Origin of the sequence: Novosphingobium sp. KCTC 2891 (assembly GCF_025938155.1) — a bacterium.
In the GTDB taxonomy this organism is placed as follows: domain Bacteria; phylum Pseudomonadota; class Alphaproteobacteria; order Sphingomonadales; family Sphingomonadaceae; genus Novosphingobium.
Genome location: NZ_JAPCZG010000004.1, coordinates 273290 through 330960, shown reverse-complemented (window position 1 = coordinate 330960; position 57671 = coordinate 273290). Strand labels below are relative to the sequence as shown.

Below are 57671 nucleotides of genomic sequence, written 5' to 3'. Positions count from 1 at the left end.
TCCTCGTACATGTCGCGAAAGGCGTCTTCCATGCCGCCGACCGCTTCCACCGCCGAGCGCCGCAGCAGCACTTCGCTGGGGCTGGGCGCGGCGCCGTCGGCGACGGGGTAGAGCAGCGCGACCGGCGCGCCGGGTGGGAGCACCGTGGGCACCGTGCCGCCGGTGCGAACCAGCTCATCAACCCCTCCATCCCAACTCGCCCAATACGTCACCACGCCGCAGGCCATGGCCGCCTGCGGGTGCGCGTCGAGCAATGCCACCTGCTCGCCCAGCTTCGCGGGCGGCCACACGTCATCCGCGTCGATGAAGGCGATGTATTCCCCCCGCGCATGGCGCAGGCCAAGGTTGCGCGATGCGCTGATCCCGCGATTGACGCCGCCGGGGTGCGCGAGCAGGTGAACGCGATCAGGTTGCCGTTCGGCATAGGCCCGCGCGATGGCGGCGCTGCCGTCGCGCGATCCGTCGTCGACCAGGATCAGCTCGAAATCGCCGAAGTCCTGCGCGAACACGCTGTCGAGCGATTCGGCGATGAAACGCTCCGCATCGAGGTACGTGCAGATCACCGAGACCCGGGGATGCGACATCGGGTTTTGCATCGACGGGAAACCTCGGATCACCTAACGCTTCGCCGCAGGATCGGCAGCGACGGGCCCGCATTGTATCGCGCCTGCGCGTGTTCGCAACTGCGTGACGGGGCGATGGCAGGAGGCGGGTGGTGACGGTCGAGACCGATGGCCGGGATGATGACGCCGGGATCTGGCCGTCCTTCTCGGTGATCGTGCCCACATACCAGCGGCGCGACCTGGTCTGCGATGCGCTGCGCGCGCTTGCCGCCATCGAATATCCTGGGTGGCACGAAACCATCGTGGTGATCGATGGATCGACCGACGGCACGCAGGAGGCGATCGCCGCGCTGTCGCTGCCGGTTGCGCCGCGTGTCCTCCGTCATGACAACATCGGGCTGGCCCGCACCCGGAATCGCGGCGCGCAGGAGGCGCGAGGCGATGTCCTGCTGTTCCTCGACGATGACATGATCGTGCAGCCCGACATTCTCGTCGCGCACGCACGCGCGCTGGCCGCGGGCGCCGATGCGGTGATGGGCGATATTCCGCTCGATCCGCAATCCCCGCCCGGTTTCCTGAGTGCCGGCGTGGGCGTGTGGGCGGCCGAGCGCCGTGACCGCTTGGCGCTAGGCGGGCCGATCGACACCGGCGACCTTCTGGGCGGGCACCTCTCCATCAGGCGCGCCGTGTTCGAGGCTGTGGGCGGCTTCGACGCACGATTCACGCAGGACGGCAGCTACGGCAACGAGGATCTGGACATGGGGGTGCGCCTGCTCGCGCGCCACGTGGTGCGGTTCTGCGCCGATGCAGTCGCGTTCCAGCGCTATGTGGTAACGCCGCAGCTCAACCTGCGACAATATTTCCAGGCGGGTGAGGCGGATGTGCTGTTCGCGGCCAAGCATCCCGATCGCGCAGACGATGTTTTCGGCGCGCACCAGCCGGGGCGGGCGCGGGCACGGCTGGTACTGCGACCGCTGGCGCGCGTACCCGGACTGCACCGCCTTCTGGGAGCGGCCGCCTGTGCCTGCGCTGACAGGTTGTGGGGATTCAGCCCGGTTATCGACCGCTTCATCGAACGATTTTTCGTGCAGGTGCGAGAGGTTGTATACTGGGCAGGGGTGACCCAGGCGCAGAGAATGTTGCATTGATATTGCAATATCGATCGTACCCACCGAAGCGGCCGTAGACCGGCGCACGGTAAACGATTTCTTAGTATTGTTCCGGAGTTGCATCCGCACCCGAATGCTGCGGATCTGTCCATTTTGAACTTGCACCGCGCCAAATCGGGGCTAGACCCTTCGCATCTGCACAATTCTGAAAACCAAGGCGAGATCATGACCGAAGGCGTCGGCAAAGTTGCACTGATTACGGGCGTGACCGGACAGGACGGGGCTTACCTTTCACGTCTCCTTCTGGAAAAGGGCTATGTCGTCCACGGCGTGAAGCGCCGGTCGTCGTCGTTCAATACCGGCCGTATCGAGGACATCTACGAAGATCCCCACGTGGAGCACCAGCGGTTCCACCTGCACTATGGCGATCTCACCGATTCCACGAATCTGATCCGGATCGTCCAGCAGACCCAGCCCGACGAAATCTACAACCTGGCAGCGCAGAGCCACGTGCAGGTTTCGTTCGAGACGCCGGAGTATACCGCCAACGCGGATGCCATCGGAACGCTGCGACTGCTCGAAGCGATCCGCATTCTCGGGCTGGAGAAGAAGACGCGCTTCTATCAGGCGTCCACTTCCGAGCTTTACGGCCTCGTCCAGGAAGTGCCGCAGCGCGAAACCACGCCGTTCTATCCGCGCTCGCCTTATGGCGTCGCCAAGCTCTACGGCTACTGGATCGTGGTCAATTACCGCGAAGCCTATGGTATTCATGCGTCGAACGGCATCCTGTTCAACCATGAAAGCCCGTTGCGCGGTGAAACCTTCGTCACGCGCAAGATCACCCGCGCGGCAGCGGCGATCTCGCTCGGTCGGCAGGAAACGCTCTATCTGGGCAATCTCGACGCCAAGCGCGACTGGGGCCACGCCCGCGAATACGTTCGCGGAATGTGGATGATGCTGCAGCAGGACGAGCCGGATGACTTCGTTCTGGCGACCGGCGAGACGACTGAAGTGCGCGAATTCGTGCGTTGGGCGTTCGAGGACGTGGGCATCACGCTTGAGTTCAAGGGCGAAGGCATTGACGAGAAGGGCTACTGCACCAAGACCGGCAAGTGCCTGATCGAGATCGACGCCCGCTATTTCCGTCCGACCGAGGTGGAACTGCTGCTCGGCGATCCGACCAAGGCCAAGGAAAAGCTCGGCTGGGTCCACGATACGTCGGCGCGCGATCTCGCGCGTGAAATGGTCCAGGCGGACCTTGAAGTGATGCGGAACGCCCCGATCGCCAAGGACGCCTGATGCCCGAATGGGCCTGATGTCTCGCCGCGCCGATGGTCTGCCATCGGCGCGGCCATTTGGCCTGCGCCGGCGTCCGCCTCCTGCGGGGCGGCGTTCACATTGTCGGTCGCGCGCAGGAAGCTGGATGTTGCATAGATGTTGAACATTCGCCGCAACGTCATTTTCAGCCTGATCGAGGTCTGCTCCAGCACGGTGCTGACCTTCTTCAGCTATCGTACCGTGGTCGATCTTGGCGGGATCGCCCTGCTGGGAATCTGGTCGACCCTGTTTGCGTGGCTCGGGCTGAGCCGGCTTGGCGATTTCGGCCTGGGCGGCGCGTCCACGCGGTTCATCGCCCCGCTTGATGCCCGTGTGGATCGCGACCGTATCGCGGCCTATATCGACACTGCGATCATCAGCAATTTCATCCTGATTACCGGCCTCTCGCTGATCAGCGCGTTTGTCGTGTCCCACTGGCTGACGTTCGTGGTGGGCGCGGAGCATCTCGCCGCAGCGCGGCCGGTGCTGCCATGGATGGTGGCCGCGATCATCGCGACGAACCTCTGCATGGTGATCAACAGTTCGCTGTTCGGCCTGCATCGCGGCTTCGTCCGTTCGACCATCATGGTCGGGGGAAACCTGATCCAGTTGGGCTGCGTGTTCTGGCTGGTGCCTCGGTATGGCCTCGTCGGCTTCGCCATGGCGCAGCTCATCCAGTACGGCTTGGGTTCGGTAGCGGCGTGGATCGCGGTGTGCAGTGCGCTGGGCGGCTTCCGCCTGCCCTTGGCATTCCGGTGGACCACGCTGCGCGAGATGCTGGGCATCAGCATGAAGCTCCAACTGGCAAACATTCTCAATTCGGCGTTCGAGCCTTTGTCGAAGATGCTCGTCAGCCACTTCGGCGGAATGCATATGCAGGGGCTGTACGAGTCCGCGTTTCGCGGGGTTTCGATTGCTCGCAACCTGTTCTCGAACACGTCCACCAGCATGATCCCGGCGATGGCGCGGTTGATCCACACCGACCCGCCAGAGGCGCGCAAGCTCTACCGGGTGACGGGCCGCCATGTGCTGCGCGGAACACCGCTGATCTTCGGCGGGCTGGTTCTGGCGGCTCCGGTCATCTCGGTGCTGTGGTTCCGCTCGTTCGAACCGTCTTTCTGGATATTCGTGGCGCTGCTCTCGTTCGGTCATGCAACCGCGGCATGGTGCGCTCCGGCCTACAATCTGGGGCAGGCGACCGGAAATATGCGGGGGGTGATCCTGTCCACCGCCACCGGGCTTGTGCTGCTGGCGGCAGGGGGAACGGCTCTGGGCCTGCTCGGCCGGCCGAACCTGATCGTGGCCATGGTCTCTGCCGCGCTGGTCGTGCAAAATCTGATCGTCCGGCGCCTGAACGAGCCGATGATCGGACTTGGCCGAGGCCACGCGCGGCTGGCGGAGGTCGCGGCATGATGGAATGCAACCCTTCGGCCCACGCGGGCCTCTTTCGACCGGAAAATCACGATGACTGAATTGCCCCACAGCCTTGATGGAAAGCGTGTCTATGTTGCGGGTCACCGCGGCATGGTTGGTTCTGCGATCGTGCGCCGGCTGGCGACGGAGAACTGCACCGTCGTCACCTCGGACCGTTCCACGGACCTGCGCGAACAGGAATCGGTGCGGAGCTGGTTCGAGGAAAACCGGCCCGACGTGGTGGTCCTCGCCGCCGCGAAGGTGGGGGGCATCCTCGCCAACGACACTTATCCGGCGCAGTTCCTCTACGACAACCTGATGATCGAGGCGAACGTGATCGAGGCTGCACGGCAGAGCGGCGTTGGCCGCCTGCTGTTCCTCGGCTCATCATGCATCTATCCCAAGTTCGCACCCCAGCCGATCGCTGAGGATTCGCTGCTGACCGGCCCGCTCGAACCCACCAACGAATGGTACGCGATCGCAAAGATCGCGGGCATCAAGCTGTGCCAGGCCTATCGCCGTGAATATGGCCTGGACTACATCAGCGCGATGCCGACCAACCTTTACGGCCCGGGCGACAATTTCGATCTCGCCGGCAGCCACGTTCTGCCCGCGCTGATCCGCAAGGCGCATGAGGCCAAGCTGGCGGGCAAGTCCTCGATCGAGATCTGGGGCACGGGCACGCCGCGCCGTGAATTCCTGCACGTGGACGACCTGGCCGATGCCTGCGTGTTCCTGTTGAAGACCTATTCGGGTGAAAGCCACGTCAACGTCGGCAGCGGCACGGATATCGCCATCGGCGATCTTGCCGAGATGGTGTGCCGCATCGTGGGCCTTGAAGGCACGATCACGCGCGACACGACCAAGCCCGATGGCACGCCGCGCAAGCTGATGGACAGCGGCAAGCTGGCCCAATTGGGCTGGACCGCTTCGATCCCGCTCGAGGAAGGCGTGGTCGGCGCTTACCAATGGTTCCTGGACGGCCTGGAAAAGGGCCTGATCCGAGCATGATCGCCAACAAGGCGCCGATCCTGCTGATTGGCGTCAACTACGCCCCGGAGCCCGTTGGCATCGGGCCTTACTCGGCCGGTCTCGCCGAAGCGCTCGCGGACGAGGGCCATGCTGTCACGTTCGTGGCGGGGCAGCCCTATTATCCGCAGTGGAAGCGCTGGCCGGGTTATGCGCGCGGATGGCGCCGCACGCGCGAGGACGGGGTCGAGGTGATCCGCTGTCCGCACTACATTCCGGCGAAACCGGGCGGGCTGAAGCGCATCCTGCATCTGGCAAGCTATGCCGCGTCGTCGCTGCTGCCGGCGCTCGCTGCCGCGCTGCGCAAGCGGCCCGGCGTGGTACTGGTGGTGGCGCCCGCGTTGCTTTCGGTGCCGGTCGGGTGGCTTTCTGCACGGCTTTCGGGCGCGAAGCTCTGGATCCATGTGCAGGACTTCGAAGTGGACGCGGCGATGGCCACCGGCCTTGTCCAGCAGCGCGGCCTGCTGCCCCGGCTGGCGCTGGCGCTGGAGCGTGCCCTGCTGCGCAGCGCCGATCGGGTTTCGACAATCAGTCCGCAGATGTGCGCCAAACTCACCGAAAAGGGAGTCGATCCGGCGCGAATCGTCGAGGCCCGGAACTGGGCCAACATGGCTTTCGCCCGCGCCGATGCGAGCGGCGACGAGTATCGGCGCGCGTGGAATCTGGGTGACCGCAAGGTGGCGCTCTATTCGGGCAACATCGCCAACAAGCAGGGGATCGAGATCATCATCGAGGCGGCGCGGCTTCTGGCCCACCGCAGCGATCTGGTCTTCGTGATTTGCGGCGAGGGGCCCAATCGGGCGCGGCTGGCCGAGCTTTCCCAAGGGTTGGGCAACGTGCAGTTGCACGATCTTCAGCCGGCGGAGCGCGTGGCAGACATGCTGGCGCTCGCATCCATCCACCTGCTGCCGCAGATTCCCGGCGCTGCGGATCTGGTGCTGCCGTCGAAGCTGGCCAACATGCTGGGATCGGGCCGTCCGGTGGTGGCGACCGCAGCGCCCGGCACCGGCCTTGCGGACGAGGTCGAAGGTGCCGGACTGGTAACGCAGCCCGGCGATGCCCCTGCACTGGCCGGCGCGATCGTCAGGCTGCTCGACGATTCCCAGCAGGCTGCCCGTCTTGGCGAGACGGGACGCGAGCGTGCGCGGGAACGCTGGGGCCGCGATGCCCTGCTTGCGAATTTCGTCGGGCGCATCGGGGCTGCGGGCAAGACACCGCGATGATCGCTTTCCTACACATAACCATATAGGTTAAATATGGGAACTCCACACCGAAAGGAGTTCCCATGCCCAATTCTCCGATCGCCGTGCCCGCCGGGTACGCGACCGTCAATGCCATCGCCTTTTCCGATGGTGACGGAAACGCGGCGCAAGTCAGCAACACCGCGCCTTTGCCCGTTCAGGTCAAGCCCGCTTCGGGTGGTTCGCTGGCCGGTTCGTCCGCGCTCAGCGGTGTGTTCGGGCCGTTTGTGCCGGCGCTCGACCGGCCGGCCGTACTGACGCTGTCCGGAACGTGGACGGGAACCGTCAAGGTTACCCGCTCGACCGATGGCGGAGCCACCCGCACGCCGCTCACGATCGCCGGCGACGCGTGGGCGCAGTTCACCGTGAATTGCTGCGAACCGGTATGGGAGGAAAGCGAGGCCAGCGCCGCGCTCTACCTCGACGTCACGCTCGCTTCGGGCACGCTTGCCTACAGGCTTGGCCAGTGAGCGCCGACATTATCGCCCGGGGCCTGGCGAGCAAGGCCCGTACCGCGATCGCCAACGGCGACCTTCCCTATGCCCGCACCGGCACTTATGGCGGGACGACGATCGGTCGGAAGCTTCAGGAAACCGTCAGCGTCAGGGATTTCGGCGCCAAGGGAGACGGCATCACCGACGACACGGCGGCGTTGCAGGCGGCGTTCAGCGCGGCGGCCGCAGGCACGGTGGGCCACCTGTTCCTTCCGGACGGCACGTACAAGATCACGTCCGCCATCACGCTGAACCAGGCGAATATCATCGGGATGCGGGTGATCGGGTCAAGCCGCGACAAGGCGATCATCAAGCAGTTCACCGCCAATGTCGCCGTGTTCGACTTCACCTTCGACATGGCGTTCGGCAACGTGATGCGCGATTTTCAGATGACCTGGAACACCGCGCAGACCGGCAACACCGGCGCCGCCGCGTTCCGGTTCCGGTGGAAGACGGGAACGGGCATCCACGACTTCTTCAGCAACTATCTTGAGAGGCTGCGCATCACCAACTGCTACTGGGTGGTCTACTCCGCATCGACGGACATCAGCATCTGGGGCAACAAGTTCGACTTCCACGTCCAGACGGTCGGCGGCGTGATGACGATGAGCGCGGCCATCGGTCAGCCGAAGAACACGATCGAAGGCTACTACAATGGCGGCGCCGCAGGAGAGGTCATGTTCCGGTGCAACGCCAGCACCAACGAGTATTTCGTGGAAATCAACGGCTCGTCGGCCCTCATGCTCTACGATGGCGGCGGGGGCACGCATCTTGTCCGCCACTGGGCGATGGAGGGGCAGACGCTGGCCGTGTCGGGCAATATGTTCGACCTGCCGAACTCGCGGCTGATCTCCTATGGATCGATGTATCTCGAAGGGTCGAACGTGGTTCAGGCGGCGGCCACGACGGTCTACATGTTCCGCGTTTCGGGGGCGGGCGCGGCGCTGGACGTGCGGCTGTTCTCGTTCGCGTTCAATTCGCAGGGCGCCGGGGCGAAGTGGTTTCTGTTCAACGGGGGAACGCTGGACCAGCCAGCGCGCATCCGCACCATTCGCGGCACGTTCTCGACCTATGGCACGGCTCCGGTTCGCGCACTCACCGATACGGCGGCGGCGGCGGGGGCAACCGTGCTGGCGGTGGATGACTGGCTCGACCCGCTCCGGATCACGCGGGCGGGCGATGCCAACGTCGACCTGTCGGCCGGAGCGGATGCCGCTTACCGCTCGCCGCCGACCATCGTCTATGGGGGCGCGGCGCTGACGGCGGACCGGGTGGTGAAGCTGCCGCCGCACAATGGCGTGAGCGACGGGTGCAGCCTGTTCGACGGGCGGTACTTCGAGGTGGTGAAATTCGCCGCGGCGGGGACGACCTTCAAGATCGACATCCAGAACTACCTGGGCGTCGTGGTTGCCACGATCCCGGCGGCGACAGCGCAAGGCCGCATTCGTGTGCAGTGGCACCGCTCGTCGCTGACAGGCGGGGCGAGCATCGGCAACTGGTCGGTTTTGCCTGTGCAGCTCTGATCGTATCTTGCGCCACACGCTGGCGGGCGGGGGCAAGTCTCCCGCCCGCCACCTTTTCCCGTGCTATTGGGTAATGGCGACTTGGGGGCGGCGTCCAGCGACAGTCCGTTCCACACGATGTGCGAGACGTTTCCCTACGCTGATCATCGGGAGTTCGACGAACCGATAGATGAGTGCGGAAAGCACGATAGTTGCAGCCGCCGTCGAGGGCATCAAGACCAGTGTCGCCGGAAGACCGCCTTCTGTCATGATAGGCAGGCGGAATATCTCAGTCCCCAATCCCGCGATGATGCCCAGAATCGACATATGCACGAGATAGAGTGAGTAAGAAATGTCACCAAGCCAGACGAGGGCGGGGTGACGCAATATCGCATAGCCATCCTTTTGGTGCACAATAGCGCTAATGAAAAGCATGGCGCCAAGACCTTCGCAGACAGTGGCGGCGGCGTTGTGATAATCAACTGTGAAGCTGGCGTTAAAAAGCAACCTTCCGAACCAAAGCAGCGTAATTCCGATCAAGGCAATGAGTATGTGCCCGGATTTTAATGCTGGAGGCGAAATGGCAATGGCCGTGCCAAAGAGGAATCCACTAAAATACAGAGGTACTGCGTGCCATCCCGGGCCTGCGTAAAGTACTATTGCCGAATATATCGCCGATAAAGGCCATATCATCCACTTTTTGTAGGATAGTGCCAGTAGAAGCCATGGCAGCAGCGCCGAAGCGCAGATTTCTATCAAAAGTGTCCACAACGGCAGCGCGAGGCCGGTGCTTATACCGGCAAGGGTAAGGACAATGTGCCTATTATCGGGAAATTGGCGATGTTCCGCGGGCCACCAAGGCGATACTATGTCCGGTATCGGGTGGTTCTGGAATATTGCGACGTATAGCAGCGCCATGGCTACCCCGATATAGAGTGCGGGGAATATCCTGGCGATACGTCTGACGTAGAATCCCGAAAAATTGGATGCCGACATGGCACTTCGTGATATAGAAGTGCTTAGTACATATCCGCTCAAAACAAAAAATAAAACAACTGCGGCATGGGCGTTTATTAATATTTCGGCAAAATATTTTAGATCAGGATCGTATTTGTAGTAAAAGCTACAATGATGAAGCAGGACGGCAAGCGCTGCAATCCCTCGAATGGATTGCAGTTCAAGGGAGTGGCGTGCGCCTTGAGCCTTTGCCGTCATCTCTTCAATTTGCAGGGCGTCGTTCATGGGCAATCCGTTCGATTCTGCGCGCAAGGAAGCAGCGAGGCCCCCCACCGACTGAAGCGCACGGACCGGGGTGAGCGGGGTGTTCCGCCGACGTTCGCTCTTGCCACAATGCCCTCATCGTGCTGTTTCGCATTGCAGCATTGAGGCTGGTCGCGGATTAGGTCAAGGCTCTGCAACTCGTGGTTTTTTGCGGTCAATCGATCGCGGGGCCGTATTGAGGGGCTTGCGGCGTTCGGCCAAACGTTGTCTCGGTTGGCCGTGTTGGAGGGAGTACCCCGTCTTGACTAGCGTACGCGCACGTTCGGCTGTTCCCGGAGTGCAGGTGGCTTCTGCGACCGGTTTTACCTGGGTTCTGCTGACGTATGCCATCTTGGTCGGAGCGTGGATGGCTGACTTCCGCACGCAAGCCGGCGGCGGGGGCGAGGGGGTTTACGCCCAGTTGCTGTTCGCATTGTTGCACTTTGGTTCGTTCGGTGCATTTCTGATGCTAGACAAGGAACGGCGGATACCTTTGCCGGGTCTGCTTTCCTTCACCGTTGCCGTGCTGCTGTTTCTGATCGTCGGGACAGCATCGGGGCTGGTCTATGGTCAACAAAGTTCCGAAATCCTGCGCACCGCGATTGGCACGGTCCTCTATTTGACTACCGCGTTCGCGACGTGCCGTGTCGTTGCCAGCCAGGATCTCAGGATGGTGCGGCTGTTGTTGGCCTGGCTGAGCCTGGGCTACGTCGTTATGGCGGTGGTGTCCGAGCGGATCGTGGGCGGGCCGATCGATTTTTCGATGGTCCGTTTCCAGATTCTCAGCGGCGCGACCATCCCCGTGTTGGGCTATATCGACTGTCTTTTCCTGTTCGGTCTCGGAGCGGTGGAATTGGTCAGCTTGGGGCTAGGCGGTTTGCTGGTGTTCCTGTCTGTCACGCGCACCTATCTGCTGGTGGCGCTCCTGCAGTTCTCGACCTTGCTGCGCGGTATCCGTAACCTGGTGGGGCCGCGGACGCTGTTGCTGGTGGCGCTGGGCGTGGTCGCCACGATCGGCGTCGTGTCGCAAGGTTCGGGCGGACTGACGCGGTGGACTGATCGCTTCACGGACAATCAAAGCCGTAGCGGCGAAGACTTCAGCTACTATACCCGACAGTCCGAGTGGAGCTTCATGTACGATGCCTTTGTGGCGTCCACGAAGGAAACGGTGTTCGGACACGGTTTCGCTGCCCGGACCACTTGGTGGTTTCCAAAAGAGGCAGGTGGCCGATATGCACAGTCCATCGGTTTCGGGCATAATCAGTATCTGAGCATCCTGTTCATCGGGGGCCTCGCTGGAGGTGCCGCGCTGCTGCTGGTGCAGTGCATCCAGTTCATCCAGTCCGTGCTGCTGCTGGTTCGCATTTCGATGTCGCGCAATGCGCGTTCCGACCTCCTGTTTCTCGCGGCGTGGGGTGCGGCGATCATCGTGGGTATGTTCGGCGCGAATATCCTGTCGTCGGTTCTCGGTAATCGCGGCTGGGGCCTTTGGTATGGGCTGGGCACCGGCCTGTTCATTGGCGCCCGCGCCCGGTTCAAGGCCATGAGCGCGGCAGGGGTGCCAGTTGCGACCGGCGGGCAGCCTGCTCCCCAACCGGTGCGCGCCGGGCCGGCGCTTCCCCCGGCCGTCGCGCGGCGCCGCCAGGCGTTGCAGGCGCGGCAGGGTGAGGCCTCCCGCGCATGAGCGGTCCCTTGCAGGGGCTGCGGATCGGCCTGCTCAGCCCCTGGGCGTCACGTGTTGGCGGCGGGGTGTTCGAGGCGGTCGTCCGGCAGGCCGACATGATCCGCGCGATGGGCGGCGAGGCGCCCGTCTTCGCGCCCGATGCCGGGCATGTGGCGGAGGACAGCGCGCGGTTTCCGGAGGGTTCGCTCACCCTGTGCCGGCAATTCGGCCCCCCGATCCTGGGCTTCGCGCCCGATCTGGTGCGCCGGCTGATCGAGGCCGATCTCGACGTGCTGCACCTGCACGGCATCTGGATGTACCCCTCGCGCGCGGGGGCAAAGTGGGCGGCGCGGACCGGCCGCGGATATCTCGTCTCGCCGCACGGGATGCTCGATCCATGGATCACCGCGCGAGGCACCTGGAAGAAGACGCTGGCGCGCGCCGGCTATGAACGGGCAAGCTGGGCGCGGGCCACGTCGCTCCACGCGCTGACCGGGCGCGAGGCGCAGGACATCCGGCGCGAGACGGGGCGGGACGAAGTCTTCGTCATCCCCAATGCCGGGCCGGCTCCATCAGCGCCGCGCGCCGGACTGCCGCCGCCGCATGTCACCTATATCGGCCGCATCCACGCCAAGAAGAACCTGCTGGCGCTGGTGGAGGCGTGGAAGAACGCGGCCTTGCCCGAGGGCAGCCGGCTGACCATCGCTGGCTGGGGCGATGACGCCGACGTGGAAGCGTTGAAGTCGGCGGTCTCCGGCGTGCCCACGGCCGAGTTCATCGGGCCGATCTTCGGGGCGGCGAAACAGGCGCTGATCGAGGGCTCGCGCTATATCGTGCTGCCGTCGCTGAGCGAGGGGCTGCCCATGGCGATCCTGGAAGCCTGGGCGGCGGGCGTGCCGACCGTGATGACGGGCGAATGCAACCTGCCCGAAGGCTTCGCGCGCGGCGCGGCCATCGAATGCGGCTATGCCCCTGCCGAGATCGGAGCGGCGCTGGGTGCGGCGCTTTCCATCGGGGAGGCGGACTGGTCGGGGATGGCGCACAGTGCGCGCGCGCTTGCGGCGGAGACGTTCGGCGCGGAGCAAGTCGCGCGGGCATGGGCGGATACCTATCGCTCCGCCATCGACCGGCGCGGGCGCTAGCACTTCTGCCGCCGGCTATGTTGCGGAAGTCGGCGGGTTTGTGCTGCACTGCAAATAAATGTTTACCCGATGGCTCAAACTTCTAGACTGCAAGTGCGAAACGCAACCTTGGATCGCCGTCGTTCACCCGTCCGGGGGGCGTGGTCCGTCGACGTCTTATCGGGTGCAAAGTGGCAAGGCACATCTGCTTCATCATCAACAATGTCGGTGAATATCACGCGGCACGGCTGAACCACTGCGCCTCTTCGCTGGCCGCGTCGGGCGATCGTGTGACCGTGATCGAACCGGCGACCGGCGTGCGGCTTTACACCCACAAGCAGCGCCGGGCAGATACGCTGCTGCGCGGCGTGGGGCACATCCGCCTGCACACGGCGGGACGCGCCGTGCAGACCGAGTGGGCGCTGTGGCGCGCGCTGATGCGGCAGCGGCCTTCGCATATCTTCACCATCGGCTATTCGGACCGCCTTTCGGCCGTGGCGCTGGCCTATGCCAACCTGTTTCGCGTGCCGATCTTCTTCATGGCGGACAGCAAAGCGGACGATCAACCACGTTCGCGGCGCGGCGAGCTTGTCAAAAGCGCGGTCCTGCGCGGCTTCGATGGCGCGCTTGTCGCTGGCGGGCGCCACCGCGACTACTTCCGTTCACTCGGCATGAAGGGACCGATCGAAATCGGCTTCGACGTGATCGACAATGCGTTCTTCCGGCGCCGGGCGGAGAAGCTTCTGCCGCGGGCCGGCTGGCTGGTGCGCAAGGGGCTGCTGCCGGAGCGCTATGTGCTGTGCGTATCGCGGCTGATCGACCGCAAGCGGGTCGATCTCGCGCTGCGGATCTTCGCGGAAAGCGGCGTGGCCGCGCGCGGCGTCAGATTGCTGCTGATCGGCTCCGGCCCCCTGGACAGGGAAATCCACGAACAGGCGCGCGCGCTGGGCATCGCGGACGCACTTTGCCATCATCGCAATGTGCGCAACACGCTGATGCCGCTGTTTTATGCCCGCGCGGATGCGCTCATCCTCGCTTCGGAATACGACCAGTGGGGGCTCTGCGTGAACGAAGCGCAGGCCATCGGCGTGCCATGCATCGTGACCCGCCGCTGCGGCGTGGCCGGAGAAATCGTGGTCCACGGCAAGAACGGATACGTCTTCGATCCCGGAAATGCGCAGATCGCCGTCGATGCGCTGCGCGAGCTGGTCGCGAACGATGACCTGCGCCGTTCGCTGGGCGATGCCGCCGCCGGGACGATGGAGCGCTGGGGCCTTCCGGCCTTCTCCGGCGCGGTCGCCCGGCTGGTGGGCGCGCACCCTTCCGATCCCGCGGCAAGCGCCGCCAGCAAGGCTTTCGCCGCGTGAGCAATACCGCGCCCCGCCACTACCTGATCGTCAACGCATTCGGCCGTTCCAATCGCGGCGATTCGGTGCTGCTTGACCAGTGCATCGCCGAAATCCGCGCGGTCGATCCCGATGCCCGGATCTCCGCCGCCGCGTTTGAAGGGCTGGACGCCGTGCGGGCGATCCATCCCGGCGTGGACTGGAGCGAGCGCATCGGCAATTCCGCCATCCGGGGACCGCTGGGGCGCCTGCTTTCGCTGGCTTATCTGGCGCTTGCCTGGGCGGCGACGGTGCCCGGGTTCGATTGGGCATCGCGGTTTCTGTCCGCCGAGCAGCGGCGCACGGTTGCGGCATACCGATCGGCTGACGTGGTGATAAGCGCGCCGGGTGGATACATCCACGACACCAACCTGGCCTACGTCATCGCGCTGTTTCACATCATGATGGGCACGCGGGTGGGCGCACGCGTCATACTGGCGCCGCAGAGCGTCGGGCCGCTTTCGTCGCCAATTGCCCGCAAGATGGCACGTGCAGTGCTGGTGCACTGCGATGCACTGTGCGTTCGCGAAGGCTACTCCTACGATTTCCTTGCCAACGAACTGGACCTGCCGCGCGACCGGATCATCGAGACCGGCGACAGTGCGTTCTGGGACGACCATGTCGATACCGACGCGGAGGGTGTGGCCACCGCACTTGCAGAAATTGGGGTGTCCCCCGGAGAGGCGTTCATCGGTGCGACCGTGGTGGACTGGACCTTCCCCAATCTGCCCGAACAGACCCGCCTGCGTCAGCGCTACTTCGAGGGCATGGCGCAAGTCATCCGCAACCTGCACGCCCGCTTCGGATTGCGCACGGTGCTGTTCAACCAGGTGTCAAGCGACCTCGATGCGGTTCGCGAAGTGGCCCGGATGGCGGGCGACGCTGCGCTGGTGAACGAGGTCAATCACGAGCCGCCGATCCTGCGAGCCATGATCGGGCGATCGGAATGCTTCATCGGAACGCGTTTCCATTCTTGCATTTTCGCCATGATGGCCTTCCGGCCGGTCGTGGCGATCTCGTACCTCCCCAAGACGGCCTACATCATGGAAAAGCTCGGGCTGGAGAGCGACGTTGTGGAAATCAACGAGTTCGATGCCGGTCGGGCAGAACAACTGGCCATCGCGAAGCTCGACGACAGGTCCGGTGCGTCCGCGCGTGTGCGTTTGGCGGTGGAGCACTACCGCGCCACGCAGCCGCAGCTGCGCGAGGTGTTGCTTCGTGCGCGGCGGCCATGACGATCCCGGAGTTCACAGACCGCCATCATGACTGACGCATCGCTTCCTCCCGTCATCCTCTATGACAGCTACGGCGGCGACAACGGCCACCGCGGCGAATACTATGCCGTCCTGCATCGGCTGATCGGGATCGAGCGCACCGGCTCGATGATCAAGGCGTTGTTCGCGCGCCGCCCGGTGCTGATTGCGCAGATCGAGGCTTCGCTGTCCCGCTATGTGCTGCTCTGCCTTTTCCGGGCCATGCTGGGGCGGCACACCGCCGGATTCCTGATGCGTCCGCTGCCGGTCATCGAAGGAACGTCGGGTCGGCTCCGGGTGAAGCGGTTCTTCCTGGAACTGCTGCGCCGGATTCCCACGGTGGGGACCTTCACCATCCTGCCGTTTTCGGTCGAACCGCGCTTCGATTCCATCGCCGCACACTGGATCTATGACCTCCAGTTCTGGGATTTCCTCTATCCGGAACCTGCGCTGGAAGGGCGGCAGGAGGGAAGTTTCGCTGGTGAAATGCGCGCGCGCGCCGCTGGGCGCGCGATCTGCTGCGCGGTCGGTCGGCAGGATCGCGACAAGGGCTTCGACCAGTTCGTGAACCTCTACACCCGGCGGCCGGACCTGCGCGCGCAATGCCTGTTCGTGTTTGGCGGCGTCGTTGCCGGGCAGCTGTCGGAGGAAATGGCGGCATTCGAGCAGGCGGGCGGCCTTGGCTACGCGCGCTTCATCGATCACGAGGAACTGCTCGATCTCTATGCCAGCGCCGATCTGGTCTGGTGCAGTTATTCGCCGGACTACGATCAGGCCTCGGGCATTTTCGGACGAGCCATTCAGCTCGGCATTCCGGTGGTGGTCCGCAAGGGATCTCTCATCCATCGTTTCTGCGAGATGGAGGAACTGGCCCACATCGCCTATGATGGCGATCCCGAAGCGGCTGATTTCGCGCAGATCCCGCCCCGGCAGGACCTCAACCGCGCGGCAGAGCGTGCGCGCCTGCAAGGCGAGGAAAGCATCCGCCGGCTGCGGGCCGCGCTGGGGATGTCATGAAGGGCGGCGCCGCTGCCAGGGAGGACACCCCATGACCGAGATCCTGGGAATGGCGCTTGTTGCTGCGGTGGTGGCGGCTGCGGCGATCGATATAGCGTTGCGACGGGCGGGCGTGGGTGACTTCCCGCTGTTCGCGCGCGATCCCCGCTCGGTCTATCGCATGGGCTCCAGCCAGAAGGGCCGCTTCCGGAACCGCTACGGCTGGTCCTACAACCGGCTGGGAATGCGCATGGAAGCCGACATCGGCAGTCTTGCTGGAGGCACCATCCTGCTGGGCGACAGCATCGTCGATGGCGGGTTCAAGCTGGACCAGTCGCAGACTCTGGCGGTTCAGGTCGCTGCATCGACCGGGGAGTGCGTCTATCCCGTCGCATCGCACGGATGGGCGCTGACCAACGAGTTGGAAGCGCTTGCGCAGATGCCTGACTGGCAGAAGGCGCGGCGGCTGGTTTGGCTGGCGAACAGCGGCGATTTCGACACGATCGGCGAGGGGGAAAACGAACTTTCGTTCCCCACCCGCAACCCGCTCTGGCTCACGCTCTGGCTGGTGCGCCGGCAGCTTTATCGCAAGAATCCGCGCTGGTGGCCGGGCTACCGCCCGAAGCCGGAAAAACGCCGCAAGCCCGAACTGCGCGCAGCGACGCTGGCCCGCTTCAAGACCATGGCCGATCAGTTCGAGGGCATGATCGTCATCGTCCGCTATCCGATGCGGAACGAGGACACGTCGGCCGAGCCGTTCTGGCAGCAACTGGCAGAGATACGCCCCGGCATCCATCTCATCGATCTGGGCGAATGCCCGCAGTGGGGTGCCCATTGCTACGGCGATTTCATCCATCCGAACGCGCACGGGGTGACGGTGCTGTCCGCTTTTCTGGCGCAGGCCATTTCGGCGCGGCCGGCATGACGATCGGCGCTGCATCCATTCCCACCGGGCGCTATCCGGTCCGCAATCCTTGCAAAGGCGGTAAGCAGTGAACGGCAATTCCGACATGACGGCGCGACTGGCGCGGAAGCTCGACCAGCTCCAGGCGGGGGGCACGGACAAGCAGATCCTGTTCCTGCCGGTGGCCTGCGGCCTGGGTGGCCAGGTCACCGGGCGGGTCCAGACCCTGACTCTCGCGCTGGCGCTTGGCCGCAAGGCCGTTTTCATCGGTGTTGACGATGCCCCCTATGGCCAGACCTTTGAGCCGATGCACCTTCCGGTGGCGCTTGCGGGCGATCTCAAGGCGCTGCCGCTGGTTGATGTCACCGCGGAGCAGGACGATCCGATCGTCTGCTACGATCCGGCGCGCGTTGCGGTTCACGCGCGTTCGCTCGATGCCATCCTGCTGGAGCGCATCCACCGCGAAACCGGTGTCTTGGTGCCCGACCGGCTGGCTCTGGAAGGGTTCCTGTTCAACTGGATGAAGCCTACCGCCGCGATGCGTGCCTATTGCGAGGAGCAGCAACAGCGCCTGGGCATCGGCCACGATACGCTTGGCATCCATTTCCGGCGGGGCGACAAAGCGGTCGAGACCGCATTCGTGCCGGCGGCCGAGTTCAACCGCCGGATTGCCGCGATGCACGAGCGCTGGCCGTTCACCTCGTTGTTCCTCGCCAGCGACAGCCCCGACGCTCCGCAGGAGATCGTCTGCCCTCCGGGGGTGAAGCTGATTTTCGATACGGAGGAGCAGCGCTACAACAACGCCAACCACAAGATGCTGCTGGAGGCGCCCGAACTGGTCGATCAGGAGACCCGGGTGGCGTTCAAGAACATCTATCTGCTGTCCTGCTGCGGCGGACTGATCGGGCAGGACAATGCCCACTTCGCCACGCTCGCGGGGGCGTCGATCCTTGCGCGCGACGGTGTGGAAGAACGGATCGAGCTGATCGACGGGCGCATCGCGGAAAAGAGCTCGCCGGCATTGGCTCGCTATTTCCGGATCAAGAAGGCGTTGCGCGCGGTGGCACGCCGCCTGCTGCCGTTCATGACGATGAGTGCCCGCATGGAGCGCAGCGCCAAGCGCGGCCAGTAAAGAGAGGCCGGCGCCGGGCTCTGGTTCAGGGGGGCGGCGCGGCTTTCCGTAGCGAAATGTCGCCCAGGCGGACGATGCCCTCGCCCGGGACGAGGCCGAAGCCCAGCCAGCCGGCTTCGCAGCTGCCCTCGTAGGTCACTGTCGCCGACATGGTGCCCGAGGCGCGGTCGAATTGCCCGGTGGCCCAATCGCGCGGGTCCGGGTTGCACGAAAGCGCCGCGACAATCCGGCTTGAAGGTTTCCCGTCCTCCCCGGTGGCGCGCCAGCGGACTTCGTAGCGTCCTGGCTGAAGCAGCATGAGCTGGCGCATGAAGGACCGCGGGCGGTCCAGCTTGCCTTCCGCGGCGACGACTTGCGCTGGTCCCTTTGCCTTTTCCAGCATGAGCGACAGGCCCGCGCGCCCCAGGAACATCCAGCTCAGCGAGGCGCTGGTTTGCGTCAACTGGGCGTGGGCCAGATTGCCATCCGACACGAGCGTGCCGGCGGTGCCAGGGCACTGCGCCTTCCACGTCGCCTGCGCATCGCCATAGGCCTCGCGTGCGATAAGCTGCTCGATCATCGGCGACACGGCCTCGCATCCGAGGACCGTGCCTTGCCGGGCCATGTCGCGAAGCACCTGTCCGCGCAGCGCGAGAATATCGGTGGGCGTGTCGCGCAGGTTGCTCAGGTAGGGCTGCAACCAATCCGGGCGCTCGGCCAGCCTTTCGGCCATCGCGGCGCGGCCTTCTGGCGTGCGTTCAAGCGGATCGAGCAGGCGGCGATTGCTCAGCAATGCAGGTTCCTGCCGCAACAGCGCGTCCAGCCGGACGGCTGCATTGCGATAGTCGCTGACCGCGAGCGAGGCGTCGAGCCAGTAGAATTGGGTCAGTGGGACGCGCCATCCCATCTGGGCGGCCACACGGAAGGCCTGATCGGCACCCGGGCCGTCGTCCTTCGCATAGAGTGCCGCGCCCAGCACGGCCGCGCTTCCCGGCTCGATCGGTGTTCGTGCTACCGCCTTGCGGGCCAGCGCGAGCGCGCGGTCATTGTCGCCCAGCGATTGCGCATTCATGGCCTGGTTGCGGAGCGCTTGCGCCGCGAGCGCCGGGGGGAGCAGGCCGGCGAGAGCGGGGGTGGAACCGCCGATCCGGTCCAGCCCGCTGATGGTGGCCGCAGCGGCAAAGCCCAGGCAGGACATGACGATCAGCGTCGTCCTGCCCCGGCTGCTGCTGCGGCCAGCCGATGGCATCACTCAGCGTCCTTCTTCGAGCTTTCGCCGTACTGGTAGTAGTCGTAGCCGTAGTAGTCGGAATAGTACTGGTTACCCGCCTTGCTGGCCTCGAACTTGGTCAGCACCGCGCCCAGGATGATCGGGCGCATCGCGCGCAGGCGGCGGATTGCACCGCGCAGCGAGCCGCGACGGTTGCGGTTGGCCTCGACCACGAAGATCACGCCGTCCGCCAGCGCCGACATCAGCGGTGCGTCGGCAAGGCCGAGCACCGGAGGACTGTCGACGATCACCGTGTCGAACAGGCGGGCAGCTTCTTGGAGCAGTTCCTCCAGGCGGTTGGACGAAAGCAGCTCGGTCGGGCTGGGGGGCACGGGGCCGGACGGCAACACCGAGAGGTTGGGCTGTGCGGTCTGCACGGCGATATCCGCAAGGTTCGCGTGCGAGGTCAACAATGTCGACAGGCCGGCATCGTTGGCGATTTCGACACGGCGATGCACCGACGGGCGACGAAGATCCGCGTCGATGAGCAGCACGGTGCGGCCCATCCGCGCGAGGCCGGTGGCGATGGCAAGACTGGTGGTGGTCTTGCCTTCCGCCGGCTGCGCGCTGGTTACCTGGATGACCTTGGGCAGGCCCTCCGACGTCGAATACATCAGCGAGCCGCGCAGCGAGTTGTACGCCTCGGTTACGGCGGACTTCGGGTCTGCCAGCGCGGCGTCCGGGTCGTCGTCGCGAGCGCCCGGAATGACGCCGAGCAGCGCCATTTCGAGCTTGTTTTCGACGTCTTCCGGCACCCGGATCGAGTCGTTGAACTGTTCGCGCAGGAACACGACCATGGCCGCGGCCGCGCCGCCGGCGAGCAGGCCGATCAGCAGGTTGCGGAACAGCTTGGGCGAGGAAGGGACGCCGGGCGCCTCTGCATCGTCGATCACCGAGATATTGCTGAGGCTGACGCCAGCCACCGCATTCAGCTTCTTGTAGCGTTCCAGCAAGCCTTCGTAGACCTGCCGGTTGGTATCGGCATCGCGCGACAGCAGGCCATATTGAACGGTCCGGTCCTGCTCGGCCAGCGTGTCGTTCTTCAGGTTGCGCACCTGGTCAAGCAAGCGGTTTTCCGCATCAGTGGCCGCTTCAAAGTCGGAGCGCACCGAGTTCTTGATGTTGTTCGCGGTTGCCTGGATCTGGTCGTTGATCGACTTGAGCTGCGAACGCTTGCCCAGCACTGCCGGGTAATCGTCCTTGTGGCGGCTCTGTTCTTCCTTGAGCGACGCTTCGATCTGCGCCTTCTGGCCCAGCAGGGTGGTGATCGTGCCGTTGCTCAGCACTTCGTTGCTGGTCAGAAGCGGCGCGCTGGAGATAGCGCGCCAGCGTCCTTCGGCGACGATCCGCTTGGCGGTGGCGTCGTTGGCCGCACTATTCAGCTGAAGCAGGCTGGACGTCGTCACCGACCCGCTGCTGTCGCTGCTGCTGCCGTCCTTGCCGGTGCCGCTGGTATTGCGCGGAATGATGAGGCCGGCGCTACGTGCATATGTGTTGAGCGCGCGTTCGGATTCCTCCACCTTCTGCTTGGCAGTCTGCAACTGCTCGCCAAGGAAGCTGCGGGCGTAGGACGAACTGTCGAACTTGCGCTGCAGGTTCGACTGAATGAATTCATCGACGTAGGCATTCGCGATCTTGGCCGCCAGCTTCGGATCGGTGCTGGAGAATTCGATGGTCACGATGCGCGAATCGCGCGGCAGGACCACGTTGAGATTGCCTCGCAGCAATGCCGCTGCATCCAGCTGGGCTTGAGCCAGCGGTGTGCCGGGGGCCGGGGCGGGCGATTGCTGCGCCGCGAAAAAGGCCGGATTGCCGGCGAGGTTGAGCCGCTGGGCGACACGCAAGGCAAGGCCTCGGCTTGCGATCACCTCGGTCTGGGTCTTGAGGAAACGGTCGGTATCCCAGCCCGCGCCCTGCGATTCGTCCTGGGTGCCTTCCTCGTCGGCCATGATCCGGCCTGTGCTGTCGTTGATCTGGATCTTGGCGCCGGCAGTGTACTGCGGCGTCATCAGCAGAGTGGCGATGACGGTCAGCGACAGGGCGACGGCCAGAATGATGCCGATGACCAGCAAGTTGCGGCGGGCAACGGCCAGCATATAGCGCATATCGAGCGCCTGGCGCCCGAAACCGCCCGGGCTGCCAAATGGATCGCTGGGGCCGGTTGACCGGGACAGGCGATGACTTTCGTCTGCGTGGATGAGTTCGGACAAGGCTCTGTCTTTCCGGTCAGTTGAGAACGTTGTTGTTGAGCAGCACGAACACATTCAGCAGCGGCGCGGCCTGAAGGATATCGCGGAAGACGCCCTTGGAGTTCGAATGGCCGACGACGACCATGTCGCCCGCCAGAACGCGCGGATCGGGCGCGTTGCCCGCCCGGATCTGGCGGATGTCGAACCGTGCGCCCATGCGCTGGCCGTTGACGGTACGGAAGATCATGATCTCGTCGAGCTTTGCCACGTTGGTGGGGCTCTTGGCGCGGGCCATCGCGGTCAGCAGCGTGGTGTCCGGGCCGACTTCAAAGACCCCGGGCTCTCGCACGTCGCCTTCGACCGAGAAGGTGTTGCGGGTGCGCTCGATCACGATCACCGAGACGTCGGGATTGCGGATATAACGCGCTGCCAGCCGTGCGATGATTGCTTCGCGCAGTTGGCGCGGCGTGTGTCCGGCCGCGTCGATTTCGCCGGCAAGGGGCACCTGGATGTAGCCGTTGGCGTCAACGTAGAAATTGTCGGAGGTGAGCTCCGGTTCGCCCAGAACGCGGATCGCGAGGCGATCGTTGGGCTGGATCACTTCGTTGATTGCGGCGCCTTCGGGCTTGTCTTCGATGGCGGTATAGGCCGCCGAACCCATGGGCAGTTTGTTGTCAACGCTCTGGGCACATCCGCCCAAGGCGAACAGGGCGGCCACGCCGGCGTGCAATGCGCATTTCTTGATCATTGAGGGGCTTTCCGGAACTCGCATCATCCGGCGCGTGAACGCTCCGGAGAGGGCAACAGCAAGGCGGCTATGGTACAGACTAGGCAAGCCATCGACATTGAACGAAAGGGATAATCGACAAGCGAGTGCAGTGCAACAAGGCATAATGCTGCGCCGGCGCAAAGCAGTTGTGCATGGGCCATGGGCTCATCCTTCCGCCATTCCCGCACTGCGGAAAACGCGAAAAACCCGATCAGCCCCATCACTGCAAACACGCCGAACAGCCCTGTTTCCAAGGTGAATTCGAGATATTCATTGTGCGCCCGGTTCGGCATTGTCGCATCGACAACTTCAAGTCGCTCCGCGGCGATCATCACCGGGACGAACGTGCCGATGCCGGTGCCGAAGGGAAAACTCTCCGTGATCGCGAAACGCGTATCACGCCAGAGTTCGGGGCGAAATTCGGTGGTCCCGGTGAAGCGCGACAACACGCCTGTAACCGTGCGGTTGGATGAAAGCATCACCGCGCCGCCGGCCAGCGTCAACGCCATCACCGCGCCAATGGCGCCGATGGTGGCTGCCTTGCCAGCGCCCCTGGGCCAGGCGATGATTGCGCACGCGGGCAGCGCGATGGCAAGCAGGGCGATGCCCGAGCGCGATCCCGTGGTGAAGATGCCGACTGCGAACAGGCCGGCGACCACCGCTGTCAACGGAGGCATCGCCAGCGCAGGCAGCGGCCGACGGCGCCCCTCGTTCCAGATGCGAAGCCATGTCACGGTGGCAAGAAGCCCGACCAGCAGCACGTCTGCCTGGGTGTTGCGGTTGGCCTGGAAGCCGGTAAGCGCCCCGGACACGTCACCGTAGAAACGCAGCGCGTCGCCGCGAATTTGCGCGGCCCCCACGACCAGGCTGGCGAGCGCGGTAAGGCCGGCAGCAGCCAGCAGCCGCGTACGGTCGCGGCGACCCAGGCCGGCTGCCATCAGCAGCATCGCAAGCGGTGGCAGCATCGCAAGCAGCGAGGTGAAGGTGCGGTCCGGCGCCACCGACCAGGGCCGCCAACTATCGGCGGCACCAATCAGCTGGAGCGCGTCGAGTTCGGCCTGACGGCCTGGCAGGTTGTGCCAGAGGACTGGCGGTAGCGGGATTAGCTGAATGGCCGGAAGGGCCAGCATGACAAGGCACACGGCCAGTGCAGGGCGCGGCAGGTGCTGCCCGGCGCGATCCAGCGCAATCAGCCACCAGCCGATCAGGCCGGCGCTGACGAGTTGGAGCGCGAGTTCCGCAGAAGGTGAGGGAGTGCCGCCGCCGCCCAGCACGAGCGATGCGACAAGCAGGGCTATAGCCGGTGGCGTGGCGGCGGATGGCCCAGGCCGGGTGCTCGGGCGGGCCATCTGCCGCGCCGGATATGCTGATGCAGCAGTCATGGAGGCCAAGCTAACCTTAGCTGCCAAATAAGAAACCCCCTCCGAAGCCGAAGGGGGTCTCAAATTTCAGGTGATCAAATCAATTGGATAGAATGGCAGATCAGCCCTTGCTGTCGTTGCCGTTGTCCGTCGCGATGATGATCCCCGCGATGGCGGCAGCGGCAGCGCCGACGCCCAGAATGATCGAAGTCGAATCGCCTTCGGCCTTGCTGCGGGTACCGGTCATCGCCGGGGCGGTGCGCTTGATGGCCTTCTTCGACACTACGGGAAGGGCATCTGCCGAGCGGGTGGCCGCGGCGTTGGCGGTGCCCGACAGGGCGACGGCGAGGGCTGCGCAGCCCATCACTACGAATTTCATCGGCTTGTTCACTGCAACCTCCAGATTCGGCGTACAACAATTTGCTTAACCGACGTTACATCCAAACTCAACCTATATTGCGATGGCGAAGGTAAAAGGACGCATATGCAAACTGGCTTTTAAGTGCAAAAAACGTTGTTTATTCCGGAAAATCGTAGAGTTTCTTCGCTGTTGCAACGCTACACCGCTCGCGATGAACGGTCCGCCTCAAAAAGCTCGGTCGTGAACCAGAACGGTGAGGGTGGCAAAAACGATCCGAATGTCCCGTAGGACGGTCCACCCATCGAGGTATTCGAGATCAGCCTGAAGCCGGTTTGACAGATCTGCCTCCGAATCGGTCGCACCGCGCAAACCGCGGATCTGCGCCAGTCCGGTCAGGCCCGGCTTCAGCGAGTGGCGCAACAGATAGCGTGAATCCACTTCCCAGAACCGCTTCGAGCCGGCGAGCGATCCGATCGCGTGCGGACGGGGGCCGACAATACTCATGTCGCCGCGCAGAACGTTGAAGAGCTGCGGGAGCTCGTCTATGCTGGTGCGGCGGATGAAGGCGCCGATGCGCGTGATCCGGTCGTCGTCCTTGCTGGCCGAGCGGGCGCCTGCTGCGTCGAGTTGGGCAACCCGCATGGAACGGAACTTGTAGATCCAGAACAGGCGGTTGTTGCGCCCCTGTCGCTGTTGCAGGAAGAAGACGGGACCTCGGTCCTCGAGCCGGATCAGGATCGCCACGAGGATCAGGACCGGCGACAGCACCAGCAACGCGCCCCCGGCTATAGCCACGTCCATCGCGCGTTTGGCCGCACGGCTGCGCAGCCCGAGCGGCCCGATCGAGACGATCAGCGCGCCGAAACCTTGCCCCCGCCGGGCGCCAAGCACACCCAGCTTGGTTACTTCAGCATCGATGATTTCGCCGCAGACGTTCGAACCCTTGAACACCAGAGCCCAGTCCATCCGGCGCTCAGGCGGGCACGTCACCAGCACGCGGTCCATGTTGGCCATGAACATTCCCAACCGGTCCAGCATATGCGGATCGCTGCGGTTCGGCGAAAGGCGATGTTCCCTGGTATCGATGTGCCATGCGTGCGGTATCCGTACCGGAAACCCGCCATCGTCGAACACCAGTACGTTCTCGGCGGTCGGCCCGCAGCGCAGGCGGATCAGCGGCTGGACGAGCGCGCGCACCCACAACAGCAACGCTGCAGTGGTCACCACGCCAAGGCCGGTCGTTATTCGCGAATACTGCTGGCTGGACTTGGCAAAGAAGGCGATGAACAGCGACAGCGTCAGTGCCGCCAGCAGGGCCAGCAAGGCGCGTTTCTGGCTGGTGCGCAGCGACGTGAGCGAATCGATCGAATAGGCCTTGAGGATCAGCGCGGCGGTCCAATGGACCGGCAGCAGGATGATCCACTGTCGCTCGATGCCGTTGGCGGTCACTTCACCGAGGTAGAGATAGCCGGTGAAGAGGATGCCGACCGTGACGGCAAACCCATCCAGCAGCACGAGCATCAGGTAGCTTTGCAGGCGCCTGCGTTCGAGCGACGGGGCCAGCGGAAGCTTGACGCGCCGAGAGGCGGCCGCCTCGGCGCCCTCATGCTCGGTCGCGGGGGTATGATGTTGCTCAAGCGTCGTCATCGCACGCTAACTGTTTCCCGGTGGAATTCGTCTTGGCGAGCCGAAGAGCGACGATGCCATTTGTGCAGCATAGAACCATTTTCGTGCTTTGTTGCGCTGCAATACGTACATATCCGCTGGCTCTTGGCAATAGCCTGTCAGCCAATGCCCAGCCCTGTCTGTCGCAATGCGGGATGTGCGCTACCGGGCAGCGGCCGCCCTCGTGATCTCGGCTAGGCCTTGCGAAAGCATCAGTTCGGCGTTGCGATTGTCGCCCAGCAAGGCTGTGTGCAATTCCGTCAGCCGCGCCAGAAGTCGCTCCAGACGCCTACCGCGCCAGCGCCGCAGCTGCTGGGTCAGATCCGGCTTGTCGCGGAAAAAGACCCGCCGCGATGCCATCTCGCCTTCAAGGAAGCCGTTGATGTCGCTGCGATTTCCCAACCTTCCGGCCAGCGCTGCAAGCTGCGCTGCCCGTCGCTCGAAGGCCAGCAGCAAGCCTACCGGGTTGAGTTCCAGTTCGCGGAAGCGGGCCAGCTCCGTGCCAAGCTTGGGCGCTTCGCCCGAGAGCACAACATTGACCAAAGGCATGAAGCCATCGTCCTCGCTCGCCGCGCCGATCGCGTCGAGCGCGGCGGCATCGGCGGTTCGCGGTGCCTGCGGGCTGGCGTCCAGATAGAGCGACAGTTTTTCGATCTCGCTACGTGCCATGCGACTGTCGAGCCCGGTGGCTCGGGCGATGCGCTCGGCCAGTGCGCCGCTCAGTTGCACGCCGGCACTGTCGCCCATCTGGCGCACTGCCAGGGCCGCGGCACGCAGGTCGGGCGGGTGAAGCATGGTGACCAGCGCGTCGGGCCTGTCGCCCAGCAGCTTGGCGAGGCGTGACTTGTCGGTCGCTCCGGTGGCGACGATCAGCACGGGCCAGCCGGCCACAGGGCTGGCCAGCAGCGTCTCCACCGCATCGAACGCCTCATCGCCATTGGTGCGGACGTGGATCTGCCGCTTGTCTCCGAACAGCGAGACCGAGCGTGCCTCGTCTGCCAGCCTTACGGGATCCCGGCGTAGCTCGGCTCCGGCGATTTCGACGCGTTCGCCGGGTTCCAGCAATGCGGCGAGCGCCTGTGCGGCATCGCTTGCGCCCGCTTCGTCCGGTCCGCAGAAATAGAAAACGCTGCATTCGCGCGCGGCGCGCGGGGCCATGCCGGCGAAGGTCTTCTGGGTCGCCTTCACGCCCTTATCGGGCCTGGCGCAGCCGGACCGCTACGCGCGTGACGATCTGGTCCGCGATTTCGTGGGAGAGGTTCTCGAGCGCGGTCTGTTCGGCCGCGATCACCGCGTATTCGTTTTCGACCACATCCAGCCCGGCGTCGGCGCTGGCCGTCGCATCCAGCAGGATCGCGCCATTCGAGGCATCGACCAGCTGATAGCGCGCGCGCAGGGTGCGGCGCTCGCGCGTGATCGCGTCGTTGCCGATCAGGCCAAGGCCCTGGAGCTTTTCATCCAGCCGCACATCCAGCCGGTAACGGGGGGCCTGCTGCTTGCCCGCGCCCAGTCGGTCGACGAGCGCGTTGCGCACCAGCCAGCCGGACTGGCCCTCGATCGGCGCGACCGCCACGCTCGACACCGCGCGCGCGACTTCGCCGCTGCCGCCGCCGGCATACATCGGCGAAAGGCCGCAGCCGCCCAGCAGCGCCAGCGGGCCAAGCGCGGCGAGCAGCGCCTTACGCGACAAGGTTCACCAAGCGGTCGGGCACCACGATCACCTTCTTCACTTCCGCGCCATCGAGTGCACGCTGCACCTTGTCGGAGGCGAGGGCAAGGCGTTCCAGCTCCTCGCGCGGGGTGCCCTTGGCCACGATCAGCGTGTCGCGCAGCTTGCCCTTGACCTGGACCGCCACGGTGACTTCGTCATCGACCAGCAGCGCGGGATCGACGGCGGGCCACGGTGCATCGGCGACAAGACCCTGCCCGAAGGCGGACCATGCCTCTTCGGCAAGATGCGGCATCATAGGCGAAACCAGCAGCAGCAGGGCGCGGATCGCGACGGTACGGCTGGCAGAAGGCGCGGCCTTGTCCACCGCGCCGGTCAGTTCGTAGATTCGCGCCACGGCCTTGTTGAAGCCCAGAGCCTCGATGTCCTGCGCCACGGCGTGGACGGTCTGGTGCACCTTGCGGTCGAGCGCCTTGTCCTCTCCGGTGGCCGATGCGTCGATCTGCGAGAACAGGCGCCACAGCCGCTGCACGAAGCGCGCGCAGCCCTCGATGCCGGATTCGGACCAGGGCAGGTCGCGTTCGGGCGGGCTGTCCGACAGCATGAACCAGCGGATGGCGTCCGCACCGTACTTCGCCACGATCTCGTCCGGGTCCACGACGTTCTTCTTGGACTTGGACATCTTGATCACGCGGCCGACCTCGACCGGCGCGCCATCGGCCTTCAGCGTCGCGCCGTCGCCGGTGCGCTCGACTTCGCCGGGGCTGAAGAAGATCGGCTGGCCGTTCTCGGGATTGCGGCGCTCGTAGGTCTCGTGCGTCACCATGCCCTGCGTGAACAGGCTGCCGAATGGCTCGGTCACTTCGATCTTGCCGATGCGGGCCAGCGCGCGGGTCCAGAAGCGGGCGTAGAGCAAGTGCAGGATCGCATGCTCGATCCCGCCGATATACTGTTCCACCGGCAGCCAGCGCTTGATCTCTTCGGGATCGAACGGCCGGTCGGCGGGCTGGCTGGCGAAGCGGAGGAAATACCACGAGCTGTCGACGAAAGTGTCGAGCGTGTCGGTCTCGCGCCGGGCGGCGTGGCCGCACTGCGGGCAATCGACGTGCTTCCAGGTGGGGTGCCGGTCGAGCGGATTGCCCGGCACCGAGAAGTCGACGTCTTCGGGCAGGGTGACGGGCAGGTGCTTCTTGGGCACCGGCACCACGCCGCAGATCTCGCAATGGACGAACGGGATGGGGGTGCCCCAGTAGCGCTGGCGCGAAACGCCCCAGTCGCGCAGGCGCCACACGGTCTTGCCCTCGCCCCAGCCATCGGCTTCGGCGCGCGCGATGACGGCGGCCTTGGCCTCGCCCACGCCCATCCCGTCAAGGAAGTGCGAATGAACCAGCACGCCGTCGCCAGCCTCGGCCTCGCCGGCAAACGGCTTGTCTGCATCGTCCGCGCTTCCGGCGACGACGCGAATGATCGGCAGTCCGTACTTGGTGGCGAAATCGAAGTCGCGCTGGTCGTGGCCGGGCACCGCCATGATCGCGCCGGTGCCGTAATCCATCAGCACGAAATTGGCGATGTAGACAGGCAGGTCGGCGCCGGTGAAGGGATGCTTCGCGGTGATGCCGGTATCGAAGCCCAGCTTTTCGGCGGTTTCAAGCTCGGCCGCGGTGGTGCCGCCCTGCTTGCACAGCGCGATGAAGGCCTGCGCCTCGGCGTTGCCCTCGGCCACGCCCTGCGCCACCGGGTGATCGGCGGCGACCGCGACGAAGCTGGCCCCGAAGATCGTGTCGGGCCGGGTGGTGTAGACGTCGAGGCTGGAGCCTTCGGACAAGTCGAAGCGGAACTGCAGGCCCTGGCTCTTGCCGATCCAGTTCTCCTGCATCGTGCGGACCTTTTCAGGCCACTTGTCGAGCGTGGAGAGGCCTTCGAGCAGTTCGTCGGCGAAGTCGGTGATCTTGAGGAACCACTGGCTGAGCTTGCGCTTCTCGACCAGGGCGCCCGAGCGCCAGCCGCGCCCGTCGATCACCTGTTCGTTGGCCAGCACGGTCTGGTCGACCGGGTCCCAGTTGACGGCGCTTTCCTTGCGGTAGACGAGCCCATGTTCGTAGAGATCGACGAACAGCGCCTGTTCGTGGCCGTAATATTCCGGCTCGCAGGTGGCGATCTCGCGGCTCCAGTCGAGCGCGAAGCCAAGTCGCTTCAACTGGGCCTTCATGTTGGCGATGTTGTCGCGGGTCCAGCCGCCAGGGTGGACGCCCTTTTCCATCGCGGCGTTCTCTGCCGGCATCCCGAAGGCGTCCCAGCCCATCGGGTGCAACACCTCGAAGCCGCGCATCCGCTTGTAGCGGGCGAGAACGTCGCCCATCGTGTAGTTGCGGACATGGCCGATATGGATGCGCCCCGAAGGATAGGGGAACATCTCGAGCACGTAGCTGCGGGGCTTGGCCGACGAATCGTCGGCGCGGAAGGACTGTTCCTCGTCCCAGGCCTTTTGCCAGCGGACATCGGCGACGGACGGATCGAAACGCTCTGCGGTCATGGAGCGTCCCTCTATTGGTCCGCGCGGGTGCGCGCAACCTTCAGCAGCGGGCTTCGGCAACGGGAACCCACGCAGCCTTCAGCCGCGTGAGTTTCTCGTCGCGGGCAGGATCAGCCCTTGATCGTCTGGCGACGCAGGTCACGCGCCTTGGTCAGGATGATGTCTTCCAGCTTCTGCACCGTGGCGGCCTGCACCGGGGCGTCGACCCAGCCGCCGCCTTGGGCGACCTGGCGGCTGGCGGCGACGCGCAGCGCATCGGCGCGCAGATCCTGATCGAGGATCGAGACGGTGACCTTGACCCGCTCGTTGGGATTCGAGGGGTTGGCATACCAGTCGGTGACGATCACGCCGCCGTTGCTGTCGGTCTGGAGCAGCGGCATGAACGACAGCGTTTCAAGGCTGGCGCGCCACAGATAGGCGTTGACGCCGATGGTGGTGACCTTGCTGGCGGCAAGGTCGGCCTTCGGGCGCTCCTTGTGGCCGCAAGCGGTGGCGAGCATCGCGAGCGCGCCAATGGCGATGCCGCGCGCGAGGAAAGCCGTGGTCTTGCGGGCGGTGGCGCTCATCGTCACTTCAGTCCTGTCCTTCCTGGCGGGCCGGGGTGGGCAACCGCTGCGCATTGGCGACCGCGCCTGTGCGCGCGGCGATATGGAGCGAGCCTCTATCACCCCGGCGGCGCGCGCGGCAAGCGCGTTGAAACTTTGTCCTCTAGCGCGTCCGGGCCGTGAATGCGTGCTGAACGCTGCTGGCCGCTGTGGGGATTCCGCCACAGGTCGCGATTAAGAGTCCTGACAGAGTAGACAGGGTGGAAATCGCGGCCCGCACATCGTATGTGGGGAGAACGAAAAGTCCTGTTTGCGGAATCAGTTGATGGATCGCGGCAGGAACAAGAACGTTGCAGGGTGAGATTGGAAACATGAGCGGTCAGGCGAACGATACCAGAAAGGTCGGCAATTTCCGCCGCTTTCTGCGTGCGCCCGCGATCGCCGGCAGCGTTGCCGCGCTCGCTCTCTTCGTGGTGCCGACCGTCAGCAATGCGCTGGCCGGCAAGTTCGACTCGGCAGCGCCCGTCAGCCTTGCGGCGCGCGGCGGCATCGGTTCGTTCACGCCCGCCTCGGTCGATCCGCGCCTTGCGTCGCAACTGAACCTGCCCGCGCTGGCGCACGGCAAGCTGTTCCGCTTCACTCCCGCTGGTTCCGAAACGCGGCCCGACCGCGCAGTCACCGTGGCGATCCGCGTCGATGGCGCGCGCGCCATCTCGGTCCACGGTGCTCTGCCCGCCTCGGCGATGGCGCCGGGTGCGGCGCCGATCCGCATTGCACCGACCGTCTACAGTCTCGGCGCAGCGCGCGGGTATCAGAGCTTTGCCGCCGGTGCTTCGCTCCCGCGCGAGATCCAGCGCCTCGACGTGCCTGACCTGCGCAGCTTCACGCCGGCCGGCTCGACCGCCGCGGTCAATCCCGGCCGGCTCGCGCCGCGCATCCAGCTGGACGAGAAGGACCGCACGGGCCGCGCGCCGCGCACCCTCGAAAACCAGGGCGACTATCAGGTCGATCTGGGCGGCAGCTATCGCCTGACCCGCAATTTCAACGTGACTGCGGGTATCCGCTATTCGTCCGAGCGCGATCGCCTGCGCCCGCTGACCGATGGCAAGCAAGACAGCCAGGCTGTCTACGTCGGAACCCAGTTCCGCTTCTGAACTCTGCGTCATCGCTGAATTGCCGGACTGATTGTGCAGTAAAGGCCTGACCTTGTTGGGCTTGATCTGGCCGCGGTGAATATGCGGGTCTGCGACCCTTTCAACTTCCTGTTATCTGCGGCGAGTGAATTGCTTGTCGCATCACCGTCATGGTTCTACCTTACCTGCGAGAGGGTTTAGGCGGGAGAATTTGCATGACGCGTGTTGCAATCGTAACCGGCGGAACCCGTGGTATCGGCGAGGCGATCTGCCTTGCGCTCCAGGCAGAGGGGCGGACCGTCGTTGCCAACTATGGGGGCAACGAGGAAAAGGCCAAGGCCTTCACCGCAGCGACCGGGATCAAGGCCTATCGCTGGGACGTGGGCGATCATGAAGCATCGCTGGAAGGCTGCGCGCGCGTGGCTGCGGAAGTCGGCCCCATCGACATCGTGGTCAACAACGCAGGCATCACCCGCGACGGCGTGCTGCACAAGATGAGCTTCGACGACTGGAACGAGGTGATGCGCATCAACCTCGGCGGCTGCTTCAACATGGCCAAGGCGACGTTCCCCGGGATGCGCGAGCGTGGTTGGGGCCGGATCGTCAACATTGGTTCGATCAACGGGCAGGCAGGTCAGTACGGGCAGGTCAACTATGCTGCGGCCAAGTCCGGCATCCATGGCTTCACCAAGGCGCTGGCGCAGGAAGGCGCCAAATATGGCGTGACCGTGAACGCCATCGCACCGGGCTACATCGACACCGACATGGTCGCGGCCGTGCCAGCGCCGGTGCTGGAAAAGATCGTCGCCAAGATCCCGGTCGGCCGGCTGGGCCATGCCTCGGAAATCGCGCGCGGCGTGGCGTTCCTCACCAGCGAGGACGGCGGTTTTGTCACCGGATCGACGATGAGCATCAACGGCGGCCAGCATATGTATTGACGCGGGCCGTGTGGAGGGGGCGGTCTGCGTATCCCCTCCGCACGGGCGGGTCGCTGCCATGACAGATCTTTATCATCCCCCCGTGAAGCGTTCGGTCGAGATCGCCGGACACAAGACCTCGATCAGCCTGGAGCCACTGTTCTGGGATATGTTGCGCAGCGCAGCGCAGGCGGAGGACGTTCCGCTGAACGCGCTGGTTGCGCGGATCGACGTTGAGCGGATGCAGGCCGAAACGCCGCCTGGCCTGGCCGGGGCGATCCGGCTGTGGCTGGCGGCGCGCCAATCGGGTTAGTCGCCGCCGACGCGCTCTACATCTGCGCCGAGCAGGGCGAACTTTTCTTCCAGCCGCTCATACCCACGATCGAGATGATAGAGGCGGTGGACTTGCGTCTCGCCCTCGGCGGCAAGCCCGGCGATGACGAGACTCATCGAAGCGCGCAGGTCCGTCGCCATGACTTCGGCGCCGTGCAGCTTGTCCACCCCGTGGACGATGGCGGTGCGGCCCTTGGTCTCGATCCGCGCGCCCATGCGATTCAGCTCGGGCACGTGCATGTAGCGGTTCTCGAAGATCGTCTCGGTCAGCACGCTGGACCCCTGCGCGAGGCAGAGCATGGCCATGAGCTGGGCCTGCATGTCGGTGGCGAAGCCGGGGTAGGGCGCGGTCGACAGCGTGACCGGGCGCAGCGGCCCATCGGCGTAGACATGGAGACCGCCGCGCACCTCATCGACCTTCACGCCGGCGTCGCGCAGCGCCTGGATGGTTGCTTCCATGTCCTCGGCGCGGGCACCGGCGAGCGTGACTTCGCCGCCGGTGATCGCCGCCGCGCAGGCGTAGGAGCCGGCCTCGATACGATCGGGCATGACCATGTACGTGGCGCCGTGGAGCCGGTCGACGCCGTGGATGGTGATGTCGGAGGTGCCGATGCCCTCGATCTGCGCGCCCATCGCCACCAGCAGGTTGCACAAGTCGACGATTTCCGGTTCGCGCGCGGCATTGTGCAGAACGCTGGTGCCGCGGGCGAGCACGGCGGCCATCAGCGCGTTTTCGGTTGCGCCGACCGAGACCACCGGGAAGCTGTAGCGCCCGCCCGGCAGTCCGCCATCGGGGGCGATGGCGCGCACGTAGCCGGCGGCGAGTTCGATCTTCGCGCCGAATGCTTCGAGCGCCTTCAGGTGCAGGTCGATGGGGCGATTGCCGATGGCACAGCCGCCGGGCAGCGAAACGGTCGCTTCGCCCGCACGGGCCAGCAGGGGGCCAAGGACGAGGATGGAGGCGCGCATCTTGCGCACGAGATCATAGGGCGCGACGGTCGATGTGAGGCGGGTGGCCTGCAGGGTCATGACCCGGCCGAAATCCTCGGGCCGGGCGCCGGCAATCGAGGTCGAAATGCCGAACTGGTTCATCAGGTGCTGGAAGCCGTCGATGTCGGCCAGGCGCGGCAGGTTGCGCAGCGTTACCGGCTCGTCCGTGAGCAGTGCGCAGGGCAGCAGGGTGAGCGCCGCGTTCTTGGCGCCCGAAACGGGAACGGTACCGGAAAGGCGCTTGCCGCCGCGAATGATGATCTTGTCCATCGCGGCCGTTTAGCGTCTTTGCGCGGCCGGTGCAAAGGCGCGTGAAATTGTCCCCTTGCGCTGCGATTTGTGCACTGCATAACTGCACTGCAACATAAATCGGGAAATACCGGAGCCATGACGATCGAAAAAATCCGCAAGCCGATCCGCAAGGCCGTGTTTCCCGTTGCCGGGCTGGGTACCCGCTTCCTTCCCGCTACCAAGGCTATCCCCAAGGAAATGCTGCCGATCATCGACCGGCCGCTGATCCAGTACGCCGTCGATGAAGCCCGCGAGGCGGGAATCGAGCAGCTGATCTTCGTGACGGGGCGCGGCAAGACCGCGATTGTCGAGCACTTCGACACCGCCTTCGAACTGGAGAGGACGATGACCGACCGGTCGAAGGACCTGTCGGTGCTCGATGCCACGCGCATCAATCCGGGCAATCTGGTGACTGTGCGGCAGCAGGTGCCGCTGGGGCTGGGGCACGCGATCTGGTGTGCACGCGCCATCGTGGGCGACGAGCCTTTCGCGATCTTTCTGCCTGACGAACTGATGATCGGCGCGCCCGGCTGCATGAAGCAGATGGTCGATGCGTATAACGAAGTGGGTGGCAACCTCATCTCGGTGCTGGAAGTGCCGGAAGAGGAAGTGTCCAGCTATGGCGTGATCGCTCCGGGCGCGCGCATTTCCGAGACGCTGACCGAAGTGACCGGCCTGGTCGAGAAGCCGAAGCGCGGCGACGCGCCTTCGAACCTCATCATTTCCGGCCGCTACATCCTCCAGCCCGAAGTGATGCGGACGCTGGAAGGGCAGGAAAAGGGCGCCGGCGGTGAGATCCAGCTGACCGACGCGATGGCGCGGATGATCGGGCACCAGCCATTCCACGCGGTGACGTTCGGCGGTCGCCGTTTCGACTGCGGCAGCAAGACCGGATTTGTCGAGGCGACGCTGGCGCTGGCGCTGGAGCGGCCCGACATGGCCGACGAGGTGCGTGCAGTGATGCGCCGCCTGCTCGCCGAATAGTCCAAGGCTGGCGGCGCCCTTCCTCCCCGGTGCGGGAAGGAAGGGCGCCGCTGCGCCTGCTCACTTAGCAGTGAAGCGGATCGGCAAGGTCTTGAGGCCGCCGACAAACGTGCTCTTCGCGCGCTTGGGTTCGCCGGCCAGTTCGAGGCTGTCGATCCGGTCGAGCAGGGCTTCGAACAGCAGGCGCATTTCCAGTCGGGCCAGATGCAGGCCGAGGCACTGGTGCGCGCCGGCGCCGAACGCAAGGTGCCGGTTGGCATCGCGCGCGGCATCGAACTTGCGCGGATCCGCGAACTGCGCGGGATCGTGGTTGGCCGCGACGTAGTTGAGCATCAGCCAGTCACCGGCAGGAATCTTCACGCCGGAAAGCTCGACGTCGGCGGTGGTGGTGCGCATGAAATGCTGGACCGGGGTGGTCCAGCGGATCGCTTCCTCGACGATGCCGGGTAGCAGGCTGCGGTCCGCCTTGACCCGGGCGAACTGCTCGGGATCTTTCGCCAGCGCCAGCATCGCGCCGGCGGTGGAAGCAGACGTGGTATCGTGCCCGGCGCTGGCAACGATGATGTAGTAACCGGCCAGATCGCGGGCGCTCAGCGGTTCGCCGTCGATCTTGGCGTTGGCGAGCACCGAGGCCACGTCGTCGGTCGGATTCTGGCGGCGGTCATCGGCCAGCCTGGCGAAATAGGCCTCGAAATCGTTGACCGCGCCCATCACGATCTGGGTGATCTGCTCGGGCGTGAGGTCGGCCATGCCTGACTTGTTGAGATCCTCGTCCTGCCCGCCGAACATCTGCTGGGTCAGGAACAACATCCGCGGCTCGTCCTCCTCGGGCACGCCGAGGATCTGCATGACGACGTGGAGCGGGTAGGGTGCGGAAACGAGCGGTACGAAATCGGCTTCCGGACCCGCCGCGACCAGCCGGTCGACCGTGTGCCGGGCCAGCTTGCGCACCTCGTCCTCGATCTTGCGCAGGTTCTTGGGCATGAACCATTCCTGCGTCAGCCGGCGCAGCTTGGGATGGCTGGGCGCGTCGAGCGAGACGAGCGAGCTGACCAGGTTCGGGCTGCCGCCGGTGATCGAGCGTGCGAAGGCTTCGCCCTGCTTGCTGGTGAACACCGTACTGCGCGGCGCGTTGAGGAAGGTCTGGTTGTCCTTGCTGACGCGCATGACGTCATCATAGCTGGTGAGCAGCCAGAACGGTTCGTGGAAGTCGTCGGCGGATTCGACGCGCAGCACCGGTGTTTCGGCGCGGATGCGGTCAAACCGGTCCAGCACAGAATCCCATTCGGCGTAGGCTTTCGGGTCGATCACGGCGATGGCGTCGTCGGGCGATGCCACCGGTGCTTGCGCGGTTGTCATGGCGATCAGGCTCCTACAGTGGTGGCGGCGGCCTTGTATTCATCGCGCAGGAGGCGCTTGAACAGCTTGCCGGTGGGTTCGCGCGGGAGCTCCTCGCGGAAGTCGATCGTGCGCGGCATCTTCACACGCGACAGGCGGGGCGCAAGCCATTCCGTGAGTTCAGCGGCGAGCGCCGGCCCGGCATCGGCCATGTTGGCCGGCTGGACCACCGCGACGACGCGCTCGCCCATGTCCGGATCGGGAGCGCCGATCACCGCCACGTCGGCCACCTTCGGGTGGGTGACGAGCAGGCTCTCGATCTCCTGCGGGTAGATGTTCACACCCCCCGAGATGATCATGAAGCTCTTGCGGTCGGTGAGGAAGAGGTAACCCTCGTCGTCGAGCCGGCCCACGTCGCCCAAGCTGGTCCAGCCGTGCTTGTTGGCCGCTTCGCGCGTCTTCGCCGGGTCGTTGTGATACTCGAACGCGCTGCCGCCCTCGAAGAAGACCTGGCCTTCTTCGCCCACGGGCACGTCATCACCGTGCTCGTCGCAGATGTGGACAGTGCCGGTCAGCGCGCGGCCGACCGAGCCGGGGCGCTGGAGCCATTCCTCGCTCGAGATGAAGGTGAAGCCGTTGCCTTCGGTGCCGGCGTAGTATTCCTTGAGGATCGGCCCCCACCATTCGATCATGGCATGCTTGACCGGAACGGGGCAGGGGGCAGCAGCGTGGATCGCGCACTTGAGCGACGAAGTATCGTACTTCGTGCGGACCTCTTCGGGCAGCTTGAGCATCCGGATGAAGTGCGTGGGCACCCACTGGCTGTCGGTGATCTTGTACTTCTCGATCAGCTGGAGCGCGTGCTCGGGATCGAACTTGTCCATCACCACCACGGTACCGCCAAGGCGGTGGACCGCCATCGACCAGCGCAGCGGTGCGGCGTGATAAAGGGGGGCAGGCGAGAGGTAGACCGAATCCGGGGTGAAGCCGAACGCTTCGGCCGCGAGCATCATCAGCGCATTGGGTGCGCCGATCGCGGGTTCCTCGGGCATCGGCACGCGCACGCCTTTGGGCTTGCCGGTGGTGCCCGACGAATAGAGCATGTCGCCGCCGGCGCGTTCGTCGGCCACCGGGGTTGCGGGCATCGCGGCGAGCGCGGCTTCGAGATCGTGTTCACCCAGCCCGCCAAGGCGCAGCTGCGCCACTTCGGGCGCCAGCGCTGCGACTTCGTCGAGCGTCTTGGCGAGGTAGCTGGAGCTGACCAGCAGCTTCGCGCCGCTGTCCTGCGAGATATAGGCAATTTCCGGCGGCGTGAGGCGGCTGGAAATGGCGACGAAGATCAGGCCGGCGCGATGCGCGCCCCATACAAGCGGGAAGTATTCGGCACGGTTCTCAAGGCAGAGCGCGACCGTGTCGCCGATCTGCAGCCCGCGCGCGCGCATCAACTGGGCGAAGCGGTTGCTGGTGGCATCGAGCTCGCCATATGTGACGACCTGGCCGCCCGACATGATGATCGCGGGCTTTTCCGGGTGGTTCCGGGCGTGGAAGCTCGGGTGATAGTGCATGAAATCCTCTCTCGCTGGACGGCGCATCGGCCGCTTGCGGGAGAGTTTAACCGCGTGATTAAAAGGTGCAACGGGATTCGTTGCTTTTTGCAACGCACAAGCACGATTTCCGTAGCGACCGGGGCATCTTCACCACTGTGGGCCTCAACAAGAAAAAGGCGACGTTACCGCCGCCTTTTCCCGCATCCTCTCCAAGATGCACGCAATGAGACCGGGACGGCTTATTCTTCGGGTCCGCCGCGTCCTTCGGCCTGGTCGTTAACTGCGAGCAGGCGGTTACCGCCCTGCATGTAGGGAAGCGGGTTCACGGCTTCGCCGGCCACGCGCACTTCATAGTGCAGGTGCGCGCCGGTGGAGCGGCCGGTCGAGCCGACGTAGCCGATCACGTCGCCCTTGCGGACGTGCTGGCCTTCGGCGACGGCGATGCGCGACATGTGGCCGTAGCGGGTTTCAAGGCTGGCACCATGTTCGAGCTGAACATAGAGGCCATAGCCGCCGAACCAGTCCGCCTTGCCCACGACGCCGTCGGCGGTCGCGTAGATCGGGGTGCCGGTGGTGGCGGGAAGATCGATGCCCTTGTGGGCGCGCAGCCCGCCGAGGACCGGGTGGACGCGCATTCCGAAGCCGCTGCTCAGCGCGCGGCCCGAATTGATCGGCATCAGCGAGGGGATCGAGACGACGCCCGAGCGGCGCGACTGTGCAGCGGGGGAGATCCCGCCGTCGAGCGACTGCCAGCTGGAGAAGAGGCGGCGGAATTCCTGGTCGCCGGTGTCAGCCTGGACGCCCGACTTGGCGGCTTCGGCAGCGCGCAGCGGGGTGGCGATATCGGCGGAAGCGGCGCTGTTGGCGAAAGCCGGCACCGAAAAGAGGGAAGCGAGGGCGGCAAGGGCGCCGAAAGCGTTCCGAAGGGTTTTGTTGTTTTGCGACATTACGACCCAAACGACCTTTTCATTTTCGATCCTCGCGGTTGAACCGCGATGGAGACGCGCTGACCCCCAGTGCGTACCGGATCGGACCGCTTGCACGGCTCGTCCGGAAAATTTTGAGAACGGTCGGAACCCCCCGCCCATCTCGTGATTGAGGGGTAGAGGTGCGGGATGCGACTAGGCAACCCCTGCCATCATTTCGCACGACAGACCGGCTGAACGGCGCGCCGAGTCGTTGAACGGTGGCTTAACAGCCCCCCGAAAGTGGCGCTCGACCAAGCTTTTCCACAAGGCGGGCGGCGATTCTCCCCGTTCATCGCAGACTTTGGCGAAATGATTTGTGCCGAACCGCACATGGCGGATTTCGTCGTCAAGGATTCGTTGGAGGATCCGTGCGCTCCGTTCGTCGCCCGCTGCAAGGAAGCGCTCGATCGTCACCGGGGTCACGTCCAGTCCCCGCGCTTCGAGCACCATCGGCACCACCGCGAGACGGGCGGCGACATCGTGCGCGGTCTCACGCGCCGCATCCCACAGTCCGTCGTGCGCCGGCATCGCGCCATAGTGGCTGCCCAGCGTCCTGAGCCGGCGGGCGAGAAGCGCGAAATGCATCGCCTCGTCCGCCGCGACCGACAGCCAGTCGCCGACGAAGCCGGGGCCGCGCTCCGCCCCGAAACGCCCTGCGGCATCGAGCGCGAGGTCGATGGCGACGAACTCGATGTGGCAGAGCGCATGGAGCAGCGCGATCCGACCGCGTTCCGATCCCCCGCGTCCGCGCTTGGGCATGGCGTTGGGCGGAAGCAGCACCGGCTCGGCCGGGCGAGCGGGCACATCGGGCATGGCAACGTCGAACGCGAAGGCGAGCCGGCCCGCGTGCCAGTCGCGCGCGACGGCCCGGGTGGCCATTGCCTTCCCGGCTGGATCGGCGGTCAGCATGGCCGCGCGGATCGCGGCGGCAAACGAGATCATGCGGCTCAGAGCGCCTTGGCGGCGGCCAGCACATCCTCGGCGTGGCCCTTGACCTTCACCTTGTCCCACACGCGCGCGATCTTGCCGTCGGTGCCGACGAGGTAGGTGGTGCGGACCATGCCCATGTAGGTGCGGCCGTAGTTCTGCTTCTCGGTCCAGATGCCGAGCACGTCCGACAGGCCGTTTTCCTCGGCATCGGAGGCGAGCGGGGCGGTGAGACCGTGCTTCGCGATGAACTTCGTGTGCTTCGCCGGCGTGTCCTTGCTTACGCCCAGAAGAGCGGTGCCGGCGGCTTCGAATTCACCGGCCAGCGCGGTGAAATCCTTGTTCTCGGTGGTGCAGCCCGGGGTGTCGTCCTTGGGATAGAAAAACAGCACGAGCTTGCGGCCCGCGAAGTCCGAAGGCTTGACCGTGCCGCCTTCGGGCGTGGTCAGTGCGATGTCGGGAAGGGTGTCGCCAACGCCGATGCGGTCGCTCATGCTTCAGTCTCCAGGGTTTCGCCGAACACCGCGGCCCACGCGGCGGCGACGCGCTGCCGCATGGCCGTGACCGCGTCAAGCAACTCTCCCCAATGGGCAAGGCCGCAGGCCGCCGCGACGATGCCGCGGCTGGCTTCGGGGGGGAACAGGCCGTCCGGCGCAACGAGACGAACGACGACGAGCAGGCGGGCCATCAGGTCGTGCGCCTCGCGCAGGCCCGGGGGCAGGAGGCCGGCGGTGCCGAGGGCGGAGACCGCATCGCCGAGGCCCGGCTCCAGCGCCGCATGTTCGCGCAGCTGCAGATAGTGGACCATGAACTCGATATCCACGAGCCCGCCGCGCAGCAGCTTGACGTCGAGCGGACCCTTGGCCGGCTTGTGCTTCGCCATTTCGGCACGCATCGACAGCACGTCCTCGCGCAGCTTGGCCGGATCGCGCGGGGTCTTGAGCACAGCGTCGACAATGGCGGACAGCGCGGCGCGGTCCTCGTCCGTGCCGAACAGCGGGCGGGCGCGGCACAGCGCCATGTGTTCCCAGGTCCAGGCTTCCTCGCGCTGGTAGCGCTCGAAGCTGTCCAGGCTGACGGCGATCGGGCCTTGCGCGCCCGAGGGGCGCAGCCGCGTATCGACTTCGTAAAGCGCGCCGGCGGCGGTCGGCACGGAGAGCGCGGCGATCACCCGCTGCGCCAGCCGGTTGTAGTAGAGCGTGCCGCCGAGCGGCCTGCGGCCATCGGATTCCGCCATGTGATCGCCGCTGAACAGGAACACGAGATCAAGGTCCGAGGCGTGGGTGAGCGAGGCTCCGCCCAGCCGGCCAAGGCCGAGCACGACCAGCCGGCTGCCGGGCACCGTGCCGTGTGTCAGGGCAAACTCGTTGCAGGCGGCTTGCCCCAGCACGAGGATCGCGGCTTCGGCCACGCGTGACAGGGCTGCGGCGATTTCCAGCGGATCGCGGCCACCTTCGACCAGTTGCACGCCAAGCGCGAAGCGAAGTTCCCCCACCTTGCGCCGCACCGCGTCGAGCAGGCGCTGGTAATCGTCGCCCGCCTCGTTCTCCGAAAGCATCGCGGCGATTTCGGCGGCGCTGCCGGGGAGGTCGAAGGCCGAGCGGTCGATCAGGGTGTCGAGCAGATCGGCGCGGCGGGCGAGTTCGTCCGCCAGCGTGGGCGCATGGGCCAGCACGCGCATGACCACGGCCAGCAGGCCGGGCCGCGCTTCCAACAGGCGGAACACGTTGATCGCGGAGGATAGCCCCCCGATCAGCTGTTCCCAGCGTAGCAGCGCACGGTCCGGATCGGGTGCCTCGGACAGCGCGCGCAGCAATTGCGGGCGCAGGCGGGCGAAGGCGCCGCGTGCCTCGTCGCTGCGCAGTGCGCGGAACTGGCCGTTTTCCCAGCCCTCGATCCGTTCGGCGAGCGCCTCGCAATCGGAAAAGCCGCAATCGGCCAGTTCGCGCACCAGCGGCTTTTCGCCCACGGCGACCGCGCCGGTGGGAGCGTACGTGGCGATCAGCGTGTCGAAGCGGCTGCCGACCTGTTCGGTGATGCCGGCCAGTTCGGCGACGAGCGCCGCGCCATCGGGCAGTCCGTCCAGCCGGGCCACGGAATCGAGCGCGGCGGCGTCGCCGGGCAGCGAGTGGGTCTGCTGGTCCGCCACCATCTGCAGGCGGTGTTCGATGGTGCGTAGCCGGTCGTAGCTTTCGCCCAGGACGCGCGCATCGTCTGCCGCGATGATCCCGGCATGGGCGAGCGCATCGAGGCTGGCGCGCGTGCCGCGCAGGCGCAGCGCCGGATTGCGGCCGCCATGGATCAACTGGTGCGTCTGGGCAAAGAACTCGACTTCGCGGATGCCGCCCCGCCCGCGCTTCAGGTCATAGCCGGGGCCGAGCGTCTGGCCGCCGATATAATGATCCCGGATGCGCGTGGTCAGCCGGCCGATCTCGTCGATGGCGCCGAAATCGAGGCTGCGCCGCCACACGAACGGGCGGATCGTATCGAGAAAGGCCTGCCCCGCCGGAATGTCGCCCGCTGCGGCGCGGGCGCGGATGTAGGCGGCGCGCTCCCACGCCAGCGCGCTCGATTCGTAGTGGATGATCGCGGCTTCGAACGGGATGGCGAGCGGGCTGACTTCTGAGGCGGGGCGCAGCCGCAGGTCGACGCGGAAGACATAGCCCTCGCCCGTCACCTGCGAGAGCAGCTCGACCACCGCGCGCGCCACGCGCTGCGCGGCTTCGCCCGGATCGTCGCGCTCGCGCCGGGGAAGGGTTTCCGGATCGTAGAGCAGGATGGGGTCGATGTCGGACGAGTAGTTCAGCTCGCCCGCGCCATGCTTGCCCAGCGCGATGGCGGAAAAGCCCCGACTTTCCGCATCGGGCACGCGGCGGCGGATCGCGGCGGGGATGGCCCGGTCGAGTGCTCGGTCCGCGAAGGTGGAAAGCGCGCTGACGACCGCATCGAGCGGTAGCGCGCCGGCAAGGTCGCCGATGGCGAGCGCGAGCGCGAGTGCGAGGCGTTCGCGGCGCAGCGCGATGCCCACGTCCTCGATGCCTTCGCCTGCGGCGTGGGCGTGGGCCAGCGCCTCGTCGATGCGGCCGGCGGCAAGCAGGGCTTCCAGATCAGGCTGCCGATCGAGTGCGCGGACGAGGAACGGCGAATGCGCGCGCGCGCGGGCAATGGCTCCCTGCCAGTCGGTCATTGCACCATCCCTCTTTGCCTGATCCCGATGCTGCGATGCCTTGTCGCGTGGGGCGGATCAAGCCCGGGGCGCGCTTGCGCTGGTTCGGAGGCTCTGCCAAGTTCGCGCCATCTTCGCCCCGGCCTGCCTGGAGCGCCAGTATCGTAAAGGATAATCAATGGCTTATCGTTTTGGGCGCGCCGCTCGCGCCGCGCTTTTGGGCGGTGCGGTTCTGCTCTCTCTGGTTTCCGACGCAACTTTTGCGGCTTCGCCCAGGGCCGCTGCGCCGAAAATTCCGGCGGTCGACGTGCCGATGATGCGCCAGATGATCAAGACGCTGGCTTCCGACGAATTCGAAGGCCGCGCGCCCAGCACGCCGGCCGAGCAGAAGACGCTCGATGAGATCGTGGCCCGCTTCAAGGCCGCTGGATTGCAGCCGGGCAACAAGGGATCGTGGTTGCAGGACGTGCCGACGGTGGAAATCACCGCCAGCAATGTCAGTCCCCTCGTGGTCAAGGGACCGACGGGCGCGCCGCTGTCCTTCGCGATCGGCAAGGACTTCGTCGCGGGCAGCTACCGCGCAGCGCCCCGCACCGATGTGAAGGACAGCGAGCTGGTCTTCGTCGGCTATGGCATCAACGCGCCGGAACTCGGCTGGAACGACTATGCCGGTCTGGACATGAAGGGGAAGACGGCGGTCATCCTCGTCAACGATCCCGACTACGAGATGCAGAGCGAGGACGGGCCGTTCAAGGGCCGCCGCATGACCTATTACGGCCGCTGGACCTACAAGTTCGAGGAAGCGGCCCGGCAGGGGGCGAAGGCAGCGATCGTGATCCATGACACGTTCCCCGCCGCCTATGGCTGGAACGTGGTGGAATCGAGCTGGACCGGCGCGCAATACTTTGTCCAGTCCGCGAACGACGGCATGGACCAGACCGAGGCCAACGCCTGGATGCAGAAGCCGGTGGCCGAAGCGATCTTCAAGGCCGCGGGCCAGGATCTGGCCACGCTGACAGCCGCCGCCAAGCAGAAAGGCTTCAAGGCGGTGCCGCTGGGCCTGACGGCCAGCCTTTCGTTCGACAACGCGATCCGCAAGTCGATGTCGCACAACGTCGTGGGACTGCTGCCCGGCAAGACGCGGCCTGATGAAGTCGTGCTCTACAGCGGCCACTGGGACCACCTTGGCCGCTGCAATGCGGATGCGACCGGCGACGACATCTGCAACGGCGCGGTGGACAACGCGACGGGCATCGCCGCGCTGGCGGCCATCGCGAAGATGAACAAGCAGGCCGGTCCCGCCGCGCGCAGCCAGGTGTTCCTGGCGGTGACGCTGGAGGAATCGGGCACGCTCGGTTCGGAATATTATGCCGCCAACCCGATCTATCCGCTGGCGAAGACGGTGGGCGGCGTGAACATGGACGCGCTGGCCCCGACCGGCCCGACCCGCGACGTGCAGGTGACGGGCGGCGACAAGTCCGAACTCACCGCGATCCTGCGCGGCGTGGAAAAGCAGATGGGGCTGGCCGAATCGCCCGAGGACCATCCCGAGCGCGGCTACTACTATCGCTCCGATCACTTCAGCTTCGCCAAGCTGGGCGTGCCGATGTTCGCGGTCGGGCGCGGCAGCGATCTGGTCAAGGGCGGCAAGGCGGCCGGCGAAGCGGCGGCGGAAGATTATACCGAGCACCGCTATCACCAGCCGAGCGACGAATATTCGGACAGCTGGGACATGACGGGCATGGCGCAGGAGGTCCAACTCTATTACCGGCTCGGAAGGGCGCTGGCGGACGGCAAGAGCTGGCCGAACTGGCACCCGAACGACGAATTCCGGGCGATCCGCGACAAGAGCCTCGCGGAGGCGGCCAAGAAGTAAGGACGCGCGAAGATGGTGGAGACGGCGATGCGGATGCCTCCCGAATGGCATCCTCAGGACTGGCTGTGGATCGGTTTCCCCCACATTGCCGACGAATGGTCGGGGGTGATCGATCCCGCGCAGGAACAGATCGCCGCCTTCGCCAACGCGGTTGCGGACAGCGGCCAGCAGGTGCGCTTGCTGGTGCGCGACGCTGCCAACGAAATGCGCGCCGCCTCGCTGGTCTCCGCTGCGGTCACGCTGGAGCGGCGGGTCTATGGCGACGTCTGGGTGCGCGATACCGGTCCGCTGGTGGTGCGCGGAAGCGATGGGGCACGGCGCGCGCGGCTGTTCGGCTTCAACGGCTGGGGCGGCAAGTACCTGATGCCGGGCGATCAGGAGATCGGCGCCACGCTGGCGGGCGATGCCGGGCTGGCGGCTGACCGCTGCGACTGGATTCTGGAAGGCGGCGCGCTGGACGGCGACGGGACTGGGCTGGTCGCCACGACCGAGCAGTGCCTGCTCAATCCCAACCGCAACCCGAAGCTGACCCGAAGCGATCTTGAACGGAACCTTGCGCGCGATCTGGGCTATGACCGGGTGCTGTGGCTGGGTGACGGGCTGGTCAACGATCACACCGATGGCCACGTGGACAACCTGGCCCGCTTCATCGGACCCAATCGCCTTGCCGTGCCGCGCGCGACCGGGCCGAACGACCCGAATGCCGCCATCTATGCCGATGCGGCCGCGCGCGCGCGCGGGGCTGGCGTGGAGGTGGTCGAAGTGCCGTCGCCGGGGCTGGTCGAGTGGGGCGGCATGATCCAGCCGGCAAGCTACATGAACTTCGTTATCGCCACCGACGTGGTGATCGTGCCGGTGTTCGGTACCGCGCACGACGATGACGGCGTGGCCGCGATTGCCGAACTGTTCCCGGATCGCGCGACGATCGGGCTGATGGCCGATGCGGTGCTGGCCGGCGGCGGCGGCTTCCACTGTTCCAGCCAGCAGATGCCTTCGGCCTGAGGCTCCGCGGCCTTACGCCTGTTCGTCCTGCCGCGCCTGCCAGCGCGCCCTGATCTGGTCCGAGGTTTCGCGGCTGGCGTCGTGGCTCCAGCCGGGCGCGCGGACGAGGTAGGACAGCTTGTGCCGGAAGGGCGCTGCGCCGAAGTCCCCCAGCATCGCGGCCCATTCGTGGAACGCCGCATGGAGCAGGTGGAAGCTGCCCAGCTGCCGCACGATGCCATAGCGGATGCGGCCGACGCCGGGCGCATCCTCGCCGAGTTCGGGCTGGAAGCTGCCGAACAGGCGGTCCCACACGATCAGCACCCCTGCGTAGTTGCGGTCGAGATAAAGCGGGTTGGTGGCGTGGTGGACGCGGTGGTGCGACGGCGTGTTGAACACCGCCTCGAACCAGCGGGGAAAGCGCCCCACCGCCTCGGTGTGGATCCAGAACTGATAGACGAGGTTCACCGCGCCCACCGTGACGATCATGGCCGGCGGGAAGCCGATCAGGGCCGGCCAGATGCGGAATATGAACGACAGCGCGACGAAGCCGGTCCACGTCTGGCGCAGCGCGGTCGACAGGTTGTAGTGCTGGCTGGAGTGGTGGTTGACGTGGCTCGCCCAGAACCAGCGCACGCGGTGGCCGGTGCGGTGCGCCCAGTAATAGTTGAAATCATCGAGCAGGAAGCAGGCGATCCATGCCCACCACGTCCACGGCAGCGTGGCGACGCGGTGATCCCACAGCCATAACGCGCCGGCATAGACCAGGCCTGCGGTGAGCGCCCCGGCAATGGTGCTGCCAAGGCCGAGCGCGAGACTGGTGAGCGTGTCCGCCGGTTCATAGGCCTCGGGCCTGCGCCGCGCGGCCCAGAGCATTTCCAGCACGATCAGCAGGATGAAGAACGGGATCGCATAGACGACCACGTCGATGGGCGCGGCGAGCGGCTTCATGGCCGGGTTCCGATCCGGCGCAGGCTGGCGGCCCAGGCTTGCGCGGCCGGGCCGAGATCGAGCGTGACCGCCCCGAAGCGTTTTTCCCCGGGGGCGACGGTGAGGAACTGGCGGTCGAGCCGGATGCCGGCGTGCGAGGTGAGCAGGCGCGCGGCGAAGTGGCTGCCGTGGCGGCGCAGCAGCAGGACGCGGCCGTCCGCCCCGCGTAGCAGCGCGCCGATCCGCGCCCGGTCGAGCGCGACGTCGGCCGCGTCGAAGCCGCAGAACGCTTCCTCGGCCAGAGCGCGGGCGTGGGCTTCGTCGCGGATGGGCACGTCCCCGCCAAGGCCCATGGCGCGGGTGATGGCATAGACGGCAAGGATCGCGCCGAGCGACAGCACGGCCTGCACCGCCATCGCGAAGCCGGGCTTCGCCGCGAGTGCAGCCAGCGCCTCGGTTATCGTCAGCATCTGCGAGCCTCCCCCCGGCGGCTTATGCTCAGCCGTTGGCGGCGAGCATATCCACCTGGGCGCGAATCGGGCCGATGTCATAGCCGGCGCCGGCAGCCCTGGCCGCGATCTCGTCGGGCGCCATGCCGAGCTTGGCCTGGGTCAGCGCCCAGAGCAGGGTGGAGCGCGTTCCGGAACGGCAATAGGCGAGCACCGGCGCATCGCCGGCGGAGGCCAGCGCGCGCTCCAGCGCTTCCACTTGCGGCAGCGAGAACCCGGCGTGGCTGACCGGGATCGCCACATAGGCGATACCGGCGGCGAGCGCGGCGGCTTCGATCTCGGCGCCCGAGGTCTGGTCGTCGGATTCGCCTTCGGGGCGATTGTTGACGATCAGGCCCACGCCCAGCGCCTTGGCTTCCGCCACGTCGGCAACGGTGATCTGGGGGCTGGCGTAAGTCTTGTCGTCGATCTTGCGGAACATGGCGTGTCCTTATGCGTGGCCGGCGGCGCGGCGCCTCTCGCGCCGGTTGCGGCCGACGATGTTGAGCAACTCGACGAACACCGAGAAGCCCATTGCCGCATAGATGTATCCCTTGGGAATGTGCAGCCCGAAACCGTCTGCCAGGAGAACAAGGCCGATCATCACGAGGAACGAGAGCGCCAGCATGACGAGGCTGGGATTCTTCTCGATGAACTTCGCCAGCGGATCGGCGGCGATCATCATCAGCGAGACGGTGGTGACGACGGCCGCGATCATGATCGGGATCTCGTCGGTCATGCCCACGGCGGTGAGAATCGAATCGATCGAGAACACGAGGTCGAGCGCGATGATCTGCGCGATGGTGGCGCCGAATGCGGCGGCGACGACCTTGCCCGCGCTGGGCCCGGTGCCGGCGGCATCGTGGCCCTTGTGATCGAGCAGCTCGCCACTCGGCTCCGGATCGATGGCGTGGTGGATTTCCTTGGTGGCCTTCCACAGCAGGAACAGGCCGCCGGCGATCAGGATCAGGTCGCGTCCGGAAAACGCGGTTTCAAATGTGGGCTCGCCGTGCGCGCCGGGTTGGCCGGAGATGCCCAGATCGATCAACGGGGCCTGCAACGTGACGATCCAGCCGATCAGCGTGAGCAGGCCGAGACGGAGGCCAAGCGCGAGCAAAAGCCCGATGCGCCGTGCTTTCTGCTGCTGATGTGCGGGCAGCTTGTTCGACAGGATCGCGATGAAAACGAGGTTGTCGATGCCGAGCACGATCTCCAGCAGGACGAGCGTGACGAAGGCGGCCCATGCGGCCGGGTCATAAATAAGCGCAAGCAGTTCCATGCGGCTGACTTGTGCCGAAACCGGGGGGATAGGGCAAGGCGAGACAGGCTTGCGGCCAATGTCAAAGTGTTTCGCGAAAGAATCGGCCCGAAACGCTGATTCCGTTCGCGCTTGCTCGTTTTGTTCGTTATAGTCACGCCCGCAATGGAGAGGGCCGGCCCTAAAAAACCGGCTGGATTCCTTGTCGCGCCGCCGGCATCCGCGTCCGGCCAGCGGTGCCGGGGAAATCAGGGCGGAACGAAGGTTTATTGGTTTTTATGGGTTTTGACAGAGGGCGGCGGGGTCGCGGACGCGACAAGCGCGACGGTTTCGGCGACGAAGGTTTCGATCCCTACGGCGGTGGCGGTGGTGGCGGCGGCTTCGGCGGCGGTTACGATCGTGGTGGTTTCGGTGGCGGCGGCGGTGGCCGTGGCGGCTTCGGCGGTGGTGATCGCGGCGGTTTCGGCGGCGGTGATCGTGGCGGCTTCGGCGGCGGCGGTGGCGGCGGCTTCGGCGGCCCGCGCGGCGGCGGTGGTGGCGGCTTCGGCGGCCCGCGCGGCGGCGGCGGTGGCGGCGGTATGCCTGCCCAGGTTGTCGGCACCGGCAAGGGCGTCGTCAAGTTCTTCAATTCGCAGAAGGGCTTCGGCTTCATCCAGCGTGAAGACGGTGGCGAGGACGTGTTCGTCCACATCAGCGCGGTCGAGCGTGCCGGCCTTGAAGGCCTGGCCGAAGGTCAGCAGCTGGAATTCAACCTCGTCGATCGCGGCGGCAAGGTTTCTGCCGCAGACCTTCAGGTTGTCGGCGACGTGATCGAGGTTGCGGCCAAGCCCGCAGCTCCGCAGCGCCAGCTGACCGGCGAGAAGGCCACGGGCACCGTCAAGTTCTTCAATGCGATGAAGGGCTTCGGCTTCATCACGCGTGATGACGGCCAGCCGGACGCGTTCGTGCACATCAGTGCTGTCGAGCGTTCGGGCCTGCGCGAGCTGAACGAAGGCGACAAGCTGGAATTCGACCTTGAAGTTGATCGACGAGGCAAGCACTCGGCGGTCAACCTGGTGCCGGTCCAGGGTTGATCCCGATCGCATTGTCCTCCGGTCGGTTTGACCGGGGGCCTGCAACAGACTAAAAACGTGCAGATGGCGGCCCTTACGGGGCCGCCATTTGTCGTTTGCGATTCCCCCATCCCCGACCCGGACCCGCGCTGCGGGCCGCTTTGTGAATGCACAGGAGATGCCGATGTCGATCACCCCGCTGATGCCCGTCTACCCCCGGTGCGGGGTGCGTCCTGTGCGAGGCGACCATTGCCACCTGATTTCCGAGGACGGTACGCGCTACCTCGATTTCGCGAGTGGCATTGCGGTGAACCTGCTTGGTCATTCCAACGATCACCTGATCGGCGCGATCCAGCGGCAGGCGGCTACGCTGATGCACGTGTCGAATCTCTATGGCAGCCCGCAGGGCGAGCATCTGGCGCAGCGGCTGGTCGATCTGACTTTCGCGGACACGGTGTTCTTCACCAATTCGGGCGCCGAGGCGGTGGAATGCGCGATCAAGGCTGCGCGCGCCTATCACAGCCATGTGGGCAACGACGACAAGTACGAGCTGATCACGTTCAAGAACGCCTTCCACGGCCGGACGATGGCAACGATCAGCGCCTCCAACCAGGAGAAGATGCACAAGGGCTTCCTGCCCCTGCTGCAGGGCTTCAAGTACGTGGATTTCGACGATCTCGAAGGTGCGCGGGCGGCAATCGGGCCGAACACGGCGGGCTTCCTGGTCGAGCCTATCCAGGGCGAAGGCGGCATCCGCGACGCTTCGGACGAATTCCTCAAGGGCCTGCGCGCGCTGTGCGACGAGCATGACCTGATGCTGATCTTCGACGAAGTGCAGTGCGGCGTCGCGCGCACCGGCACGCTCTATGCCTATGAACAGTACGGCATCGAGCCGGACATCATGGCGACCGCCAAGGGCATTGGCGGTGGCTTCCCGATGGGCGCGTGCCTCGCGACGGAGAAGGCCGCGCGCGGCATGGTGATCGGCACCCACGGCAGCACCTATGGCGGCAACCCGCTGGCGATGGCGGCGGGCGAGGCCGTGCTCGACGTGGTTGCCAATCCCGAATTCCTTGCCGAAGTGAGCGCCAAGGGCGAACGCCTGCGCGGACGGCTGGAGCAGTTCATCGGCAACTACCCCGACCTGTTCGAGCTGGTACGCGGGCGCGGGTTGATGCTCGGCGTCAAGATGAAGGCGGAGCCGCGTCCCTTCGTCGCCCACCTGCGCGACAACCACCAGTTGCTGGCCGTGGCCGCGGGCGACATGACGTTCCGCGTCCTGCCGCCGCTGGTGATCGACGACAGCCACATCGACGAGTTCATGGACAAGCTTTCGGCCGCGGCCGCGAGCTACGACCCCGAGGCCCCTGCGACATGAGCGGCAAGACCATCCGGCACTTCCTCAACCTGGCCGATGCCGGCGGCGATGCCGTCGCGGCGATGCTGGGCGATGCGATCGACCGCAAGCGCGCGCGGGTCGGCCAGCCAAAAGGGCGCGCCGATGCGGACGCGCCCTTGGCGGGCCACGTCCTCGCAATGGTGTTCGAGAAGAACTCGACGCGTACCCGTGTGTCGTTCGACATCGCCATGCGCCAACTTGGCGGCAGCGCGGTCGTGCTCGATGCAGGGACGACGCAGCTCGGCCGCGGCGAGACGATCGCCGATACCGCGCGCGTGCTGAGCCGCATGGCCGACGCGATCATGCTGCGCACCGACGACCACGCCAAGGTCGAGGAACTGGCGCACTACGCTGACGTGCCGGTGATCAACGGGCTGACCGACCTGTCGCACCCCTGCCAGATCATGGCGGACCTGATGACCGTGCTCGAGCATGGCAAGGCGCTGCCCGGGCTTGAAGTGGCGTGGCTCGGCGACGGCAACAACGTGCTCAATTCGATCGTAGAAGCAGCGGGGCTGATGAAGTTCAACGTCCGCATCGGTGTGCCCGAAGGCTACGAATCCGATGCCGGGTTCATCGCGCTGGCGGAAGCGGGCGGCGCGGGCATCAGCCTGCACCGCGACGCGGCCGAGGCGGTGGCCGGGGCGGACGTGGTGGTGACGGACACGTGGATATCGATGGGCCAGGCCCATGCCGAAGCGAAGCTTGCGGCGATGGCGCCATACCAGGTCAACGAAGCATTGATGGCCAAGGCGAAAGCCGATGCGCTGTTCCTCCATTGCCTGCCCGCCCACCGCAACGAGGAAGTCACCGACGCGGTGATCGACGGCCCGCGCTCGGTGGTGTGGGACGAGGCGGAAAACCGCATTCACGCGCAGAAGGCCGTGCTGCGCTGGGTCTTCGGGCAGATCTGAGCCAAAGCATGACCTCGACCGAGCTTCCCGGCGGCGACACCGGTTTCGACCGCATCCTCCAGTTCACCGTGCCGCACCGCGATGCGCGGGGGCGGGTGGTGCGGCTCGGGCCGGCGCTGGATCAGATCCTGTCGGCCCACGCCTATCCTGCGCCGATCCGCAAGCTGCTCGCCGAAGCACTGGTGCTGACCGCGTTGCTCGGCTCGCTGCTGAAGGACGAAGACGGCCAGCTGACTATGCAGGCGCAGACGCAGGACGGCGTGGTTGACCTGCTGGTCTGCGATTATCGCGGCGGCGAATTGCGCGGCTATGTCCGCCATGACCGCGCGCGGCTGGACGAACTGGGGCCCAACCCTGGTCTCTATGCGCTGTTCGGGGATGGCTACCTGGCGATCACGTTCGATCTCGCTACCACCGGGCAGCGTTATCAGGGGATCGTCCCGCTCGATGGCGAGAGCCTGAGCGATGCGTGCCAGAGCTATTTCTGGCAATCGGAGCAGGTGCCGACACTGATCCGCGTGGCAACGCACCGCGAGGGTGACAGCACCGTGGCGGGGGGATTGCTGATCCAGCACCTGCCCGAGGGCGAGGAAGGGCGTGAGCGCCTGCACGCCCGGCTCGACCATCCCGAATGGCAGCACGTGTCGATCATGGGCGGGGCCGTCTCTGCAGGCGAACTGGTCGATCCCGAATTGGGCCTTGAAAGCCTGCTCTGGCGGCTGTTCCACGAAGAGCCTGAGGTGCGGGTGGAAAAGGGCGCGGCCATCGTGCGCGGTTGCCGCTGCACGGCCGAGCACTACCGCGACATCCTTTCCCGCTTCGCGCCGGAAGATCGCGCAGAGATGAAGAACGAGCAGGGCGAGATCGTTGTCGACTGCGCATTCTGCTCGCGTGCTTTCGCGATCGAATTCGATTCGTAGAACTCCCTCGTTCTGGGGAATTCAACTTCGGGAACTGCGTGCTATAAAGTCGCTTGCCGGTCGAGGGGGCCGGTGCTGACCTGACGAGCAAGATCATGCGCAAGCCGCAGCGCCTGTGGCGCATCCTTCCCCGTGTCCTGACGCCGGTGCTTGCCGGCGGCCTTGCTGCCCACGGCGCGGTGCTGCTGGCGGAGCGCCCGCCACTGGCCATGCTGGATCGCTTCGAGAGCGGGGAATGGGAAGTGCGCGAGCGGGGCGAGCGTCCGGCCGCGCAGCGGCGCTGCATCGGTACCGGACGTCAACTGATCCAGATCCGTCATGCTCAGCAGATGTGCCGCAGCTATGTGGTCGAGGACGGCGTGGCGGCGGTGACGGTCCATTATTCCTGTCAGGGCAACGGCTTCGGGCGCACCCGTATCCGCTTCGAGAACCCGCGCCTGGCGCAGATCGAGACGCAGGGGGTGGCGAGCGGTCTGCCGTTCGATTTCGCGGCCGAGGCGCGCCGCGTGGGCGCCTGCCGGCGCTGACCCGCGGCGAACGCGGACCCGCCGCGAGGATTGCCTCTGCCTTGTGCCGGGGGTAGCGGTTGCAGATGGAACAGGATCTCAAGAATGGTGCGGCACCGCTTGCCGTCGTGCTGCTGTCGGGCGGCCTCGATTCGATGGTTTGCGCCGGGCTGGCGAAGGAACAGGGCTACAGAGTGCTGGCCCTGACCATTGACTACAACCAGCGCCATCGCATCGAACTGGAAGCAGCGCGCAAAGTCGCGGCGCGGATCGGCGTGGAGCGGCACGTAATTCTGCCGCTGGACCTGCGCCAGTTCGGCGGCTCGGCCCTCACCGATGCCATCGATGTCCCCAAGGACGGCGTCGGCGACGACATTCCGGTGACCTATGTCCCGGCGCGCAACCTCGTATTCCTTTCGCTGGCGCTGGCATGGGCGGAAGCTGCTGGATCGAGCGACTTGTTCATCGGCGTCAACGCGCTCGATTATTCGGGCTATCCCGACTGCCGCCCGGAGTTTGTGCAGGGCTTCGAATCGCTTGCGCGAATCGCGACCAAGGTAGGGTCCGAAGGCGGCACCGTGCGGGTCCACGCACCGCTGCAACATTTGAAAAAGTCCGAAATTGCGCGGGAATCGGCGCGACTGGGACTTGATGCAGGGGAGAGTTGGTCGTGCTACGATCCGCTTCCCGATGGCCGTGCTTGCGGTCAATGCGACAGCTGCCGTCTGCGTCGTGCCGGGTTCGAAGAGGCGGGCCTGGAAGACGGGACAAAATATGGGTGAGGACAAAGGCGCCGGGGCGGCAGAGATCGCCAAGGCGGACAGGTACAGCTGGTACGCCCTAGGCGTGCTGGTACTGGTTTGCGTGCTGAATTTCGTCGATCGCCAGTTGCTGACCATCCTCGCGGTCGACATCAAGCGCGATCTCGCGATCACCGATAGCGAGTTCGGCTTCCTCTACGGCACCGCGTTTGGCGTGTTCTACGCCCTCTTCGGTATCCCGCTGGGCAAACTGGCCGATCGCTATGCGCGCACCAGGTTGCTGTCGCTCGGGCTGGCGCTCTGGTCGGGAATGACTGCGCTTTCAGGCCTGTCTCGCAGTTTCGTGCAATTGGGCGCCGCACGGATCGGCGTCGGCGTGGGTGAGGCGACGGCGGGGCCGTGCGCCTATTCGATGCTTTCGGATTACTTCCCTCCGCGGCGGCGCGCCACTGCCATCGCGATCTATTCCGCCGGCATCTACCTTGGCGGCGGCGTGTCGCTGTTCATCGGCACTTCGATCGCGAACGCGTGGAACAAAGCGTTCGCCGGAGGGACCGCGCCGTTGGGTCTCGCCGGCTGGCAGGCGGCGTTCATTGCCGTGGGTATGCCGGGACTGTTGCTGGCGATGTGGGTGCGCAGCTTGCGCGAACCCATCCGTGGGCGGTTCGAGACCGTCAGGCCGGCAGACGTTGCACCTTCGGAGGCGTGGAAGGGCTTTGTCCGGGATCTCGGCACGATCGTCCCGCCATTCACCATCTTCGCTGCGGCGCGCCGGGGATCGCGTGCGCTGCTGGTGAATCTCGCCGGAATGGCGGTGGCCGCCGCGATAGGGGCGCTTCTGACGATATGGCTTGGCGATGTGGTACAGTGGATCGCGCTTGGGATCGGCGGCTATGCGATCTTTTCGTGGGCTTGTTCGCTGCGCCATGAAGATCGCGCCGCTTTCGACGTGATCTGGGCCTCGCCCTCGGTGGTGGGCCTCAACGTCGGCTACGGGCTGATCAGCGCGGTGTCTTATGCCAGTTCGGCCTTCGGTCCGCTCTATGCGATGCAGTCGTTCGGCATCTCTGCGGGGAAGGTGGCGCTTGTTGTCGGAGGCTCGGGCGCTGCTGGAGGTGCGCTGGGGGTGATCGCGGGCGGCGCGCTGGGTGACAGGGTTGCCGGTGCAACGCAGCATTCGCGCCGGGTGCTGGTTGTGATCATCTCGACGATCCTTTCTACTATCCCGTTCGCCGCGATGCTTGTCACGAATTCGCCGACGGTCTTTCTTCTATCGGTGTTCCCCACCTGGTTCCTGCTGAGCGCGGGACTGGGCAGCGCCTCGGGAACGATGGTGAACATCGTGCCATCGTCCATGCGGGCGACCGCCACGGCGGCCTTTTTTCTGGGCGCAACCGTCCTGGGGCTGGCGCTGGGGCCCTACGCCGCCGGGCGCCTTTCGACCGCGTTTGGCAGCCTGCGATTGGGACTGGGGCTGATGATGGCCCTGTTCCCCATCGCTTTGGCTGTCCTTTACATGGCGTGGAAGGACTGCCTGCGCCGCGAGGCGAACGCTATCCGCGCGTGAACGTACCGCACGCGACGCGGCCCCCACTGTTGCCGGAGGGGTCGGTCTTGTAGTCGTCCGCGCCTGCGTGGAGGACGATAGCGGTGCCGTCCGCGTCGAAGATTTGGCTCTCTAGCGCGCTCCACGCGCCGGGGAACATGATCGTGGCGACACCTGCGCCGTCGCGTGCCGCAACAAGATTGGGCAGATCCCCAAGGTGTGAACCGGCCGGGTTCTGCACGCCATGCTGGTGCATGGCGGGGTTGAGGTGCCCACCCGCGCTGGCGAAAGCGGGGCCTTCGCACTTGCCGGTCATGTGAAGGTGGGCGCCATGCGCGCCGGGTGTCAGCCCCTTCGCCTGGATCGTCAGCGTCACCGTGCCATCACGCTCCGAAATCGTTGCCGTGCCGATCCGTTTGCCGGTCGGGTTGGCGATGTCGGCACGGGCGAGTTCCTTGCTGGGCGCGGGCACCGTGGCGCACGCGGCAAGAGCCAGGGCAAAAGCGGACACGCTGATTGACTGCCAGTTCATGGGAACCTCCTTGCCGACACCATGTGTCGATACCCTGACGCCAATAGCATGATGCGCAACGAAAAAGGGGCCGGATTTCTCCGGCCCCTTTCACGTTTCTTGCAATCGGTCGGGATTACATGCCCGAGCCAGGACCGTACGTGATTTCCACGCGGCGGTTCTGGAGTTCGCGAACGCCGTCGGCGGTCGGAACGCGCGGGTTGCTTTCGCCGAACGCCTGGCTGGTGATCGAACCATCCGGGATACCGTGCGTGGTCAGGTACGAGCGCACCGAAGCGTTACGACGCTCCGACAGGCCCTGATTGTACTTCACCGTGCCCGAGCGGTCGGTGTAGCCGGCCAGCATGATCGGCACGCTTGCGCAGTTGCCGTAAGCCGTGACGGCGTTGTCCAGAATGGTCGAAGCTTCCGGCGTGATGTCCGACTTATCCCAGTCGAAGAACACAATGTACGGACCCTTGTTGCAAACCGGAGCCGGCGGCGGGGGCGGCGGCGGGGGCGGCGGGGGCGGGGGGGGCGGCGGGGGAGCCGGCTCCGGCATCGGCTCGGCGCCGCCGAAGTTGTAGGCCAGGGTGCCCAGCAGCGAGTGCGAACGGAAGCGGGTTTCGATCGGCACGCCGGCGAGAGCGTCGTTGCCGGTCAGCTTCACGTTATTCACGTTGAAGAAGCGGTACTTCAGGCCCACGTCCCAGTGCTTGCTGATCGGAGCGCGAACGCCGGCCAGAACTTGCCAAGCAAAGTTGGTGTCGGAATCGTCGACGCCGCCGAAGCTCTTGATGACATGGTACTTGACGTTGGCAACGCCGACGCCGCCACCGACGAAACCCTGCAGGCCATCGTCAGCACCGAAGTCAAGCAGGCCATTGACCATGTAGCTAAGCGCACGAGCGTGGCCGCGGAGCGTACCGTCGTCACGGCTCAGCGTGCCGGTCGGGGTTTCCAGCGACTCGTTCAGCGCGTTGCGATAGCTGACTTCCGATTCCAGACGGAAACCGCCGAAGTCATAGCCAACAATACCACCGAAGTCGTAGCCGGTCTTGCTGTTGAGCGTCGCTGCGTCAGCAACATTGCCTACATCAAGCTTGGAATCTTCGAGGATCATCGCGCCGGCGTCGGCTTCGACATACCAGGAATCATTCCGGGCAAAAGCCGGCGTCGCCATCGCTGACGAAGCCAAGGCCAGGCCTAGGA

Annotated in this window: 52 protein-coding genes (2 of these 52 running past the window's edge); 27 read left to right on the top strand and 25 right to left on the bottom strand. The window is 65.6% G+C overall.

Going from position 1 to position 57671, the window contains the following annotated elements:
* A protein-coding gene (locus OLX02_RS10595) for a glycosyltransferase family 2 protein (protein ID WP_264422644.1) crosses the window boundary here: on the bottom strand, positions 1 to 584 show its 5' portion. 322 nt of this gene lie to the left of the window's left edge; the window shows 584 of its 906 coding nt (coding positions 1-584); the start codon lies at positions 582 to 584; its stop codon lies off the left edge, out of view.
* Positions 585 to 715: 131 nt separating this feature from the next.
* Between OLX02_RS10595 and OLX02_RS10590 the strand changes: the two genes are divergently transcribed.
* The 7 genes from OLX02_RS10590 (at position 716) to OLX02_RS10560 (ending at position 8689) form a co-directional block, all read left to right on the top strand.
* A complete protein-coding gene (locus tag OLX02_RS10590; RefSeq protein ID WP_264422642.1) occupies positions 716 to 1711 on the top strand; it encodes a glycosyltransferase family 2 protein in 996 nt (331 codons plus the stop codon).
* 186 nt (positions 1712 to 1897) lie between these two features.
* Positions 1898 to 2971, top strand: coding sequence for a GDP-mannose 4,6-dehydratase (gene gmd / locus OLX02_RS10585; RefSeq protein WP_264422640.1), 1074 nt, complete (start codon positions 1898 to 1900; stop codon positions 2969 to 2971).
* Positions 2972 to 3106: 135 nt separating this feature from the next.
* Positions 3107 to 4402 (top strand): oligosaccharide flippase family protein, encoded by a 1296-nt coding sequence (locus OLX02_RS10580; protein ID WP_264422638.1) that lies wholly within the window; start codon positions 3107 to 3109, stop codon positions 4400 to 4402.
* 51 nt (positions 4403 to 4453) lie between these two features.
* A complete protein-coding gene (fcl, locus tag OLX02_RS10575) occupies positions 4454 to 5413 on the top strand; it encodes a GDP-L-fucose synthase (protein ID WP_264422636.1) in 960 nt (319 codons plus the stop codon).
* Positions 5410 to 6654 (top strand): WcaI family glycosyltransferase, encoded by a 1245-nt coding sequence (locus OLX02_RS10570; protein ID WP_264422634.1) that lies wholly within the window; start codon positions 5410 to 5412, stop codon positions 6652 to 6654. The genes fcl and OLX02_RS10570 overlap by 4 nt, the downstream gene beginning before the upstream one ends.
* A gap of 62 nt (positions 6655 to 6716) precedes the next feature.
* The gene (locus tag OLX02_RS10565; protein WP_264422632.1) at positions 6717 to 7142 is read left to right on the top strand and encodes a hypothetical protein; all 426 of its coding nucleotides are present in this window, start codon (positions 6717 to 6719) and stop codon (positions 7140 to 7142) included.
* A complete protein-coding gene (locus tag OLX02_RS10560; RefSeq protein WP_264422630.1) occupies positions 7139 to 8689 on the top strand; it encodes a glycoside hydrolase family 55 protein in 1551 nt (516 codons plus the stop codon). Before OLX02_RS10565 ends, OLX02_RS10560 begins: the two co-directional genes overlap by 4 nt.
* 63 nt (positions 8690 to 8752) lie before the next feature.
* Here the strand turns inward: OLX02_RS10560 and OLX02_RS10555 are convergent, their stop codons facing one another.
* Entirely contained in the window at positions 8753 to 9910 is a 1158-nt protein-coding gene (locus OLX02_RS10555) for an acyltransferase family protein (RefSeq protein ID WP_264422628.1), read from the bottom strand.
* Positions 9911 to 10232: 322 nt separating this feature from the next.
* Between OLX02_RS10555 and OLX02_RS10550 the strand changes: the two genes are divergently transcribed.
* The 7 genes from OLX02_RS10550 (at position 10233) to OLX02_RS10520 (ending at position 18382) form a co-directional block, all read left to right on the top strand.
* Complete coding sequence (locus OLX02_RS10550; RefSeq protein WP_264422625.1) at positions 10233 to 11612, top strand: O-antigen ligase family protein; 1380 nt, start codon at positions 10233 to 10235, stop codon at positions 11610 to 11612.
* Entirely contained in the window at positions 11609 to 12733 is a 1125-nt protein-coding gene (locus tag OLX02_RS10545; RefSeq protein ID WP_264422623.1) for a glycosyltransferase, read from the top strand. The genes OLX02_RS10550 and OLX02_RS10545 overlap by 4 nt, the downstream gene beginning before the upstream one ends.
* Before the next feature lie 170 nt (positions 12734 to 12903).
* Positions 12904 to 14079, top strand: coding sequence for a glycosyltransferase (locus OLX02_RS10540; RefSeq protein ID WP_264422621.1), 1176 nt, complete (start codon positions 12904 to 12906; stop codon positions 14077 to 14079).
* Positions 14076 to 15332, top strand: a complete 1257-nt coding sequence (locus OLX02_RS10535) for a polysaccharide pyruvyl transferase family protein (protein WP_264422619.1) — start codon at positions 14076 to 14078, stop codon at positions 15330 to 15332. The genes OLX02_RS10540 and OLX02_RS10535 overlap by 4 nt, the downstream gene beginning before the upstream one ends.
* Before the next feature lie 27 nt (positions 15333 to 15359).
* The gene (locus OLX02_RS10530) at positions 15360 to 16367 is read left to right on the top strand and encodes a hypothetical protein (RefSeq protein ID WP_264422618.1); all 1008 of its coding nucleotides are present in this window, start codon (positions 15360 to 15362) and stop codon (positions 16365 to 16367) included.
* 31 nt (positions 16368 to 16398) lie between these two features.
* Positions 16399 to 17271 carry a hypothetical protein gene (locus tag OLX02_RS10525; protein WP_264422616.1) on the top strand — a complete coding sequence of 291 codons (873 nt, stop codon included), beginning with the start codon at positions 16399 to 16401 and terminating at the stop codon, positions 17269 to 17271.
* 67 nt (positions 17272 to 17338) lie between these two features.
* Positions 17339 to 18382 carry a hypothetical protein gene (locus OLX02_RS10520; RefSeq protein ID WP_264422615.1) on the top strand — a complete coding sequence of 348 codons (1044 nt, stop codon included), beginning with the start codon at positions 17339 to 17341 and terminating at the stop codon, positions 18380 to 18382.
* A gap of 25 nt (positions 18383 to 18407) precedes the next feature.
* Here OLX02_RS10520 and OLX02_RS10515 read toward each other — a convergent pair whose 3' ends face one another.
* The 10 genes from OLX02_RS10515 to OLX02_RS10470 form a co-directional block, all read right to left on the bottom strand.
* Positions 18408 to 19610: a copper resistance protein CopC gene (locus OLX02_RS10515; RefSeq protein ID WP_264422613.1), complete on the bottom strand. Its 1203-nt coding sequence runs from the start codon at positions 19608 to 19610 to the stop codon at positions 18408 to 18410.
* A complete protein-coding gene (locus tag OLX02_RS10510) occupies positions 19610 to 21841 on the bottom strand; it encodes a GumC family protein (RefSeq protein WP_264422612.1) in 2232 nt (743 codons plus the stop codon). The genes OLX02_RS10515 and OLX02_RS10510 overlap by 1 nt, the downstream gene beginning before the upstream one ends.
* Positions 21842 to 21857: 16 nt before the next feature.
* Positions 21858 to 22481 carry a polysaccharide biosynthesis/export family protein gene (locus OLX02_RS10505; protein WP_264422610.1) on the bottom strand — a complete coding sequence of 208 codons (624 nt, stop codon included), beginning with the start codon at positions 22479 to 22481 and terminating at the stop codon, positions 21858 to 21860.
* 110 nt (positions 22482 to 22591) lie between these two features.
* The gene (locus tag OLX02_RS10500) at positions 22592 to 23863 is read right to left on the bottom strand and encodes an O-antigen ligase family protein (protein WP_264422608.1); all 1272 of its coding nucleotides are present in this window, start codon (positions 23861 to 23863) and stop codon (positions 22592 to 22594) included.
* Between the two features lie 208 nt (positions 23864 to 24071).
* Entirely contained in the window at positions 24072 to 24329 is a 258-nt protein-coding gene (locus OLX02_RS10495; RefSeq protein WP_264422607.1) for a hypothetical protein, read from the bottom strand.
* A 207-nt stretch (positions 24330 to 24536) separates the two neighbouring features.
* Positions 24537 to 25958 (bottom strand): sugar transferase, encoded by a 1422-nt coding sequence (locus tag OLX02_RS10490; protein WP_264422606.1) that lies wholly within the window; start codon positions 25956 to 25958, stop codon positions 24537 to 24539.
* Between the two features lie 180 nt (positions 25959 to 26138).
* Entirely contained in the window at positions 26139 to 27164 is a 1026-nt protein-coding gene (gene holA, locus OLX02_RS10485; RefSeq protein WP_264422605.1) for a DNA polymerase III subunit delta, read from the bottom strand.
* Between the two features lie 4 nt (positions 27165 to 27168).
* Positions 27169 to 27597, bottom strand: coding sequence for an LPS assembly lipoprotein LptE (gene lptE / locus OLX02_RS10480; protein ID WP_413630187.1), 429 nt, complete (start codon positions 27595 to 27597; stop codon positions 27169 to 27171).
* A 58-nt stretch (positions 27598 to 27655) separates the two neighbouring features.
* Positions 27656 to 30178 carry a leucine--tRNA ligase gene (leuS, locus tag OLX02_RS10475; RefSeq protein WP_264422601.1) on the bottom strand — a complete coding sequence of 841 codons (2523 nt, stop codon included), beginning with the start codon at positions 30176 to 30178 and terminating at the stop codon, positions 27656 to 27658.
* A 110-nt stretch (positions 30179 to 30288) separates the two neighbouring features.
* Complete coding sequence (locus tag OLX02_RS10470) at positions 30289 to 30744, bottom strand: DUF3576 domain-containing protein (RefSeq protein WP_264422599.1); 456 nt, start codon at positions 30742 to 30744, stop codon at positions 30289 to 30291.
* Positions 30745 to 31094: 350 nt separating this feature from the next.
* Between OLX02_RS10470 and OLX02_RS10465 the strand changes: the two genes are divergently transcribed.
* The 3 genes from OLX02_RS10465 (at position 31095) to OLX02_RS10455 (ending at position 33086) form a co-directional block, all read left to right on the top strand.
* Positions 31095 to 31877, top strand: a complete 783-nt coding sequence (locus OLX02_RS10465; protein ID WP_264422597.1) for a hypothetical protein — start codon at positions 31095 to 31097, stop codon at positions 31875 to 31877.
* A gap of 194 nt (positions 31878 to 32071) precedes the next feature.
* Entirely contained in the window at positions 32072 to 32794 is a 723-nt protein-coding gene (phbB, locus tag OLX02_RS10460) for an acetoacetyl-CoA reductase (protein WP_264422596.1), read from the top strand.
* 58 nt (positions 32795 to 32852) lie between these two features.
* Complete coding sequence (locus OLX02_RS10455) at positions 32853 to 33086, top strand: ribbon-helix-helix domain-containing protein (RefSeq protein WP_264422594.1); 234 nt, start codon at positions 32853 to 32855, stop codon at positions 33084 to 33086.
* Here the strand turns inward: OLX02_RS10455 and murA are convergent.
* Positions 33083 to 34366 carry a UDP-N-acetylglucosamine 1-carboxyvinyltransferase gene (murA, locus tag OLX02_RS10450; protein WP_264422592.1) on the bottom strand — a complete coding sequence of 428 codons (1284 nt, stop codon included), beginning with the start codon at positions 34364 to 34366 and terminating at the stop codon, positions 33083 to 33085. The two genes, OLX02_RS10455 and murA, sit on opposite strands and share 4 nt — an antisense overlap.
* 117 nt (positions 34367 to 34483) lie before the next feature.
* Between murA and galU the strand changes: the two genes are divergently transcribed.
* Entirely contained in the window at positions 34484 to 35371 is an 888-nt protein-coding gene (gene galU, locus OLX02_RS10445; protein ID WP_264422591.1) for a UTP--glucose-1-phosphate uridylyltransferase GalU, read from the top strand.
* 60 nt (positions 35372 to 35431) lie between these two features.
* Here galU and OLX02_RS10440 read toward each other — a convergent pair whose 3' ends face one another.
* From OLX02_RS10440 to OLX02_RS10415, 6 genes are all read right to left on the bottom strand, one after another.
* On the bottom strand, positions 35432 to 36730 hold the full coding sequence (locus OLX02_RS10440; RefSeq protein ID WP_264422589.1) for a cytochrome P450: 1299 nt from the start codon (positions 36728 to 36730) through the stop codon (positions 35432 to 35434).
* Between the two features lie 5 nt (positions 36731 to 36735).
* Positions 36736 to 38274: an acyl-CoA synthetase gene (locus tag OLX02_RS10435; RefSeq protein ID WP_264422587.1), complete on the bottom strand. Its 1539-nt coding sequence runs from the start codon at positions 38272 to 38274 to the stop codon at positions 36736 to 36738.
* 221 nt (positions 38275 to 38495) lie between these two features.
* Complete coding sequence (locus OLX02_RS10430; protein WP_264422585.1) at positions 38496 to 39203, bottom strand: M23 family metallopeptidase; 708 nt, start codon at positions 39201 to 39203, stop codon at positions 38496 to 38498.
* Between the two features lie 174 nt (positions 39204 to 39377).
* Positions 39378 to 40166 carry a ferritin-like domain-containing protein gene (locus tag OLX02_RS10425; protein WP_264422583.1) on the bottom strand — a complete coding sequence of 263 codons (789 nt, stop codon included), beginning with the start codon at positions 40164 to 40166 and terminating at the stop codon, positions 39378 to 39380.
* Positions 40167 to 40171: 5 nt separating this feature from the next.
* Entirely contained in the window at positions 40172 to 40645 is a 474-nt protein-coding gene (locus tag OLX02_RS10420; RefSeq protein ID WP_264422581.1) for a peroxiredoxin, read from the bottom strand.
* Complete coding sequence (locus tag OLX02_RS10415) at positions 40642 to 43338, bottom strand: bifunctional [glutamine synthetase] adenylyltransferase/[glutamine synthetase]-adenylyl-L-tyrosine phosphorylase (protein WP_264422579.1); 2697 nt, start codon at positions 43336 to 43338, stop codon at positions 40642 to 40644. The genes OLX02_RS10420 and OLX02_RS10415 overlap by 4 nt, the downstream gene beginning before the upstream one ends.
* 157 nt (positions 43339 to 43495) lie before the next feature.
* On the opposite strand from OLX02_RS10415, the gene OLX02_RS10410 reads away from it, so the two are divergent.
* On the top strand, positions 43496 to 45193 hold the full coding sequence (locus OLX02_RS10410; protein WP_264422577.1) for a M28 family metallopeptidase: 1698 nt from the start codon (positions 43496 to 43498) through the stop codon (positions 45191 to 45193).
* A gap of 33 nt (positions 45194 to 45226) precedes the next feature.
* Positions 45227 to 46195 (top strand): agmatine deiminase family protein, encoded by a 969-nt coding sequence (locus tag OLX02_RS10405; protein WP_413630185.1) that lies wholly within the window; start codon positions 45227 to 45229, stop codon positions 46193 to 46195.
* 12 nt (positions 46196 to 46207) lie between these two features.
* Here OLX02_RS10405 and OLX02_RS10400 read toward each other — a convergent pair whose 3' ends face one another.
* The 4 genes from OLX02_RS10400 to OLX02_RS10385 are packed head-to-tail and all read right to left on the bottom strand — an operon-like array spanning position 46208 to position 48871.
* Positions 46208 to 47125, bottom strand: a complete 918-nt coding sequence (locus OLX02_RS10400; protein ID WP_264422574.1) for a sterol desaturase family protein — start codon at positions 47123 to 47125, stop codon at positions 46208 to 46210.
* On the bottom strand, positions 47122 to 47574 hold the full coding sequence (locus OLX02_RS10395) for a hypothetical protein (protein ID WP_264422573.1): 453 nt from the start codon (positions 47572 to 47574) through the stop codon (positions 47122 to 47124). Before OLX02_RS10395 ends, OLX02_RS10400 begins: the two co-directional genes overlap by 4 nt.
* A 28-nt stretch (positions 47575 to 47602) precedes the next feature.
* A complete protein-coding gene (locus OLX02_RS10390) occupies positions 47603 to 48034 on the bottom strand; it encodes a TIGR01244 family sulfur transferase (RefSeq protein WP_264422571.1) in 432 nt (143 codons plus the stop codon).
* Positions 48035 to 48043: 9 nt separating this feature from the next.
* Positions 48044 to 48871, bottom strand: coding sequence for a TerC family protein (locus tag OLX02_RS10385; RefSeq protein WP_264422569.1), 828 nt, complete (start codon positions 48869 to 48871; stop codon positions 48044 to 48046).
* 257 nt (positions 48872 to 49128) lie between these two features.
* On the opposite strand from OLX02_RS10385, the gene OLX02_RS20170 reads away from it, so the two are divergent.
* From OLX02_RS20170 to OLX02_RS10345, 7 genes are all read left to right on the top strand, one after another.
* The gene (locus OLX02_RS20170) at positions 49129 to 49923 is read left to right on the top strand and encodes a cold-shock protein (protein WP_319641240.1); all 795 of its coding nucleotides are present in this window, start codon (positions 49129 to 49131) and stop codon (positions 49921 to 49923) included.
* Positions 49924 to 50086: 163 nt separating this feature from the next.
* Positions 50087 to 51280 (top strand): aspartate aminotransferase family protein, encoded by a 1194-nt coding sequence (locus tag OLX02_RS10370; RefSeq protein ID WP_264422567.1) that lies wholly within the window; start codon positions 50087 to 50089, stop codon positions 51278 to 51280.
* Positions 51277 to 52215: an ornithine carbamoyltransferase gene (gene argF, locus OLX02_RS10365; RefSeq protein WP_264422565.1), complete on the top strand. Its 939-nt coding sequence runs from the start codon at positions 51277 to 51279 to the stop codon at positions 52213 to 52215. Before OLX02_RS10370 ends, argF begins: the two co-directional genes overlap by 4 nt.
* An 8-nt stretch (positions 52216 to 52223) precedes the next feature.
* Positions 52224 to 53135: an Hsp33 family molecular chaperone HslO gene (locus OLX02_RS10360; RefSeq protein WP_264422564.1), complete on the top strand. Its 912-nt coding sequence runs from the start codon at positions 52224 to 52226 to the stop codon at positions 53133 to 53135.
* 95 nt (positions 53136 to 53230) lie between these two features.
* Complete coding sequence (locus OLX02_RS10355; protein ID WP_264422562.1) at positions 53231 to 53662, top strand: DUF3617 domain-containing protein; 432 nt, start codon at positions 53231 to 53233, stop codon at positions 53660 to 53662.
* Positions 53663 to 53727: 65 nt separating this feature from the next.
* Positions 53728 to 54423, top strand: a complete 696-nt coding sequence (gene queC / locus OLX02_RS10350) for a 7-cyano-7-deazaguanine synthase QueC (protein ID WP_264422560.1) — start codon at positions 53728 to 53730, stop codon at positions 54421 to 54423.
* Complete coding sequence (locus OLX02_RS10345; protein WP_264422558.1) at positions 54416 to 55969, top strand: MFS transporter; 1554 nt, start codon at positions 54416 to 54418, stop codon at positions 55967 to 55969. The genes queC and OLX02_RS10345 overlap by 8 nt, the downstream gene beginning before the upstream one ends.
* Here the strand turns inward: OLX02_RS10345 and OLX02_RS10340 are convergent.
* Complete coding sequence (locus OLX02_RS10340; protein ID WP_264422556.1) at positions 55956 to 56480, bottom strand: superoxide dismutase family protein; 525 nt, start codon at positions 56478 to 56480, stop codon at positions 55956 to 55958. The two genes, OLX02_RS10345 and OLX02_RS10340, sit on opposite strands and share 14 nt — an antisense overlap.
* Positions 56481 to 56595: 115 nt before the next feature.
* A protein-coding gene (locus tag OLX02_RS10335) for an OmpA family protein (RefSeq protein WP_264422554.1) crosses the window boundary here: on the bottom strand, positions 56596 to 57671 show its 3' portion. 13 nt of this gene lie beyond the right edge of the window; 1076 of the gene's 1089 nt are visible here — the last part of the coding sequence; its start codon lies beyond the right edge, outside the window; its stop codon occupies positions 56596 to 56598.

Coding starts and splice junctions, on each gene's coding strand:
- gmd (WP_264422640.1), top strand. CDS start 1,898: ATGACCGAAGGCGTCGGCAAAGTTGCACTGATTACGGGCGTGACCGGA.
- OLX02_RS10580 (WP_264422638.1), top strand. CDS start 3,107: ATGTTGAACATTCGCCGCAACGTCATTTTCAGCCTGATCGAGGTCTGC.
- fcl (WP_264422636.1), top strand. CDS start 4,454: ATGACTGAATTGCCCCACAGCCTTGATGGAAAGCGTGTCTATGTTGCG.
- OLX02_RS10570 (WP_264422634.1), top strand. CDS start 5,410: ATGATCGCCAACAAGGCGCCGATCCTGCTGATTGGCGTCAACTACGCC.
- OLX02_RS10565 (WP_264422632.1), top strand. CDS start 6,717: ATGCCCAATTCTCCGATCGCCGTGCCCGCCGGGTACGCGACCGTCAAT.
- OLX02_RS10555 (WP_264422628.1), bottom strand. CDS start 9,910: ATGAACGACGCCCTGCAAATTGAAGAGATGACGGCAAAGGCTCAAGGC.
- OLX02_RS10545 (WP_264422623.1), top strand. CDS start 11,609: ATGAGCGGTCCCTTGCAGGGGCTGCGGATCGGCCTGCTCAGCCCCTGG.
- OLX02_RS10530 (WP_264422618.1), top strand. CDS start 15,360: ATGACTGACGCATCGCTTCCTCCCGTCATCCTCTATGACAGCTACGGC.
- OLX02_RS10525 (WP_264422616.1), top strand. CDS start 16,399: ATGACCGAGATCCTGGGAATGGCGCTTGTTGCTGCGGTGGTGGCGGCT.
- OLX02_RS10515 (WP_264422613.1), bottom strand. CDS start 19,610: ATGCCATCGGCTGGCCGCAGCAGCAGCCGGGGCAGGACGACGCTGATC.
- OLX02_RS10505 (WP_264422610.1), bottom strand. CDS start 22,481: ATGGGTTCGGCGGCCTATACCGCCATCGAAGACAAGCCCGAAGGCGCC.
- OLX02_RS10495 (WP_264422607.1), bottom strand. CDS start 24,329: ATGAAATTCGTAGTGATGGGCTGCGCAGCCCTCGCCGTCGCCCTGTCG.
- OLX02_RS10490 (WP_264422606.1), bottom strand. CDS start 25,958: ATGACGACGCTTGAGCAACATCATACCCCCGCGACCGAGCATGAGGGC.
- lptE (WP_413630187.1), bottom strand. CDS start 27,597: ATGTATGCCGGCGGCGGCAGCGGCGAAGTCGCGCGCGCGGTGTCGAGC.
- leuS (WP_264422601.1), bottom strand. CDS start 30,178: ATGACCGCAGAGCGTTTCGATCCGTCCGTCGCCGATGTCCGCTGGCAA.
- OLX02_RS10470 (WP_264422599.1), bottom strand. CDS start 30,744: ATGAGCGCCACCGCCCGCAAGACCACGGCTTTCCTCGCGCGCGGCATC.
- OLX02_RS10465 (WP_264422597.1), top strand. CDS start 31,095: ATGAGCGGTCAGGCGAACGATACCAGAAAGGTCGGCAATTTCCGCCGC.
- phbB (WP_264422596.1), top strand. CDS start 32,072: ATGACGCGTGTTGCAATCGTAACCGGCGGAACCCGTGGTATCGGCGAG.
- OLX02_RS10455 (WP_264422594.1), top strand. CDS start 32,853: ATGACAGATCTTTATCATCCCCCCGTGAAGCGTTCGGTCGAGATCGCC.
- murA (WP_264422592.1), bottom strand. CDS start 34,366: ATGGACAAGATCATCATTCGCGGCGGCAAGCGCCTTTCCGGTACCGTT.
- galU (WP_264422591.1), top strand. CDS start 34,484: ATGACGATCGAAAAAATCCGCAAGCCGATCCGCAAGGCCGTGTTTCCC.
- OLX02_RS10440 (WP_264422589.1), bottom strand. CDS start 36,730: ATGACAACCGCGCAAGCACCGGTGGCATCGCCCGACGACGCCATCGCC.
- OLX02_RS10435 (WP_264422587.1), bottom strand. CDS start 38,274: ATGCACTATCACCCGAGCTTCCACGCCCGGAACCACCCGGAAAAGCCC.
- OLX02_RS10430 (WP_264422585.1), bottom strand. CDS start 39,203: ATGTCGCAAAACAACAAAACCCTTCGGAACGCTTTCGGCGCCCTTGCC.
- OLX02_RS10425 (WP_264422583.1), bottom strand. CDS start 40,166: ATGATCTCGTTTGCCGCCGCGATCCGCGCGGCCATGCTGACCGCCGAT.
- OLX02_RS10420 (WP_264422581.1), bottom strand. CDS start 40,645: ATGAGCGACCGCATCGGCGTTGGCGACACCCTTCCCGACATCGCACTG.
- OLX02_RS10415 (WP_264422579.1), bottom strand. CDS start 43,338: ATGACCGACTGGCAGGGAGCCATTGCCCGCGCGCGCGCGCATTCGCCG.
- OLX02_RS10410 (WP_264422577.1), top strand. CDS start 43,496: ATGGCTTATCGTTTTGGGCGCGCCGCTCGCGCCGCGCTTTTGGGCGGT.
- OLX02_RS10405 (WP_413630185.1), top strand. CDS start 45,227: ATGCCTCCCGAATGGCATCCTCAGGACTGGCTGTGGATCGGTTTCCCC.
- OLX02_RS10400 (WP_264422574.1), bottom strand. CDS start 47,125: ATGAAGCCGCTCGCCGCGCCCATCGACGTGGTCGTCTATGCGATCCCG.
- OLX02_RS10395 (WP_264422573.1), bottom strand. CDS start 47,574: ATGCTGACGATAACCGAGGCGCTGGCTGCACTCGCGGCGAAGCCCGGC.
- OLX02_RS10390 (WP_264422571.1), bottom strand. CDS start 48,034: ATGTTCCGCAAGATCGACGACAAGACTTACGCCAGCCCCCAGATCACC.
- OLX02_RS10385 (WP_264422569.1), bottom strand. CDS start 48,871: ATGGAACTGCTTGCGCTTATTTATGACCCGGCCGCATGGGCCGCCTTC.
- OLX02_RS20170 (WP_319641240.1), top strand. CDS start 49,129: ATGGGTTTTGACAGAGGGCGGCGGGGTCGCGGACGCGACAAGCGCGAC.
- OLX02_RS10370 (WP_264422567.1), top strand. CDS start 50,087: ATGTCGATCACCCCGCTGATGCCCGTCTACCCCCGGTGCGGGGTGCGT.
- argF (WP_264422565.1), top strand. CDS start 51,277: ATGAGCGGCAAGACCATCCGGCACTTCCTCAACCTGGCCGATGCCGGC.
- OLX02_RS10360 (WP_264422564.1), top strand. CDS start 52,224: ATGACCTCGACCGAGCTTCCCGGCGGCGACACCGGTTTCGACCGCATC.
- OLX02_RS10355 (WP_264422562.1), top strand. CDS start 53,231: ATGCGCAAGCCGCAGCGCCTGTGGCGCATCCTTCCCCGTGTCCTGACG.
- queC (WP_264422560.1), top strand. CDS start 53,728: ATGGAACAGGATCTCAAGAATGGTGCGGCACCGCTTGCCGTCGTGCTG.
- OLX02_RS10345 (WP_264422558.1), top strand. CDS start 54,416: ATGGGTGAGGACAAAGGCGCCGGGGCGGCAGAGATCGCCAAGGCGGAC.
- OLX02_RS10340 (WP_264422556.1), bottom strand. CDS start 56,480: ATGAACTGGCAGTCAATCAGCGTGTCCGCTTTTGCCCTGGCTCTTGCC.